The organism is Achromobacter aegrifaciens, assembly GCF_902859735.1.
Taxonomy (GTDB): domain Bacteria; phylum Pseudomonadota; class Gammaproteobacteria; order Burkholderiales; family Burkholderiaceae_B; genus Achromobacter; species Achromobacter aegrifaciens.
Genome location: NZ_CADIJY010000008.1, coordinates 114,968 through 168,809 on the forward strand (window position 1 = coordinate 114,968; position 53,842 = coordinate 168,809).

Annotated in this window: 61 protein-coding genes and 2 riboswitches (1 of these 63 only partly in view); of the genes, 36 read left to right on the top strand and 25 right to left on the bottom strand. The window is 66.8% G+C overall.

The genetic code is table 11. From position 1 onward, the window contains the following. From HV766_RS21375 to HV766_RS21415, 9 genes are all read left to right on the top strand, one after another. Positions 1–120 carry the final stretch of a P-type ATPase actuator domain-containing protein gene (locus HV766_RS21375; RefSeq protein ID WP_175181799.1) on the top strand. It extends 855 nt beyond the left edge of the window, so 120 of the gene's 975 nt are visible here — the last part of the coding sequence; its start codon lies off the left edge, out of view; it ends in the stop codon at positions 118–120. Then, positions 117–278, top strand: coding sequence for a cbb3-type cytochrome oxidase assembly protein CcoS (ccoS, locus tag HV766_RS21380; protein WP_042794347.1), 162 nt, complete (start codon positions 117–119; stop codon positions 276–278). The genes HV766_RS21375 and ccoS overlap by 4 nt, the downstream gene beginning before the upstream one ends. Positions 279–427: 149 nt before the next feature. Next, the gene (gene ccoN, locus HV766_RS21385; protein WP_054452861.1) at positions 428–1,915 is read left to right on the top strand and encodes a cytochrome-c oxidase, cbb3-type subunit I; all 1,488 of its coding nucleotides are present in this window, start codon (positions 428–430) and stop codon (positions 1,913–1,915) included. A gap of 10 nt (positions 1,916–1,925) precedes the next feature. After that, on the top strand, positions 1,926–2,660 hold the full coding sequence (gene ccoO / locus HV766_RS21390) for a cytochrome-c oxidase, cbb3-type subunit II (RefSeq protein ID WP_054453668.1): 735 nt from the start codon (positions 1,926–1,928) through the stop codon (positions 2,658–2,660). Between the two features lie 2 nt (positions 2,661–2,662). Then, positions 2,663–2,839 carry a cbb3-type cytochrome oxidase subunit 3 gene (locus tag HV766_RS21395; protein WP_054452859.1) on the top strand — a complete coding sequence of 59 codons (177 nt, stop codon included), beginning with the start codon at positions 2,663–2,665 and terminating at the stop codon, positions 2,837–2,839. After that, entirely contained in the window at positions 2,836–3,786 is a 951-nt protein-coding gene (ccoP, locus tag HV766_RS21400) for a cytochrome-c oxidase, cbb3-type subunit III (RefSeq protein ID WP_054452857.1), read from the top strand. The genes HV766_RS21395 and ccoP overlap by 4 nt, the downstream gene beginning before the upstream one ends. A gap of 76 nt (positions 3,787–3,862) precedes the next feature. After that, complete coding sequence (ccoG, locus tag HV766_RS21405; RefSeq protein WP_054452855.1) at positions 3,863–5,353, top strand: cytochrome c oxidase accessory protein CcoG; 1,491 nt, start codon at positions 3,863–3,865, stop codon at positions 5,351–5,353. A 20-nt stretch (positions 5,354–5,373) separates the two neighbouring features. Further along, the gene (locus HV766_RS21410) at positions 5,374–5,583 is read left to right on the top strand and encodes a FixH family protein (protein WP_054452853.1); all 210 of its coding nucleotides are present in this window, start codon (positions 5,374–5,376) and stop codon (positions 5,581–5,583) included. Positions 5,584–5,598: 15 nt separating this feature from the next. Beyond that, complete coding sequence (locus HV766_RS21415) at positions 5,599–5,835, top strand: hypothetical protein (RefSeq protein WP_054452851.1); 237 nt, start codon at positions 5,599–5,601, stop codon at positions 5,833–5,835. Positions 5,836–5,881: 46 nt separating this feature from the next. On the opposite strand, the gene HV766_RS21420 is transcribed toward HV766_RS21415, so the two are convergent. Continuing rightward, positions 5,882–6,223, bottom strand: a complete 342-nt coding sequence (locus HV766_RS21420) for a zinc ribbon domain-containing protein YjdM (RefSeq protein WP_119449981.1) — start codon at positions 6,221–6,223, stop codon at positions 5,882–5,884. A gap of 109 nt (positions 6,224–6,332) precedes the next feature. Further along, entirely contained in the window at positions 6,333–7,265 is a 933-nt protein-coding gene (locus HV766_RS21425; RefSeq protein ID WP_054452847.1) for a LysR family transcriptional regulator, read from the bottom strand. Positions 7,266–7,390: 125 nt separating this feature from the next. On the opposite strand from HV766_RS21425, the gene HV766_RS21430 reads away from it, so the two are divergent. From HV766_RS21430 to HV766_RS21455, 6 genes are all read left to right on the top strand, one after another. Beyond that, entirely contained in the window at positions 7,391–8,365 is a 975-nt protein-coding gene (locus HV766_RS21430) for a Bug family tripartite tricarboxylate transporter substrate binding protein (RefSeq protein WP_119449980.1), read from the top strand. 7 nt (positions 8,366–8,372) lie between these two features. Continuing rightward, positions 8,373–9,407, top strand: coding sequence for a 4-hydroxythreonine-4-phosphate dehydrogenase PdxA (locus tag HV766_RS21435; protein ID WP_054452843.1), 1,035 nt, complete (start codon positions 8,373–8,375; stop codon positions 9,405–9,407). A 45-nt stretch (positions 9,408–9,452) separates the two neighbouring features. Then, positions 9,453–10,625, top strand: a complete 1,173-nt coding sequence (locus HV766_RS21440; protein WP_118932506.1) for an L-rhamnonate dehydratase — start codon at positions 9,453–9,455, stop codon at positions 10,623–10,625. Between the two features lie 2 nt (positions 10,626–10,627). Then, a complete protein-coding gene (locus tag HV766_RS21445; protein WP_054453666.1) occupies positions 10,628–11,557 on the top strand; it encodes a dihydrodipicolinate synthase family protein in 930 nt (309 codons plus the stop codon). A 104-nt stretch (positions 11,558–11,661) separates the two neighbouring features. Further along, the gene (locus HV766_RS21450) at positions 11,662–12,585 is read left to right on the top strand and encodes an ABC transporter ATP-binding protein (RefSeq protein ID WP_054452839.1); all 924 of its coding nucleotides are present in this window, start codon (positions 11,662–11,664) and stop codon (positions 12,583–12,585) included. After that, positions 12,582–13,343, top strand: coding sequence for an ABC transporter permease (locus HV766_RS21455; protein WP_042794334.1), 762 nt, complete (start codon positions 12,582–12,584; stop codon positions 13,341–13,343). The genes HV766_RS21450 and HV766_RS21455 overlap by 4 nt, the downstream gene beginning before the upstream one ends. Positions 13,344–13,368: 25 nt before the next feature. On the opposite strand, the gene HV766_RS21460 is transcribed toward HV766_RS21455, so the two are convergent. The 4 genes from HV766_RS21460 to HV766_RS21475 all read right to left on the bottom strand — a co-directional run bounded on the left by HV766_RS21460 (position 13,369) and on the right by HV766_RS21475 (position 16,143). Then, positions 13,369–14,067, bottom strand: a complete 699-nt coding sequence (locus tag HV766_RS21460) for a glutathione S-transferase family protein (protein ID WP_175181800.1) — start codon at positions 14,065–14,067, stop codon at positions 13,369–13,371. A 108-nt stretch (positions 14,068–14,175) separates the two neighbouring features. Then, a complete protein-coding gene (locus HV766_RS21465; RefSeq protein ID WP_125470567.1) occupies positions 14,176–15,036 on the bottom strand; it encodes an arylamine N-acetyltransferase family protein in 861 nt (286 codons plus the stop codon). After that, positions 15,033–15,569, bottom strand: coding sequence for a GNAT family N-acetyltransferase (locus HV766_RS21470; RefSeq protein WP_217472165.1), 537 nt, complete (start codon positions 15,567–15,569; stop codon positions 15,033–15,035). Before HV766_RS21470 ends, HV766_RS21465 begins: the two co-directional genes overlap by 4 nt. Positions 15,570–15,648: 79 nt before the next feature. Further along, on the bottom strand, positions 15,649–16,143 hold the full coding sequence (locus HV766_RS21475) for a DUF2938 domain-containing protein (RefSeq protein ID WP_175181802.1): 495 nt from the start codon (positions 16,141–16,143) through the stop codon (positions 15,649–15,651). A gap of 80 nt (positions 16,144–16,223) precedes the next feature. On the opposite strand from HV766_RS21475, the gene HV766_RS21480 reads away from it, so the two are divergent. Then, on the top strand, positions 16,224–16,664 hold the full coding sequence (locus HV766_RS21480; protein WP_125470565.1) for a helix-turn-helix domain-containing protein: 441 nt from the start codon (positions 16,224–16,226) through the stop codon (positions 16,662–16,664). 40 nt (positions 16,665–16,704) lie between these two features. On the opposite strand, the gene HV766_RS21485 is transcribed toward HV766_RS21480, so the two are convergent. Both HV766_RS21485 and HV766_RS21490 read right to left on the bottom strand, forming a co-directional pair. Further along, on the bottom strand, positions 16,705–17,118 hold the full coding sequence (locus HV766_RS21485; protein WP_054452827.1) for a DUF4168 domain-containing protein: 414 nt from the start codon (positions 17,116–17,118) through the stop codon (positions 16,705–16,707). 209 nt (positions 17,119–17,327) lie between these two features. Continuing rightward, the gene (locus HV766_RS21490) at positions 17,328–18,140 is read right to left on the bottom strand and encodes a sulfite exporter TauE/SafE family protein (protein WP_175181803.1); all 813 of its coding nucleotides are present in this window, start codon (positions 18,138–18,140) and stop codon (positions 17,328–17,330) included. A gap of 165 nt (positions 18,141–18,305) precedes the next feature. Here HV766_RS21490 and HV766_RS21495 point away from each other — a divergent pair, with 165 nt between their 5' ends. Both HV766_RS21495 and HV766_RS21500 read left to right on the top strand, forming a co-directional pair. Beyond that, complete coding sequence (locus tag HV766_RS21495; RefSeq protein ID WP_119449973.1) at positions 18,306–19,073, top strand: AraC family transcriptional regulator; 768 nt, start codon at positions 18,306–18,308, stop codon at positions 19,071–19,073. Between the two features lie 63 nt (positions 19,074–19,136). Next, positions 19,137–20,324 (top strand): FAD-dependent oxidoreductase, encoded by a 1,188-nt coding sequence (locus tag HV766_RS21500; RefSeq protein WP_175181804.1) that lies wholly within the window; start codon positions 19,137–19,139, stop codon positions 20,322–20,324. Between the two features lie 18 nt (positions 20,325–20,342). On the opposite strand, the gene trhA is transcribed toward HV766_RS21500, so the two are convergent. Next, positions 20,343–20,987: a PAQR family membrane homeostasis protein TrhA gene (gene trhA, locus HV766_RS21505; RefSeq protein ID WP_119449971.1), complete on the bottom strand. Its 645-nt coding sequence runs from the start codon at positions 20,985–20,987 to the stop codon at positions 20,343–20,345. 209 nt (positions 20,988–21,196) lie between these two features. Between trhA and HV766_RS21510 the strand changes: the two genes are divergently transcribed. Both HV766_RS21510 and HV766_RS21515 read left to right on the top strand, forming a co-directional pair. Next, on the top strand, positions 21,197–22,279 hold the full coding sequence (locus tag HV766_RS21510) for an extracellular catalytic domain type 1 short-chain-length polyhydroxyalkanoate depolymerase (RefSeq protein ID WP_054452817.1): 1,083 nt from the start codon (positions 21,197–21,199) through the stop codon (positions 22,277–22,279). Positions 22,280–22,392: 113 nt separating this feature from the next. Next, a complete protein-coding gene (locus HV766_RS21515) occupies positions 22,393–22,914 on the top strand; it encodes a DUF1993 domain-containing protein (protein ID WP_175181805.1) in 522 nt (173 codons plus the stop codon). Here HV766_RS21515 and HV766_RS21520 read toward each other — a convergent pair. Further along, positions 22,911–23,414, bottom strand: coding sequence for a VOC family protein (locus tag HV766_RS21520; RefSeq protein ID WP_054452813.1), 504 nt, complete (start codon positions 23,412–23,414; stop codon positions 22,911–22,913). The genes HV766_RS21515 and HV766_RS21520 overlap by 4 nt on opposite strands. Positions 23,415–23,465: 51 nt before the next feature. Next, entirely contained in the window at positions 23,466–23,822 is a 357-nt protein-coding gene (locus HV766_RS21525; protein WP_054452811.1) for a DUF1428 domain-containing protein, read from the bottom strand. A 170-nt stretch (positions 23,823–23,992) separates the two neighbouring features. Here HV766_RS21525 and HV766_RS21530 point away from each other — a divergent pair, with 170 nt between their 5' ends. After that, positions 23,993–24,973: a GlxA family transcriptional regulator gene (locus tag HV766_RS21530; RefSeq protein ID WP_054452809.1), complete on the top strand. Its 981-nt coding sequence runs from the start codon at positions 23,993–23,995 to the stop codon at positions 24,971–24,973. A 64-nt stretch (positions 24,974–25,037) separates the two neighbouring features. On the opposite strand, the gene HV766_RS21535 is transcribed toward HV766_RS21530, so the two are convergent. After that, positions 25,038–25,592, bottom strand: coding sequence for a hypothetical protein (locus HV766_RS21535; RefSeq protein ID WP_054452807.1), 555 nt, complete (start codon positions 25,590–25,592; stop codon positions 25,038–25,040). Positions 25,593–25,952: 360 nt separating this feature from the next. Here HV766_RS21535 and HV766_RS21540 point away from each other — a divergent pair, with 360 nt between their 5' ends. After that, positions 25,953–26,432 carry a thioesterase family protein gene (locus HV766_RS21540; protein ID WP_119449968.1) on the top strand — a complete coding sequence of 160 codons (480 nt, stop codon included), beginning with the start codon at positions 25,953–25,955 and terminating at the stop codon, positions 26,430–26,432. Between the two features lie 27 nt (positions 26,433–26,459). On the opposite strand, the gene HV766_RS21545 is transcribed toward HV766_RS21540, so the two are convergent. Together HV766_RS21545 and HV766_RS21550 are read right to left on the bottom strand one after the other, a co-directional pair. Continuing rightward, a complete protein-coding gene (locus HV766_RS21545) occupies positions 26,460–27,335 on the bottom strand; it encodes a TauD/TfdA dioxygenase family protein (protein WP_175181806.1) in 876 nt (291 codons plus the stop codon). A gap of 14 nt (positions 27,336–27,349) precedes the next feature. Then, a complete protein-coding gene (locus HV766_RS21550; protein WP_119449967.1) occupies positions 27,350–28,318 on the bottom strand; it encodes a Bug family tripartite tricarboxylate transporter substrate binding protein in 969 nt (322 codons plus the stop codon). A 94-nt stretch (positions 28,319–28,412) separates the two neighbouring features. Between HV766_RS21550 and HV766_RS21555 the strand changes: the two genes are divergently transcribed. Further along, positions 28,413–29,060: an IclR family transcriptional regulator gene (locus HV766_RS21555; protein WP_225589268.1), complete on the top strand. Its 648-nt coding sequence runs from the start codon at positions 28,413–28,415 to the stop codon at positions 29,058–29,060. A gap of 15 nt (positions 29,061–29,075) precedes the next feature. Here HV766_RS21555 and HV766_RS21560 read toward each other — a convergent pair whose 3' ends face one another. Further along, the gene (locus HV766_RS21560) at positions 29,076–29,480 is read right to left on the bottom strand and encodes a RidA family protein (protein WP_054452797.1); all 405 of its coding nucleotides are present in this window, start codon (positions 29,478–29,480) and stop codon (positions 29,076–29,078) included. 140 nt (positions 29,481–29,620) lie between these two features. Here HV766_RS21560 and HV766_RS21565 point away from each other — a divergent pair, with 140 nt between their 5' ends. Then, complete coding sequence (locus HV766_RS21565; protein WP_125470557.1) at positions 29,621–30,541, top strand: LysR family transcriptional regulator; 921 nt, start codon at positions 29,621–29,623, stop codon at positions 30,539–30,541. A 34-nt stretch (positions 30,542–30,575) separates the two neighbouring features. Here the strand turns inward: HV766_RS21565 and HV766_RS21570 are convergent, their stop codons facing one another. Beyond that, positions 30,576–32,291: an N-acyl-D-amino-acid deacylase family protein gene (locus HV766_RS21570; RefSeq protein ID WP_175181807.1), complete on the bottom strand. Its 1,716-nt coding sequence runs from the start codon at positions 32,289–32,291 to the stop codon at positions 30,576–30,578. Between the two features lie 27 nt (positions 32,292–32,318). After that, on the bottom strand, positions 32,319–33,329 hold the full coding sequence (locus tag HV766_RS21575; protein ID WP_175181808.1) for a Bug family tripartite tricarboxylate transporter substrate binding protein: 1,011 nt from the start codon (positions 33,327–33,329) through the stop codon (positions 32,319–32,321). A 160-nt stretch (positions 33,330–33,489) separates the two neighbouring features. Here HV766_RS21575 and HV766_RS21580 point away from each other — a divergent pair, with 160 nt between their 5' ends. After that, complete coding sequence (locus HV766_RS21580; RefSeq protein WP_175181809.1) at positions 33,490–34,446, top strand: LysR family transcriptional regulator; 957 nt, start codon at positions 33,490–33,492, stop codon at positions 34,444–34,446. Between the two features lie 38 nt (positions 34,447–34,484). Here the strand turns inward: HV766_RS21580 and HV766_RS21585 are convergent, their stop codons facing one another. Next, a complete protein-coding gene (locus tag HV766_RS21585) occupies positions 34,485–34,940 on the bottom strand; it encodes a DUF1801 domain-containing protein (RefSeq protein ID WP_175181810.1) in 456 nt (151 codons plus the stop codon). Between the two features lie 125 nt (positions 34,941–35,065). On the opposite strand from HV766_RS21585, the gene HV766_RS21590 reads away from it, so the two are divergent. Further along, a complete protein-coding gene (locus tag HV766_RS21590) occupies positions 35,066–35,650 on the top strand; it encodes an SAM-dependent methyltransferase (protein ID WP_119449963.1) in 585 nt (194 codons plus the stop codon). Between the two features lie 19 nt (positions 35,651–35,669). On the opposite strand, the gene HV766_RS21595 is transcribed toward HV766_RS21590, so the two are convergent. From HV766_RS21595 to ppk2, 3 genes are all read right to left on the bottom strand, one after another. Continuing rightward, on the bottom strand, positions 35,670–36,116 hold the full coding sequence (locus tag HV766_RS21595; RefSeq protein ID WP_054452782.1) for an SRPBCC family protein: 447 nt from the start codon (positions 36,114–36,116) through the stop codon (positions 35,670–35,672). 133 nt (positions 36,117–36,249) lie between these two features. Next, positions 36,250–36,504 (bottom strand): hypothetical protein, encoded by a 255-nt coding sequence (locus tag HV766_RS21600; protein ID WP_054452780.1) that lies wholly within the window; start codon positions 36,502–36,504, stop codon positions 36,250–36,252. Between the two features lie 43 nt (positions 36,505–36,547). Continuing rightward, on the bottom strand, positions 36,548–37,369 hold the full coding sequence (gene ppk2, locus HV766_RS21605) for a polyphosphate kinase 2 (protein WP_119449962.1): 822 nt from the start codon (positions 37,367–37,369) through the stop codon (positions 36,548–36,550). A gap of 246 nt (positions 37,370–37,615) precedes the next feature. On the opposite strand from ppk2, the gene HV766_RS21610 reads away from it, so the two are divergent. The 7 genes from HV766_RS21610 to nadB all read left to right on the top strand — a co-directional run bounded on the left by HV766_RS21610 (position 37,616) and on the right by nadB (position 45,573). Then, positions 37,616–39,163: an efflux transporter outer membrane subunit gene (locus HV766_RS21610; protein WP_175181811.1), complete on the top strand. Its 1,548-nt coding sequence runs from the start codon at positions 37,616–37,618 to the stop codon at positions 39,161–39,163. Next, a complete protein-coding gene (locus HV766_RS21615; RefSeq protein ID WP_175181812.1) occupies positions 39,156–40,265 on the top strand; it encodes an HlyD family secretion protein in 1,110 nt (369 codons plus the stop codon). Before HV766_RS21610 ends, HV766_RS21615 begins: the two co-directional genes overlap by 8 nt. Further along, on the top strand, positions 40,255–41,313 hold the full coding sequence (locus tag HV766_RS21620; protein ID WP_175181813.1) for a DUF2955 domain-containing protein: 1,059 nt from the start codon (positions 40,255–40,257) through the stop codon (positions 41,311–41,313). Before HV766_RS21615 ends, HV766_RS21620 begins: the two co-directional genes overlap by 11 nt. Positions 41,314–41,326: 13 nt before the next feature. Then, complete coding sequence (locus tag HV766_RS21625; RefSeq protein ID WP_119449960.1) at positions 41,327–41,824, top strand: transporter suffix domain-containing protein; 498 nt, start codon at positions 41,327–41,329, stop codon at positions 41,822–41,824. Positions 41,825–41,917: 93 nt separating this feature from the next. After that, complete coding sequence (locus HV766_RS21630) at positions 41,918–42,706, top strand: PhzF family phenazine biosynthesis protein (RefSeq protein ID WP_119449959.1); 789 nt, start codon at positions 41,918–41,920, stop codon at positions 42,704–42,706. A gap of 144 nt (positions 42,707–42,850) precedes the next feature. Beyond that, positions 42,851–43,990: a quinolinate synthase NadA gene (gene nadA, locus HV766_RS21635; RefSeq protein ID WP_125470548.1), complete on the top strand. Its 1,140-nt coding sequence runs from the start codon at positions 42,851–42,853 to the stop codon at positions 43,988–43,990. A gap of 20 nt (positions 43,991–44,010) precedes the next feature. Further along, the gene (gene nadB, locus HV766_RS21640; protein WP_175181814.1) at positions 44,011–45,573 is read left to right on the top strand and encodes an L-aspartate oxidase; all 1,563 of its coding nucleotides are present in this window, start codon (positions 44,011–44,013) and stop codon (positions 45,571–45,573) included. A 34-nt stretch (positions 45,574–45,607) separates the two neighbouring features. Here nadB and HV766_RS21645 read toward each other — a convergent pair whose 3' ends face one another. Beyond that, positions 45,608–46,462 carry a helix-turn-helix domain-containing protein gene (locus HV766_RS21645; protein WP_054452761.1) on the bottom strand — a complete coding sequence of 285 codons (855 nt, stop codon included), beginning with the start codon at positions 46,460–46,462 and terminating at the stop codon, positions 45,608–45,610. A 258-nt stretch (positions 46,463–46,720) separates the two neighbouring features. Between HV766_RS21645 and HV766_RS21650 the strand changes: the two genes are divergently transcribed. Together HV766_RS21650 and HV766_RS21655 are read left to right on the top strand one after the other, a co-directional pair. Next, complete coding sequence (locus HV766_RS21650) at positions 46,721–47,503, top strand: alpha/beta fold hydrolase (protein WP_175181815.1); 783 nt, start codon at positions 46,721–46,723, stop codon at positions 47,501–47,503. Positions 47,504–47,569: 66 nt separating this feature from the next. Further along, positions 47,570–48,880 carry a metal-dependent hydrolase family protein gene (locus tag HV766_RS21655; protein WP_175181816.1) on the top strand — a complete coding sequence of 437 codons (1,311 nt, stop codon included), beginning with the start codon at positions 47,570–47,572 and terminating at the stop codon, positions 48,878–48,880. A 37-nt stretch (positions 48,881–48,917) separates the two neighbouring features. Here HV766_RS21655 and HV766_RS21660 read toward each other — a convergent pair whose 3' ends face one another. After that, on the bottom strand, positions 48,918–50,147 hold the full coding sequence (locus tag HV766_RS21660; RefSeq protein WP_119449954.1) for a D-amino acid dehydrogenase: 1,230 nt from the start codon (positions 50,145–50,147) through the stop codon (positions 48,918–48,920). A gap of 44 nt (positions 50,148–50,191) precedes the next feature. Beyond that, positions 50,192–50,283: riboswitch (glycine riboswitch) on the bottom strand. 1 nt (position 50,284) lies between these two features. Beyond that, a riboswitch (glycine riboswitch) is annotated at positions 50,285–50,376 on the bottom strand. 128 nt (positions 50,377–50,504) lie between these two features. Here HV766_RS21660 and ampC point away from each other — a divergent pair. Further along, on the top strand, positions 50,505–51,665 hold the full coding sequence (ampC, locus tag HV766_RS21665; RefSeq protein WP_415823323.1) for a class C beta-lactamase: 1,161 nt from the start codon (positions 50,505–50,507) through the stop codon (positions 51,663–51,665). A gap of 5 nt (positions 51,666–51,670) precedes the next feature. On the opposite strand, the gene HV766_RS21670 is transcribed toward ampC, so the two are convergent. Both HV766_RS21670 and HV766_RS21675 read right to left on the bottom strand, forming a co-directional pair. Continuing rightward, positions 51,671–52,666, bottom strand: a complete 996-nt coding sequence (locus tag HV766_RS21670; RefSeq protein WP_370540133.1) for a 3-hydroxybutyryl-CoA dehydrogenase — start codon at positions 52,664–52,666, stop codon at positions 51,671–51,673. A gap of 16 nt (positions 52,667–52,682) precedes the next feature. After that, complete coding sequence (locus HV766_RS21675; protein ID WP_175181819.1) at positions 52,683–53,780, bottom strand: NAD/NADP-dependent octopine/nopaline dehydrogenase family protein; 1,098 nt, start codon at positions 53,778–53,780, stop codon at positions 52,683–52,685. Positions 53,781–53,842: the final 62 nt, after the last annotated feature.

The window sequence follows — 53,842 nt, forward strand, 5'->3', positions numbered from 1 at the left end:
CTGGCCGCGATCACCATGCTGGTGTCCTCGCTGGCGGTCGCCTACAACTCGTGGCGCCTGTGCCGCCGCGACTGGGCTGGCGCGCCCGCGCCCGCCGCCGCGCTGGAAGCGGCGCAATGACCATCCTCTATCTGCTCCTGCCCCTGTCCCTGCTGTTCGTGCTGGCCATCGGGGTGTCGTTGTGGTGGGCCGTGTTCAACGGCCAGTATGACGACACCGATGACGCCGGCCGCGCCATCCTGCTCGATGACGACAGCGGCCCCGCCAGCCGCGGCTGAGCGGCGCGCTTGATTTCGCGCCTGGACCCGTTGCGCCGGCGCCGCGTTCCCCGCCGTGTAACCAGATGCTTGATCCAGATCAACGCTGCCTTGTTTGACTAGTCCCATCATTGCAGCCTGGAGCTATCTGTAACTTTAGGGGAAGGGCGATGAACGATTGCGCCGCAATCGCAAGCAAGGCCGATACCTTCAACTACAAGATCGTGAGGCAATTCGCGCTCATGACGGTAGTGTGGGGCATCGTCGGCATGGCTGTGGGCGTTTTTCTCGCTGCGCAGCTTATCTGGCCGCAGCTGAACTTTGACACCGCATGGCTGAGCTACGGCCGCCTGCGCCCGCTGCACACCAACGCGGTGATCTTCGCCTTCGGCGGCAGCGCGTTGTTTACGACGTCGTACTACGTGGTCCAGCGCACCTGTCAGGCGCGCCTGTTCTGCGGCCCGTTGGCCGCCTTCACGTTCTGGGGCTGGCAGATCGTCATCGTCGCCGCCGCCATCACCTTGCCCATGGGCTTCACCAGCAGCAAGGAATACGCCGAACTCGAATGGCCCATCGACATCCTGATCACCCTGGTCTGGGTGGCCTACGCCATCGTGTTCTTCGGCACCATCATCAAGCGCCGTTCCAAGCACATCTACGTGGCCAACTGGTTCTTCGGCTCGTACATCCTGACCATCGCCATCCTGCACATCTTCAACAACATTGAAATGCCGGTGTCGATGTGGAAGTCCTATTCCGCCTACTCGGGCGTGCAGGACGCCATGGTGCAGTGGTGGTACGGCCATAACGCCGTGGGCTTCTTCCTGACCACCAGCTTCCTGGGCATGATGTATTACTTCGTGCCCAAGCAGGCCGGCCGTCCCATCTATTCCTACCGCCTGTCCATCGTCCACTTCTGGGCGCTGGCCTTCACCTACATGTGGGCGGGCCCGCACCACCTGCTGTACACCTCGCTGCCCGACTGGACCCAGTCGCTGGGCATGACCTTCTCGCTGATCCTGCTGGCGCCGTCCTGGGGCGGCATGATCAACGGCATCATGACCCTGCAGGGCGCCTGGTACAAGCTGCGCACCGATCCGATCCTGAAGTTCATGGTGACGGCGCTGTCGTTCTACGGCATGTCGACCTTCGAAGGCTCGATGATGTCGATCCGCACGGTCAACGCGCTGTCGCACTACACGGACTGGACCATCGGCCACGTGCACTCCGGCGCGCTGGGCTGGGTCGCCATGATCTCCTTCGGTTCGCTCTACTACCTGATCCCGCGCCTGTACGGCCGCGAGAAGATGTACAGCGTCAAGGCCATCGAACTGCATTTCTGGATCGCGACCATCGGCGTGGTGCTGTACATCGCCGCCATGTGGATCGCCGGCGTGCAGCAGGGCCTGATGTGGCGCGACACCGCCAGCGACGGCACGCTGGTCTACAGCTTCGTGGAAGAGCTGAAGACGCGCGTCCCGTACTACCTGATCCGTTTGCTGGGCGGCACCTTGTTCCTGTCGGGTGTGTTCGTCATGGCCTGGAACGTGTGGATGACGGTGCGCGGGGCGCAGCCGGTCAACCCCGCCATTCCGCAAGACGATCCCCATGCCGCACGCCAGCCGGTTCCCGCGACCGCTGTGCCGGCCACTGTTTGACGAGGACATCATGGCCAACAATAAATCTGGTTTCTTTTCGCACCAGACGCTCGAGAAGAACATCGGCTGGATGATCATCGCCAGCATCCTGGTGGTGTCCTTCGCGGGCCTGGTCCAGATCGTGCCGCTGTTCTTCCAGCACAGCACGACCCAGCCCATCGCGGGCGTGGAACCCTACAGCCCGCTGCGCCTGATGGGCCGCGACGTCTACATCCGCGAAGGCTGCGTCGGCTGCCATTCGCAGCAGGTGCGGGTGCTGGCGGCCGAAGTGCAGCGCTACGGTTCGTACTCGCTGGCCTCGGAATCGGTCTTTGACCATCCCTTCCTGTGGGGCTCCAAGCGTACCGGTCCCGACCTGGCGCGCGTGGGCGAACGTTATTCCGACGATTGGCACCGCATCCACCTGCGCGACCCGCGCAAGGTGGTGCCGGAGTCCAACATGCCCGCCTATCCCTGGCTGGAAAAGACCGTCATCACTGGCGAGAACGTGAGCGACCGCATGCGCGCCCTGCGCAAGCTGGGCGTGCCCTACACGGACGAGGAGATCGCCGAGGCGCCCAAGGCCATCGAAGGCAAGACCGAGGAAGACGCGCTGGTCGCCTACCTGCAAGGGCTGGGCGTGGGCGTGCGCAAGGCGAAGCAGGCCGAGCAGGCCAAGAAGGCGGAAGAGGCCAAGAAGGCCGCCGCACAACCTGCGGCGCAACCCGCCACCCAAGCCGCCGCGCCCGCGGCCGCGGGAGGCTGACCATGCTGGGCTATCTGAGCGCCGTCGTCACCGCCATTTCGATGGCAACTTTCTTCGGCATCGTCTGGTGGGCCTGCTCGCGCGGCCGCCAGAGCGCCAACCGCGAATCGGCCATGCTGCCGTTCGCACTGCCCGATGAGTTCGGGCAGGGACAACAAGATGGAGCGAATCGGTCATGAGCGATTTCGTTAGCGGCTTCTGGGGGTATTTCATCTCGATCGTCGCCGTGGGCGGCGTGGTCTGGTGCGTGTGGCTGCTGTACACGCAGCGCCGCTGGCTCAGCACCAAGCCGGCCAACGGCAAGGTCGAGGACACGGGCCACGTCTGGGACGGCGACCTGACCGAGCTGAACAACCCGGTGCCGGGCTGGTGGACCTGGATGTACCTGCTGGCCTGCGCCTTCGCGCTGGGCTATCTGTTCTTCATGCCGGGCCTGGGTGAGTACAAGGGCCAGCTGGGCTACAGCAGCACCGAGGAAGTGGCCAGGCAGCAGGCCAAGATGGCCGAAGCCGTGCGTCCGATCTACGCGCGCTTCGAGACCATGGACATTCCGCAGATCGCCCAGGATCCAGGCGCTCGCGAAATCGGCCAGCGCCTGTTCCTGAACACCTGCGCGCAATGCCATGGCTCGGACGCCAAGGGCGGCCCCAGCTTTCCCAACCTGGCCGACGGCGACTGGCTGCACGGCGGCTCGCCTGAAGCCATCATGCAGACCATCACGCAGGGCCGCGTGGGCGTGATGCCGCCCTGGAAGGCCGCGATCGACGCCAAGACGGCTGCCGATATCGCCCAGTACGTGCGCTCGCTGTCGGGCCTGACGGCGGATCCGGTCCGCGTGTTCCGCGGCAAGCGCGAGTTCGCCAATTACTGCGTGGCCTGTCACGGCGTCGACGGCAAGGGCAACCAGGCGCTGGGCGCGCCCAACCTGACGGACGACGTCTGGCTCTACGGCAGCTCTGAAGCGACCATCGTCAAGACCATCCTGGATGGCCGCGACAATCGCATGCCGGCGCATGGCGACATCCTGACGCCGGAGCAGATCAAGATCCTGACGGCCTGGGTCTGGGGCTTGTCGAACAAGCCCGAAGCGACGGCCAGCGCCGCGCCGGGCACGGCAACGAAGTAAAGGCTTTACAGCGCGTTTTTGGGGGCCGCGCCTGGCGTGGCCCCCATATCACTGGACATACAGCAGGGAGCAGGAAATGGAAGATGGGTCAGCCGCAAGGGTCGGCACTACGCCTGACGGTGACCCGCCGCCCTGGCGGCCGCATGTGAGGCCGCCGCGTCCGGGGACGGAAACCCTGGAGCAGACGCTGGCGGGCGTGCGCAGCAAGATCTACCCGCGGTCCGTCAGCGGCATCTTCGCGCGCTGGCGCATCGCGTTCGTCTTTCTGACCCAGCTGATTTTCTACGGCCTGCCATGGCTGCAATGGAACGGCCGCCAGGCCGTGCTGTTCGACCTGGGCGCGCGCAAGTTCTATCTCTTCGGCCTGGTGCTGTGGCCGCAGGACGTGGTCTACCTGGCGGTGCTGCTGGTGATTTCGGCGCTGGCGCTGTTCCTGTTCACGGCGGTGGCGGGGCGGCTGTTCTGCGGCTACGCCTGTCCGCAGACCGTGTACACCGAGATCTTCATGTGGATCGAGCGCAAGGTCGAAGGCGACCGCGTCGCGCGCATCCGCCTGGACGAATCGCCCTGGACCTGGCGCAAGGTGCGCCTGAAACTCACCAAGCATTTCCTGTGGATCGCGCTGGCCTGGTGGACGGGCTCCACCTTCATCGGCTATTTCGCACCCATCCGCGAACTGGGCCATGAGCTGTTCGCGCTGCAACTCGGCCCCTGGCAGTGGTTCTGGATGCTGTTCTACGGCTTCGCCACCTGGGGCAACGCCGGCTTCATGCGCGAATCCGTGTGCAAGTACATGTGCCCGTACGCGCGCTTCCAGAGCGTGATGGTGGACCCCGACACCTTCGTGGTCACCTACGACAAGCGCCGCGGCGATCCGCGCGGCGGCCGCTCGCGCAAGGTGGACCACAAGGCCGCCGGGCTGGGCGACTGCGTCGATTGCAGCCTGTGCGTGCAGGTCTGTCCGACCGGCATCGACATACGCGACGGCCTGCAATACATGTGCATAGGCTGCGGCGCCTGTATCGACGCCTGCGAACAGGTCATGGACAAGATGCAGTACGAGCCCGGCCTGATCCGCTATACCTCGGAACGCGCCATGTTGGACGGGCTGTCCGCCAAGAGCGCCCGCTCTCATCTGCTGCGTCCGCGCGTGCTGATCTACGGCACGCTGATCCTGGCGCTGGCCATCGCTTTCGTGGCGTCGCTGGCCATGCGCAACCCCTTGCGGGTGGACGTGATCCGCGACCGCGGCGCGCTGGGGCGCGAAGTGGCCGGCGGCATGATCGAAAACGTGTACCGCCTGCAGATCATCAATACTTCCGACCAGCCGATGCGCCTGCAGCTCTCGGTCGAGGGCATGCCCGGCCTGAAGGTGATGATGGGACAGCAGGGCTCGGACACGGTCGACGTCGAGGCGGCTGCCAACAAGCTGGTGCCCATGGTGATCCGCGCGCCGGCTGGCGCCGAGCCGGGCGCCCATGCCATCACGCTGCGCGCGCGCGGCCAGGACGGCGAGAGCCGTCCGGTCGAGACCGACGAGCCCGCCAGCTTCTACGTACCCGATTGAATACTGAAAAGGACAAGCCCATGACCGCCGCCCAACCCGCCAAGACCGCCAAGCCCTGGTACCGCGAGCCCTGGCCCTGGATCCTGATGGCCGGCCCGTTCGTGGCCATGATAGGCTGCTTCGTCACGATCTATTTCGCTTTCACCAACTTCAGCAATCAGCCGATCCAGGAGGGCGTGGTCAAGCGCGGCCTGGTCATCGAGCAGGCGGCGTCCAGCGCCAATCCGTAATCGGGGAGAACACAGATGGGCTTGCGATCATTGATGTGGATCCTGTGGCCGTCCTTCATGGCGGCCGCGGCGGGGAGCGCGCTGATCTTCGCCCTGATCGACCCCCTGGATGTGGCGATCTTCGGGCATGTGCCTACCGGACGCACCGGCTTCTACACCGTGTCTTTCTTCGTGCTGTGGGTGATGGCGGGGTTGTCCAGCACGCTGACCGCTTACCTGATGCCCAAGGCCGAGGAACCCGAGGACCTGTAGCCGGGGCGCGGCGTGGCCGCGGCCCGGGGCCGTCGCAAGCGGCGGCCTATACCTTCTTCACGAACTCCGACTTCAGGCTCATCGCCCCGAAGCCGTCGATCTTGCAATCGATGTCGTGGTCGCTATCGACCAGGCGGATGCCCTTGACCTTGGTGCCCATCTTGACCACGCCGCCGGAACCCTTGAGTTTCAGGTCCTTGATGACAGTGACGGTGTCGCCGTCCTGCAGCACATTGCCGGCCGAGTCGCGGTAGACGCGCGCGGCTTCATCGGCAGATTCCGCGGCCTGCGCCGGCCATTCATGCGCGCATTCCGGGCAGACGTAGAGGGCGCCGTCTTCATAGGTGTATTCGGACTGGCATTTGGGACAGGCGGGCAGTGCGCTCACGTGTGGACCTCAGTGTAAAAAACGCGCGATGCGCAACACGCGATTGTACTGCGCGGCATGCTGTTTTCCCCTGTGCCGCGAGAGTTTTCCCCCTTTGCATTGCGCGCTCTCAAGCTGTTGCGTCGCCATGCAGCAAGCCCACGAAATGCCGCGCGGCGGCGCTCAGCGGACGGTCGCGCGGCACGATGCTGCCGAAGGCCGTCAGGCTTTGCCGGATCTGGTAGGGCAGTATCGCCAGCAGGCCATGCGCCGCGTAACGGCTGGCCACCGATTCCGGAATCACGCCCAGCATCGTCGATTTCATCGCCAGGTTCGTCGTGGTCAGGATGGACGCTGATTCGATCAGGCCCCTGGGCGTGGAGGCGTTGTGCGAACGGAACTCCTGTTCGATGACGTCGCGCATCGGACTGCCATGCGGCTGCAGCACCCAGGGATAGTCCAGCATGGCGTCAAAGCTCACGCGCTTGCGGCCGGCCAGCGGATGGTCCACCGACGCGATCACCGACAGCGCCTCGTCGCCGATCGGGCGAAAGACGTACTGGCTGTCCGACAGGGTCAGCATGCGGCCGATCACCACGTCCAGCTTGCCTTCGTTCATGCGGCCGATCAGCAGGTCGCTGGTGCCGGTGGAGATTTCTACCGCCAGCAGCGGATAGGTCTGTTTCAGGCGCAGCAGGGCGTCGGTCAGATGGCCGGGCGATGCGGCCATGATGCTGCCGATGAACAGCTTGCCCGCGCTGCCCAGGCGCAGCTCCTCCAGTTCGCGCGCCAGCGACGAGACCGTGCCGCGCATGCCCCGGAAGTACCCCATCACGCATTCGCCCGCCGCGGTCAGCGCCAGCCCGCGGCCGACCCGTCCGTATAGAGGCTGGCCGATGGCCAGTTCCAGCTCGTGCAGCATCTTGCTGGCCGCGGACTGGGTCATGTTGAGCTGGCTGGCGGCGGCGCGCAGCGTGCCGCGTTCCTCGATCGCCAGCAACAGGACGATCTGCCGCATGCGCAGCCGGGCCAACAGGGAAGGGACGTGGATCGCGCGTTCCATGATTGATCGCCTCAGGTGAACGATTAGTGCAAAAGTTTCATTTTACGGAAACAGCGCTTCTTTCTAAGATGGACTCACAAAAGATTGCCTCTTCAACGGGCAAAAAACCAACCAAGGAGACAACCATGAAGACTAGGCTATTGGCCGCGATGGCGGCCGGCGCCCTGTGCCTGTCGGCCCTGGCGCCCGTCCAGGCGCAGACCGCCGACTGGCCCAACAAGCCCCTGCGCCTGCTGGTGGGATCCGCGCCGGGCGGCGGCACCGACGCCATGGCGCGCGCCGTGGCCGACAAGCTGGGGCCCTTGCTCAAGCAGACCGTGGTGGTCGAGAACAAGCCGGGCGCGTCCAATACGCTGGCGGCCGACCTGGCGGCCAAGTCCACGGACGGCCACACCATGGTGATGGGGGTCTCTACCGCCCATGCCATCGCGCCGCACCTGCTGAAGCTGGGCTATGACAACGACCGCGACCTGACGCCGGTGGTGTTCGTGGGCGCCGTTCCCAACATCCTGGTGGTCAACAACGACGTGCCGGCCAAGTCGGTGCAGGAACTGATCGCTCTGCTCAAGAGCAAGCCTGGCACCTACAACTTTGCCAGCAGCGGCTCGGGCAGCACCCAGCACATCGCCGCCGAGCTGTTCAAGGACGCCACCGGAGTGCAGATGATCCACATCCCGTACCGCGGCAGCGGCCCGGCGCTGGTGGACCTGATGGGCGGGCAAGTGCAGATCGCGTTCGAGACCGCGTCTTCCGTGATCCCCCACATCAAGAGCGGCAAGGTGCGCGCGCTGGCCGTGCTGAGCGCCAAGCGCAACGCCCAGTTGCCCGACGTGCCGACGATGGCCGAGGCCGGCGTCCCAGGCGTGGAAATGAGCGCCTGGTACGGCATCTACATGCCCAGCGCCACGCCCGCTGCCAACCAGAAGCGCATCCATGACGCCGTCAACGGCATCCTGGCCCTGCCCGACACGCAGGCCCGCCTGCAGGCGATCGGCGCCGACATCAACCCGATGAGCCAGGAGCAGTTCGCGCAGTTCCATAAGAGCGAAAACCAGCGCTACGCCGGCGTCATCAAGAAGAACAACATTTCCGTGGAATGACCCAGACATGAGCAAGCAGCAGAAACCCGTCATCGCCCTGACCCTGGGCGACCCCGCAGGCATCGGCGCCGAACTGATCGCCCGCCTGCTGGCCAGACCCGAAGCCATGCAACAGGCGAACATCGTGCTGGTGGGCGACGAGTGGCTGTGGCGCGAAGGCCAGCGGGTGGCAGGCGTGCAGGTCGCCACCCAGCCCGTGGACAGCATCGAGGCGGTGCGCGGCCGGCCGGACACCGGCGCGCCCGCCTGGCTGGGGATGGATACCATCGACCCCGGCCAGGTGCATGTCGGCCAGGCCGAGGCCGCGGGCGGCGCGTCGGTGCTGCGGGTGCTCAACGCCTGCATGGACGCCGCGCGCGACGGCCACGTCGACGCCATCTGTTTCGCGCCCCTGAACAAGTACGCCATGAAGCTGGGCGGCCTGGGGCACGACGACGAACTGCACCACTTTGCGCAGTACCTGGGCGTGACCGGCTACTTCTGCGAGTTCAATACCCTGGGCGACCTGTGGACTTCGCGCGTGTCCTCGCATATTCCGTTGAAGGACGCGGCGGCGGCGCTAAGCATCGACGGCATCAAGGACGCTACCCGGCTGATCTACCGTTCGTTGCAGGCCAACGGCATTGCCGAGCCGCGCGTGGCGGTGGCGGCCTTCAATCCGCATGGCGGCGACGGCGGCACCTGCGGCCGCGAAGAGGTGGACATCATCGCGCCCGCCGTGCGGCAACTGAACGATGAGGGGCTGCCGGTGCAGGGCCCGTTCCCCGCCGACACCATCTTCCTGAAGGCCCAGGCCGGCGAGTTCCAGGCCATCGTCACCATGTACCACGACCAGGGCCAGATCGCGATCAAGCTGCTGGGCTTTTCGCGTGGAGTGACGGTGCAGGGCGGCCTGCCCATTCCCATCACCACGCCGGCCCACGGTACCGCCTACGACATCGCCGGCCAGGGCCGCGCCAATCTGGACGCCACCTGGCAGGCCTTTCTCATCGCCTGCCGCATGGGCCTGTCGCACCGCGCATCGCGCACGCGGGCGGGCTGATCCGCCGCTTTCATTCCATACCCTTATTCCAAGCAGGATATCCTCATGAAGATCAAATCCGTCCGCGCCCGCGTCTACGAGTGGACCGGCAAGACCGTGCCGCCGCAGGGCAATTTCTGCTCCAACGCCATGGACCTGCTGTATTCCAAGCAGGAAACCATGAGCACCTTCCGCTTCCACGGCTGGACCGTGGTCGAGGTGGAGACGGACGACGGCATCGTGGGCCTGGGCAACGTGGCGCTGGCGCCGCGCGTGGCCAAGGCCATCATCGACCAGTACCTGGCCCCGCTGGTGATCGGGCAGGATCCCTGGGATTACGAATACCTGTGGCAGCGCATGTACCGCTCCACCCACGCCTGGGGCCGCAAGGGCGTGACCATGGCCGCGATTTCGGCGGTGGACCTGGCCATCTGGGACATCCTGGGCAAGTCGGTGAACAAGCCCGTCTTCAAGCTGCTGGGCGGCCGAACCAAGGAAAAGATCCCGGTCTACTACTCCAAGCTCTACCGCACCGACCTGAAGGCCATGCAGGAAGAGGCCCAGACCTATCTGGACCAGGGCTTCACGGCCTTCAAGATGCGCTTCGGCTACGGTCCGGCGCACCTGCAGAAGGGCGTGTCGGAGAACCTGAAGTCGGTGGAGGCGGTGCGCGAGGTGATCGGCTACGACACCGACCTGATGCTGGAGTGCTATATGGGCTGGAACCTGGAGTACGCCAAGCGCATCCTGCCCAAGCTGGAAAAGTTCGAGCCGCGCTGGCTGGAAGAGCCCGTCATCGCCGACGACATCGACGGCTATGCGGAACTGAACCAGCTGACCTCGATCCCGATCTCCGGCGGCGAACACGAATTCTCGCTCTATGGCTTCAAACAGTTGCTGGACCGCAAGGCGGTGTCGGTGGTGCAGTACGACACCAACCGCGTGGGCGGCATCACGGCGGCGCACAAGATCAACGCGCTGTGCGAGGCCTACAGCGTGCCGGTGGTGCCGCATGCCGGCCAGATGCACAATTACCACCTGACCATGAGCACGCTGGCCTCGCCCATGAGCGAGTACTTCCCCATGTTCGACGTGGAGGTCGGCAACGAGCTGTTCTATTACATCTTCGACGGCGAGCCGGTGGCCAAGGAAGGTTTCATCGACCTGGACGACGACAAGCCCGGCCTGGGCCTGACGTTGAAGACGGAATACCTCAAAGACTTCAACATCATCGAATGAACATGGCTACCTACCAGAACCCGCGTTATCGCGGCATATTCCCGGTCGTGCCCACCACCTTCACCGAATCCGGCGAGCTGGATCTGCCCAGCCAGAAGCGCGCGGTGGATTTCATGATCGACTCGGGCGTGGACGGCCTTTGCATCCTGGCCAATTTCTCCGAGCAGTTCGTGCTGTCGGACGACGAGCGCGAAATCCTGACGCGGACCATCCTGGAGCACGTCGCCGGCCGCGTGCCGGTGATCGTGACCACCACGCACTTCAGCACCCAGGTCTGCGCCGCGCGCAGCCGGCGCGCGCAGGAGCAGGGCGCCGCCATGCTGATGATCATGCCGCCTTACCACGGCGCGACGATCCGGGTGTCCGAGGAACAGGTGGCGGGATTCTTCCAGCGCGTGTCGGACGCGGTGGATATCCCCATCATGATCCAGGATGCGCCGGTCGCAGGCACGCCGTTGTCGGCGGCGGCGCTGGCGCGGATGGCGCGCGAGATCGAGCACGTCGCCTACTTCAAGATCGAAACCGCGGGCGCGGCCAGCAAGCTGCGCGACCTGATCGCGCTGGGCGGCGAGGCCGTGGAAGGGCCCTGGGACGGCGAGGAAGCCATCACCCTGCTGCCCGACCTGGATGCCGGCGCCACCGGCTCCATGACCGGCGGCGGCTTCGCTGATGGCCTGCGGCCTATCATCGAGGCCCATCGCGCAGGCAGGCGCGACGAGGCTTACCGCCTGTACGAGCGCTGGCTGCCCCTGATCAATTACGAGAACCGGCAGGGCGGCATCCTCACGGCCAAGGCCTTGATGAAGGCCGGCGGCGTGATCGCGTGCGATGCGCCGCGCCACCCTTGGCCGGCCATGCGCGCGGAGGTCCGGCAGGGCCTGCTGGAGACCGCGAGCCGCCTTGATCCGCTGGTCCTGCGCTGGGCACGCTGAGCAGGGATTGATCAGCCTGCCAAACACACTGTTCCGTCACGGCGAACAAGCCTGTCACGCGTGACGGTTAAAATCCCTGGCTATCCATCCAGTCGGGGGCGCGTGTGCAGCCGGTCATTTCAGTTCAGGATCTATCCAAACGGTACGCATCCGGATTCCAGGCGCTCAAGAGCGTTAACCTGGACATCCGGCGCGGCGAGATCTTCGCCCTGCTCGGGCCCAACGGCGCGGGCAAGACCACGCTGATCAGCATCATCTGCGGCATCGTCAATCCCACCGCCGGCCGCGTGCTGGCAGACGGCCACGACATACTCACGGAGTTCCGCGCGGCCCGCGCCAAGATCGGTCTGGTGCCGCAGGAAATTTCCACCGACGCGTTCGAAAGCGTCTGGAACACCGTCAACTTCAGCCGCGGCCTGTTCGGCAAGCCGACCGACCACGCCTACATCGAAAAGGTGCTGCGCGACCTGTCCCTGTGGGACAAGAAGGACAGCCGCATCATGGCGCTGTCGGGCGGCATGAAGCGCCGCGTCATGATCGCCAAGGCGCTGTCGCACGAACCCGCGATCCTGTTCCTGGACGAGCCCACCGCCGGCGTGGACGTCGAGTTGCGGCGCGGCATGTGGGAAATGGTGCGGCGCCTGCGCGAAAGCGGCGTCACCATCATCCTCACCACGCACTACATCGAGGAAGCCCAGGAAATGGCCGACCGCATCGGCGTGATCCGCAAGGGCGAGATCATCCTGGTCGAAGAGAAGCACGCGCTGATGGCCAAGCTGGGCAAGCGCCAGCTGGCGCTGACGCTGAAGGCGCCGCTGCCGGGCATCCCCACGGCGCTGGACGCCTTCCAGCTGGACCTGTCCGACAACGGCCACAAGCTGGTCTACACCTACGACAACCAGGGCGGCGGGGAAATCTCCCGGCTGCTGCATGAGCTCTCGCGCCTGGAGATCGAATTCACCGACCTGAATTCGTCGGAAAGCTCGCTCGAGGATATCTTTGTCAGCCTGGTGCACGGTCAATCATGAACTTCTACGCCATCCGCGCTATCTACCTGTTTGAAATGGCCCGCGCGTGGCGCACGCTGATGCAGAGCGTGCTGTCGCCCGTGATCTCCACCTCGCTGTATTTCGTGGTGTTCGGTTCCGCCATCGGTTCGCACATGGTCGAGATCGACGGCGTGAGCTACGGCGCCTTCATCGTGCCCGGCATGATCATGCTGTCGCTGCTGACGCAAAGCATCGCCAACGCGTCCTTCGGCATCTACATGCCGCGCTTCTCGGGCACCATCTACGAAATCCACTCGGCGCCCATCTCCTACGTGGAGATCGTCATGGGCTATGTGGGCGCTGCCGCCAGCAAGTCCATCATCCTGGGGCTCATCATGCTGGCCACGGCGCGCCTGTTCGTGTCGTTCGAGGTCGCGCATCCGTTCTGGATGCTGGGTTTCCTGGTGCTGACGGCCGTGACCTTCAGCCTGTTCGGCTTCATCATCGGCATCTGGGCGGATGGCTTCGAAAAGCTGCAGATCATCCCGCTGATGATCATCACGCCGCTGACCTTCCTGGGCGGCACCTTCTATTCCATCAAGATGCTGCCGCCGTTCTGGCAGACCGCCACGCTGTTCAATCCGGTGGTGTATCTGGTCAGCGGCTTTCGCTGGGCCTTCTATGGCGTGGCGGACGTCAGCGTCGGCGTCAGCGTGGGCATGACGCTGGTGTTCCTGCTGGCCTGCCTGATCGGCGTGCGCTGGATCTTCAAGACCGGCTACCGGCTGAAGACCTAGCGCAGACGGACAGGGGGACGGTGGCTCAGGCTTGGGCCGCCGGCGCGCGGCGGGCCAGGCCGTCATGGGCATCGAGCAGGCGCTCGCGCCAGGCGTGGACCGGATCGTCCTGGGCCAGCAGTTCCAGCGTGCTGGTGCAGCGCGCCCACATGAACATGCCAAACACCGCGTAGTCGGCATAGGCCGGCTGCGCGCCCGCCAGATAGGGCTGCTTGCCCAGCATCTGCCGCAAGGGCAGCAGCGCCGCGCGCAGCGCGGCGATCTGGTCTTCATAGCCCGCCGGCAGGTCTTCCAGCCGGCCGAAGCGCTTCTCCCGCGTGGCGCGGAAATAGTCCCGGTCCTTTTCATGGATCAGGCCGTGGATGCTGGGCAGCAGCAGCCGCGCCAGCGTCGGCACCAGGGTTGTGTCCGACCATGAATTCACGAACAGGCTCAGCGCACGGCCGATGGCGCCGCCGAACAACGAGGGCCGCTCGGGGAAGGTGTCTTCCAGGTAGCACGCGATCTGCCAGGAATCGCTGACGACATGGTCGCCGTGCACCAGCACCGGCACCAGCTTCTGGCCGGAAAAGTCTATGGCTTCCTTTTCGGTGAAGCGCCAGGGTACGGTCGCCGCGGTCAGGCCCTTGTGGGCCAGGGCCATGTGGGTCTTCCAGCAATGCGGGCTGAAGCGCAGCGAGGCGTCGGCGCCCGCCAGGTCATAGAGAGTGAGATCCGGGGTCAAGATACTGCGCTCCTTCTACGTGTCGGTGAGGGAATCCGGAACAGGATAACCGGTTGCGCGGGACCCATGGCGGCAGGGGCCGGCCCCGCGCCTTCGCCGTCCGGTGGCTCAGCCTGGCGCGAGTTCGGCGCTGGTTGCGCCATGGCTTTGCGTCAGCACGCGTTGGAACAGGCCGGCGGCCTCGTCCCGGCCGAGATCGAGGCCAAAACGTGCGCGCAGGCAATCCGCCCAACTGGCGGCATTGGCATAGCGATGTTTCTGCAGATCGCCGGCGTTGTCGCGGCGGGTGTAGGTGTCGTTCACCATCAGTTCGCGGGCGCCGGGCTGGGTGCGGCTGACCAGCAGGCTGTTCAGGAAGACGGACTGGGGATGCGTCGAGGTGTACCAGTTGCCGATTTCGAAATCCACATCCGCCGCGGGCTCCAGCTTGAAGCGATACACGGTCTGCCAGCCGCTCACGGTCTGAAAGTCCAGGCTCAGTTCGCCTGCGGCCTGGGCGATGCGGAAAGTGCCGTGGGGCGTGGCTTGGGGAACGTCAGGCAGCAATTCCAGGGGGGCGGTCTGCGTGGTGGATCCGAAGGCCACATCGACGAACCAGCTGCGGCCCTCCAGTTCCACGCGCAATAGCATGTGGGTCAGTCCCGTATGGATTTTCGCCGGCACTTGCCAGCGCACCCGTGCGATCAGCGGAGTGACATGAAAGCCCATCTGCCGCAACACCGCGAGCAGCAGCGTGTTGTGCTCGAAGCAGTATCCGCCGCGCCGTTGCGTGAACATCTTGTCGGCGATGGCCTCCAGATCCAGCGCAACGCTGCGGCCAGAATACGGCGCCAGGTTTTCAAACGGGATGGCTTGCGGATGCAGCAGATGGAGCTGCCGCAAGACGTCGAGCGTGGGCTCGGCAGGGCCCTGATAGCCGATGCGGCCAAAATAGCGGGCCAGGAACGCCGGGTCTGGAGTTGCGGTCATTCAAGTTCACCAAGAGTGCGGCCCAGCAATTGGCCGGGCCAGCCATTCACGTCGAAGGTGGAAATCCGTTGGTAGCCGCAGGATTCGTAAAAGCGCGCCAGGGCGCCATTGCCGCCGCCATAGCAGTCCACGCGCAAGCGATCCACGCCCGCGGCGCGCGCTTGGTCATCGGCAAAGGCCAGCAAGCGCCGGCCCAGGCCGCGCGCGCGCTCGTCGCGCGAGGCGACCAGCAGTCGCACGTAGATTTCCGGCTCGGTTGCCGCGGGCACATAAGGCATGGATGCGCCCAACACCAGCGCGCCATGGATGCCGCCGTCCGGGTCCTCGGCGACCCAGGCGCCGGGCAGCGCGCAGGCTTCGGTCACGCCCGCGATGCGCTTGGGCAGGGTGGACCAGGGCTCGCTGCCCCATTGCCCCTCGTTGCCCATGCTTACAAACCAGGCTATCACCTGGTCGAAGATCCGCAGCACCGCGGGCGCATCCTCCACGCGCGCGCGGCGGATCGTCAGCTCGTTCGTTTCTTTTGCCTTCAAGGTCACAATTCCTCCACGTCTGCATTGCTAAGGGTATCCCGACAGGCTTCATCGTAGATGCGACCGCCAGTAGCGTCAGTCAGGCCCACACCAACCTGAGCGCCGCCGCCGACAGATAAAGGCCGCAGCCGAACACCGCATGCGTCGCCAGGCTGCGCAGGCGGTTCCTCCAGGGCGTGGGCGTGCGGGACGCTGCAATCCCCGCGCCCATGGCGGGCTGCATGACGAAAAACGGCATGACGACGGTTGCCACGCCCACGGCCAGCGCGGGCAGCCATGTGGGATCACGCAACCATGCCGCGCCCTGGACGCCGACGAGCAGCGCGGCGAAGGCTACGCCCACGGCGTAGTGGATCGTCCACCCCAGCGCCGATTCGCCCGCGATGGGCTCGGCCCGGCCGATATTGGCGTGGGCGAGCTTGCCCCGGCACAGGTGGCCGGCCCACCGGCCGACCAGCGCGTAGCCCAGCGTGGGCATGCCCAGCGCTTTCTGGAGCATGCCCCACAGGTCCATCACGACCGTCGCGCCGATCCCGATCAAAACCACTTTCGCCGCCAATTCCATCGATTCCATGTCCTGTTCCTTCCGTTGATGACCGCATTGTTTGCAGGCATGATAGAAGTTGAAGTCAACTTCAAGTCAAGGAGGACGCCATGGATATTTCGGAAGTCGCCCGGCGCACGGGCCTGCCGGCCTCCACGCTGCGCTTCTATGAAAACAGGGGCTTGATCGCAGCGGTCAGCGCCGCCGGCGAGCGCCGGCGCTTTGCGCCCGGCGTGCTGGATCAACTGGCGCTGATTGCGCTGGGGCAGGCCGGCGGCCTGTCGCTGGACGAGATCCAGGCCATGCTTGCGCCCGACGGCGCGTTGCGGGTGGACAGGCAGTTGTTGCTGGACAAGGCCGACAGCATAGATGCGACCATCAAGCGCCTGCGGGCGATGAGTCAGGGCCTGCGCCATGCGGCGGTATGTCCTGCCGCCAACCATGCGCAATGCCCGACTTTCCAGCGCTTGCTGAAGGCGGCTTCCGGCAGGGTGAAGCAAAGCAGAACGGCTCCGGCCGCCGCAAGGAAAAAAAACGCCATCCGTTCCTGAGGACGGATGGCGCCAACACTAGCTCTCGGAGAGCCTTACCCTACTTCGCGGCGGGGGCGCCCTTGCCCATGCTCATCAAACGTTGCTTGAGCTGGGGGTCCTGCTGGATGGCCTGGCCGATGCCGTTGAATTCCTCGACGCTCAGGCCGTCGGCCTGCACCAGCTTCACCATCTTGGCGTCGGCTTCCTCGACGACCTTCTGCTTGGCGGCATCTGTCTTGGCGGCGTCGACCTTGGGACGGTATTCGTCGACGACGCCGGAAATCTTCTGCGAAGCCGAAGCGAAACGCTGCAATTGCTGGTCGGTCGGCTGGATCGCGGGTGGGGGCGCCATGCGCGGTTGAGCCTGGGCCTGGCCTTGCGCCTGGCTGGCTTGCTGCGCAAAGGCGGGAGCACCGGACAGCGCCGTCGCCAGCACGGCGGCGGACAGGAATGCATAAGTGGAACGCTGCATGAAACCTCCTTGTTCCGGTTGAATGTCGGGCCATGATGACGACCGGGGCGGTGCGGGGGCAAGTTTCGCGATGTGTTTTCCTGTTTCGGCAGGCCACGGGATCGGCGCGCGCCCCGGGAGGGAGTCCCCCGGGGCGCGGCGGAAACGTTTTGCGCGGTTTCGTAGTCGCTGCTGGCCGCGATGTTTCCTTAAATTTATGCGGGACGGGTCTACACGATCAGCATGCTCAGCATTACCAGCGCCAGCAGCAGCACGTAGACGCGGGCGTGCAGGCGGTCGGGGATGCGCGGGATCAGCGGCGCGGCCAACCAGATGCCGACCAGCGAGCCCAGCGCCAGCGCGGCGAAGGCCAGCAGGTCCACATAGCCCACGATCCAGGGCGCCAGCGGTTCGGCCAGGCCGCCGGCCGCAGCCATGTAGGCCAGCGTTCCCACCACCGCCACCGGCAGCGTCAGCGGGTTGGCCATTGCCGCCGCCTTGGCCATGGGCAGGCCGCGACGGCGCAGCAACGGCACCGTCATGACGCTGCCGCCCACGCCCAGGAAGGCCGCCACCGCACCGATGATCACGCCGCCGCCGACCAGGACGCCACGGTCCAGGGGCTGGGGAGACGCGTCCTGCTGCGCCATGAAACCCTGGCGCAGCAGGCAATCCAGGATGGTCACGCCCAGGTAGGCGATGAAGGCGTAGCGCACGAAGTCGCCGCTGGCGCGCGTGGCGGCGAGCGCGCCCAGCGCCGCGCCTGCGGCGATGAAGCCGGCCAGGGGCCAGACATAGGCCCGCAGGATGTTGCCGGCGCGCTGGTGCTTGCGCGTGGCCGCCACCGAATTCACGATCATGACGCAGGTGGAAGTGGCCACCGCGATGTGCATGGCCGCCAGGCCGATGGCGTCGTGCGCGCCGTGCGCGGCCGTCAACACCGCATACAGCACAGGCACCACGACAAAGCCGCCGCCAAAGCCGAACAGCACGGTCGTCACGCCGCTCAAGCAGCCGAACAGGGCCAGAACCAGATAAAGCATTGCTGCGTCCTTCCAGGGGAAAACGCCACGATACGGCGGCCGGCCTTGGCCCGCTTTCGAGGATGAGACAATAATGTTCGAGTTTCGGCCAATCGACCCGCCGTGAAGGCGCTTGAACGGGCCATGATTCCCAGGCTACGCGCCCCAGGCTATGCGCCCCAGGCTATGCGCAATACCCACATCGACCGCTACGACCATCTGAACCGCGCCGTCGTCGCCATCGGCAACGACTATCCGCCTGGCCGGCTGCTGCCGGCCCACGCGCACCGCCGCGCGCAACTGCTGTATGGCGCCACCGGCGTCATGCACGTGGTCACGCGCGACGGCAACTGGGTGGTGCCGCCGCAGCGCGCGGTATGGATCCCGGCGGGCGTGACGCACCAGGTCCGCATGCTGGACGTCAGCACGCGCAGCGCCTACATCGAGCCGGGAGCGGCGCGCGCGGACCGCGAGGCCTGCGAAGTGATCGAGGTGTCGCCGCTGCTGCGGCAGCTGCTGCTGGACGCGGTCGACATGCCACCCGCCTACGATCTGGCGGGGCGTGACGGCGCGCTTGCAGCGCTGCTGCTGCACGAGGTCGAGCGCGCGCCGGTGCTGCCGCTGCATATCCCGCTGCCGCGCGACAGGCGCCTGGCGCCCTTGTGCAAGGCCTTCATCGCCGCGCCTGACGCGCGCGCGGCGCCGCAGGCCTGGGCCGAGCGCCTGCACATGAGTCCGCGCACCTTCAGCCGCCATTTCCGACAGCAGACGGGCATGGCGTTTTCGGAATGGCGGCAGCGCGCCTGCGTGGTGCTGGCCCTGGCCCGCCTGGCCTCGGGCGAGTCGGTGACCGCCATTGCGCTGGATTTCGGCTACCAGAGCCCGGCGTCGTTTTCGACGATGTTCCGGCGGGTGCTGGGCCGTCCGCCCACGGAGTATCTGCGCGAGGGCTGAGGGCAGTTGGTACTATGCCGGCTCCCGTGGCGGCCCCTTCGGGCCGCCGGGCCACGCCATTCCATGACCATTACACATACGCCGCTATCCATCGGCATCGCCGGCGCGGGCAGCGCCGGACTGGCCGCCGCGCTGGCGCTGGCGCAAGCTGGCCATCAGGTGCGCGTCTTTGAAAAGCACCAGGGGTTCACCACCCTGGGCGCGGGGCTGCTGCTGCAGCCGCCCGGCGTGCGCGCGCTCAAATCGCTGGGCGTCGACGTCGCGGCGCTGAACGTAGGCGCGCCGATCGATCGCCTGCTGGGCCTGTCGCATCGCGGCTGGCGGGTCGTGGACATCGATTACGTGGGCGACGGCGCGCGGGCCGTGACGCGGGCGGCGCTGGGCGGGGTGCTGTTCGAGGCCGCGCGGCGCGCGGGCGCCGAGTTCTCGTTCGGCTGTCCGGTCGAGACGCTTGCGACCCGCGAGGGCAGGGCGCACGTGACGCATGGCGCGGGCGCAGCCCGGGCCGAGTCCAGTTTCGATGTGTTCGTAGTGGCCGACGGCGCCGCGTCCGCGCTGCGCGAGCAGGTCGGATTGGCGGCAAGTTCGCGCGCCTACGCCTGGGGCGCGTTGTGGGGCCAGTTCTGGACGCCCGGATGGAGCGGCGTGACGCAGTTGTTGCAGCGCTTTCGCGGCACCCGCGAAATGATGGGCTTGCTGCCCACCGAGATCGGCCCGCAGGGCGTGCGGCTGTCGCTGTTCTGGAGCATCCGGCACGACGCCTTGCCGGCCTGGCGCGCCGCGCCCATCGGCGCCTGGAAGGACCGCATGCTGTCCCTGTGGCCGGAGGCCGCGCCCGTGGTCGATCAGATTTCGCGGCACGACGACCTGGCGGTGGCCACCTACCGGCACACCTGGCCGCGCGGATTGGCGGCGGGCCCGTATTGCGCCGTGGGCGATGCGGGCCACGCGATGAGTCCTCAGCTGGGATTGGGAACGACGCTGGCGGTGCTGGATGCGATGGCGCTGGCGCGGGCCCTGGGGCAGCATGGCGCCGCCGCGGGACCCGCGCGCTACGCCCGCAGCCGCTTATTGCCTTCGCGCCTGTACCAGAGCCTCAGCCGGGCGCTGACACCGTGCTTCCAGGCTTCAGGGCCGGGGTTGTGGCGCGACCTGCTGTTCGGCGGCGGGCTGCTCGTGCCGGGGATGAAGTCATTGATGAAGCGCGGCCTGCTCGCCATGCCGCAGCCGGGGGAATCGGGCCGCGGCTGAGCGGCCGCGCGGCGGCCCTCAGGCCGCGTACCAGAGCACGGCGAAGAAGTGGCACACGGTGCCGGCGAGCACGAACAGATGCCAGATGAAATGGCTGTAGCGCCAACGGTTGTCGAGCACGAAGAAGGCCACGCCGCCGGTGTAGGCCAGTCCCCCCGCCACCAGCCACCACAGGCCGCCCGTGGGCACGCGCTCGATCAGCGGATTGACTGCGATGATCACCAGCCAGCCCATCGCCAGATACAGGCCCGTGGAGATGGCCGGGCGGTTGAGCCGTTTGCTGGCTTTCAGCCCGACTCCCAGCAGGGCCATGCCCCAGACCAGGCCGAACAGGGTCCAGCCCCAGGGGCCGCGCAAAGCGCCCAGGGCGAAGGGCGTGTAGGTGCCCGCGATCAGCAGATAGATGGCGGAATGGTCCAGCACGTTGAAAAGCTGCTTGGCGCGGCTTCTGGGCAGCGCGTGATAGATGGTGGACGCCAGGTACAGCAGGCACATCGTCGCGGCGAAGACCGCGGCGCCCGCGATGAAGGCGGCATCGCCCTGGCGCACGGCGGCCAGGATCAGGATGGGGGCAGAGGCCACGGCGCCGGCGGCGCCGACGCCGTGGCTGATGGCGTTGGCGATTTCCTCGCCCAGGGTCTGGGGTCTGTCGTTGGGAAACATGAATGCGTCTAGGTTGGTTTAGCCTACACCTTAGGCGCTTTGGGGCGGTGGCTCAAGGCGGCGTGCCGGTTGGTCGCGGTCGAGGCGGTATCCGTTTGATCTACTGCAAATCGACCTGCGCGTCGGCGTCCCGAAAGCGCTGCCTGGAAGTTACTCTGTGATACATTCAGCGCGCAAGCAAACGCAGGTTTACTGGCCGAGGCCCAGCAATGGCGCGCAGTTTCACCAACTTGTTTTTCAAGGCCGCGAAGAAAATCGGCAAGCTGCAGCGCGCCGCCATGCGCATGGCCACGCCCAAGGCCGCCAAGAAGCGCAGCGCGCCCAAGCGCCGGGCCGCCAAGCCCGCTGCGGCCTCCGCTTCCCGCAGCGCCGCCGCGCCTTCGCTGGGGACGGGCCGCTGGGAAGCCTCCCGGCAATTCTCCGACGCCCAGGGCCGCCGTCTCACCTTTGCGCGCTACACGCCCGCCGCGGCGCCGCGCGCCGGCATGCCGCTGGTGGTGATGCTGCACGGCTGCAGGCAGACGGCGCTGTCGTTCGCCCGCGGTTCGCGCATGAATCAATGGGCCGACGCGGGCGGCTTCATGGTGCTGTATCCGCAGCAATCCATGACCCGTCAGGTGCAGCGTTGCTGGCGCTGGTTCCAGCCCGACGACGCGCACGGCGGGGCGGAAGCCGACCTGATTGCCGCCCTGATCCGCGCGGAGTGCGCCAGGCATGCGCTGGACCCCGAACGCGTCTACATCGCGGGGCTTTCGGCCGGGGCCGGCATGGCCGCGCTGGTGGCATTGCGGCATCCGCGCCTGATTGCCGCCGTGGCCATGCATTCCGGGCCGGTCGCGGGGGACGCCCACAGCGCCACCGGGGGCATAGGCACCATGCGGCGCGGCGCGCTCAAGCCGTTATTGCCCTTGCTGGAAAAGGTCGCGGACCCGGCGGTGTTCCGCCTGGGCATGCCCGCCATGATTCTGCAGGGGCAGCTGGATCCTACGGTGGCGCCGCGCAACGCGCGGCAGTTGTTCGAACAGTTTCGCGCCGTGAACGATCTGCCGCCCGAAAGCGTACCGGTCGAGCGCGTGCTGGGGTTGGGCACGGATAAGTCCTACCGCCGCGTCGACATGCTGCGCGGCAGCCGCACGCTGCTGCGGCTATGCGAAATCACGCTCGTGGAGCACGCCTGGAGCGGCGGCGACGCCTCGGTGCGCTATCACGCGCGCAGCGGGCCGGATGCCTCGGCGCTGATCTGGCGCTTCTTCCAGACGCACCGTCGCGTGGCGCGCGGGCAGGCGGAATAGGCCTGGGGCAGCCCGCGCAGCGGGTGGCGGTTCCGTAACCGCCTCGGCAGTAAGATCAGCGTGTTCCCGGCGTATTCCGCGCCAACCGCCTCGTCCCTGTAGGGAGCTCCGACATGTCACTATCCATGTATCAGGCCAGCGTGCCTGCCTTCGTCCGCGGCCTGAAGGTGCTGGCCGCGCTACTGCAAAAGGCCGCCGACCACGCGGCCGCCGCCGGCATGGATCCGGCCGAACTGATCAATGCCCGGCTGGCGCCGGACATGTATCCGTTGAGCGGCCAGATCCAGCGCGCCAGCGACGCGTCCAAGTTCGCGGTGCAGCGCCTGTCGCGGGTGGAAGCGCCCAAGTTTCCGGATGAGGAAACCACGTTCGAGCAATTGCAGCAGCGCATCGCCGCCACGCTCGCGTATCTGCAGGACGTGCCGGCGGACCGGCTGGATGGCGCCGAAGGCCGCAAGGTTTCGCTGGCGTTCGGCGACGTCAAGCAGGAATTCCGCGGCGACGACTACCTGCTGACGTTCGCGCTGCCGAACTTCTACTTCCATGTCACGACGGCCTACGCCATCCTGCGCCACGCGGGCGTGAAGATCGGCAAGCTGGATTTCCTGGGGCCGTATCCGCAGCCGGCCGCCTAACTCTGTTTCTTGGACGCGTCGCCGCAGCCTTCCATCGGCCCCATCTTCGCCATGTTCTCCTGGACTTCTTGCGGCGTCAGGTCGAACTTGTGCGTGGCGATGGACCAGCGGTGTCCGCAAGGGTCCACCACCTGGCCGTAGCGGTCGCCCCAGAACATGTCCGCCACGGGCATGGTCACCTGGGCGCCGGCCGCCACCGCCTGTTTCATCGCCGCGTCCACGTCGGCCACGTACAGGTGCAGGGTGACGGGCGTGCCTTTAAGCGCCTTCGGGCCCAGGCTGCCCCATTCGGGGAAGTCGTCCATCAGCATCATGACGGAATCGCCGATGCGTATGGCGGCATGCATGATCTTGCCGTTGGGGCCGGGCAGCCGGGCCAGCTCCTCGGCGTTGAAGGCTTTCTTGTAGAAGTCGATGGCCTGCGCCGCGCCTTCGCACACGATGTGCGGGGTGAGCGTATGCATGCCTTCGGGTATGGGTTTGCTTGCAGGGTTAGCCATGAGGTATCTCCAGATTGTTGCGTTTGAACGGGCGGGAAAGATCCTGCCGCCTCAGTTGCCTACCAGTGTGGCGAAGCCGCCCCAGCACATGCGCTTGAAATCGAACACGCCTTCGCAGCAGTTCTCGGCCAGGCGCGGGTCCGACATGACCTTGGCGTTGATCCGGTCGCGCTCCGCCTTGTTGGCGTAGGTGATCCAGGCGAACACTACCGTCTCGTCCTCGCGCGCGCCGGCAGCGGCGCTGAATGCGGCGAAACCTTCCTTGTCGATCTCTTCGGCCACGCATTCCCGGTAGTCGAGGGCGCCGTGCTCCAGCCACACTGTCTGCGCCTGCTGCGCCATCTTCCGGTAGGTTTCGAGGTTGGCCTTGGGCACGGGCAGCAGGAAGCCGTCTACATACTTTTCCATCAGTAACTCCTTGATCCACGTTGTTCTGTTCCGCGCCAGGACGCCCCGCAAGCCGCCCCTGGCGCTGCCCGGATCTCATTCCGGTAAGTGTCACTGTATCGGGATCGGCGGCGATCTCAGATAGGCGATTGCGACAATCTTGAGGGTGGATTGCGACAGCTGGCAGGCGTATGCTTTGCAGGATGAAAAACGTCGCCTTCCTACTGCCCCTGGGGGCGAACATCGCCTCGCTGGAAACCGCCAGGCATGGCTTCCTGGTCGCCAACGAATACCTGGCTGCGCACGGGCGCGAACCCCGGTTCACGGTGCGCACCCTGGCCGTGAACCGCGAAGTCCGCCTGGACCAAGGCCGCATCACGGTGCAGGCCGACATGGTCCTGGCCGATGCCCACGACATCGACATCTGCATCGCGCCGCCGCTGCTGGGCTCGGTGTCCGACGCGGTGTTGTCCAACCGCGAACTGATCGAATGGCTGTCACGCCATCACCGCGATGGCGGCGAAGTCGCCAGCCTGTGCATGGGCGCCGCGTTGCTGGCGGCGGGCGGCGTCCTGGACGGCCAGCAGGCGGTGGTCCACTGGGTGGCGCAGAACCTCTACGCCAGCCTGTTTCCCAACGTGCAATGGGTCAGCGACCGCGTCGTCATGGCGGACAACGGTATCTACACCAGCGGCGGCGCGTTCTCAGCCGCGCACCTGGTGCTGCATCTGATCGAAAAGTACACCGACCGCGACACCGCCATCTGGTGCGCCAAGTACTTCCAGCTGGACTGGAGCCGCCAGAGCCAGTTGCCATTCGCGGTGTTCGTGGGGCAGAAGGCCCACGCAGACGAGGTCGTGCGCGCGGTGCAGGATTACATCGAAGGCCGCTACACGGAAAAAATCACCGTCGAGGAACTGGCGGACCGCCACGCCATGGGACGCCGCACGCTGGAGCGCCGCTTTCGCCAGGCAACCGGCAACAGCATCGTCGAGTACGTGCAGCGGGTGCGCGTGGAAGCGGCCAAGAAGCGCCTGGAGACCTCGCGCAAGAGCGTGGCCGAAGTCATGTACGAAGTCGGCTACAACGACACCAAGGCCTTCCGGGATATTTTCAACAAGTACTGCGGCATGTCGCCGGTGGGCTATCGCGAGCGCTACCACTTCCAGTAGCGGCTTTAGCGCAATGCGGTGCGACCGGGTATCGCGCGCCGCGACATCTGCGGGTTCGGGCGCGCTACCTTAGCGTGGTCGCCGACACCCTGTCCGGATACCAAGCGGTGAATTTCATTGCGCCGGCCAGCGCCGCCACCGTCACTGCGATGGCGACCGCCTGCGGCAATTGGGGCTTGTACAGCAGCAGCGCGTCGGCCGCCACCATGCTCGCAAACGCCAGCGCCCAGGCCGTGGCCACGGCATAGTTCATGCGGGCATAGCGGCGGTTCTTCCAGACGTATTCCGGCTCTTTTTCCCGCGCATATTCCAGTGTGAACGGCCGGCGCAGCGCCAGGGTCAGCAACACCAGGACCAGTATTCCGGCGTCGACCCGCAGGCGCGCCTGGGCGATCGTCCAGGAATCCCCGTCCGCCATCGGGGCATACAGGGTCAGTCCTGTGAACAGCAGCAGCGTGCCGGTTTCCAGGATCTTGATGCGCCGTTCGGGGCTGAGCCAGTCGCGAAGCACCAGCCCGGCGGATACGAAGGTGCCGGCAGCAAGCCCTTCCAGCACACCGACGGTTCTTTCAATGATGACAAACACGATGAACGGCGCGAACGCCAACAGGATATTCATCTTGGTTCCCCGACCTCGAGCGCGCGCCCCCGCGCGTTGTCAGCGTCGCCTTGAGAATCAAGACGCGAACTTGTCTATTTACGCCTGTCCGCCAGGGTGCGGGATATGACGCCGTTCGCCTATCGGCAAGGTGACCGTGCACGTATGGACTATTGTTCCGGCGGCGCAGCGATGCATCGGCCGTCTGGCCGGCGCCGGCTGGCGCAAAGAAGTAGTTCGATGGGCGATGGCCGGCTGGCGCGCGGCGCACAGGACGGACCACCTTCGGCGGACCTTCCGCCGCGACGACGCAGACGTTGATCCGCCAGCGGACGTCGGCTAAGGTCATGGGCTGATTACAACCCCGCCGCCGAGGAAACCATGACATCAGCCCTTCCGTCCACGACCCTGAGCGTGGATCCCGCCTGGATCGACGAGTACGGCCACATGAATGCCGCCCATTACGTGGGCATCTTCGACCGCGTCGGCTTCCAGTTGCTGCGCGAGGTCGGGGTGGGGCTGGACTACACCGAGGCCACGCGCTGCGGCATCTACACGATGAACGTGCACGTGGCTTATCTGCGTGAAGTGCTGGCGGGCGATCCGCTCGCGTTGCGCATCCGGCTGCTGGAAGCGGACGACAAGCGCCTGCTGTGTCTGATGGAGCTGATGCAGACCCGCGACGGTTACGTCGCGGCCACCATGGAGCAGCTGTCGCTGCATGTGGATCTGGAAACGCGGCGCGCCAAGCCGTTTCCGCCGGAGTTGGCGCAGCGGCTGGCGCGCACCGTCACGGAGCACGCCGCACAGCCGCTGCCGGCGGGCTACCGGCGGCTCTTGCCGCTGAAGCCGCCGCGTTGAGTCATCCCGCCTGACCGGCCCGACCGTTCAGCGCGCGACCGCGATCGGCCGGTCGCCCGAGATCGTGGTGCGGTGCATCTCGCGGTCGAAGCCGTCATAGTCGTTCATGGCCAGGTGCTGGGTGCAGCGGTTGTCCCAAAGCGCCAGCGAGCCCGGCGCCCAGCGGAAGCGGCAGGTGAACTCCGGCCGCGCCGCGTGGCGGTACAGGAACTGCAGCAGGGGTTCGCTTTCTTCCTGGGTCATGCCGTCAAAGCGCAATGTATAGGTGCTGTTCACATACAGCGCCTTTTTGCCGGTGGCCGGGTGCACGCGCACCACGGGGTGGATCACTTCGCTGGCGGCGCGGTCGTCGGTGCGCACGTCCATCTTGTGGGCCGGGTCGCCGTTGTTCACCACCGCGCCACCCGCGCCATAGGAGCGCACCGCGCTGTGCACAGCGCCCAGCCCGTCCAGTATCTGCTTCAGCCGGTCCGACAGCGCGTCGTAGGCGCGGTACATGTTCGCCCACATGGTGTCGCCGCCGTAGGGCGGAATGACGCGGCCGTATAGCGCCGAGCCCAGCGGCGGCTCTTCGGCATAGCTCATGTCCGTGTGCCACAGGCCGCCGAACAGGCGCCGGGTGGTTTCCGCGCGGCCTTTCATCACGGGCAGGATGGTCGGGTGTCCTTCCAGCGCCCGCACGAAGGGCACTTCCAGCAGCTCGCCGAAGCGCGAGCTGAAATCGATGTGCTGCTGCGGCGTCAACTGCTGGTCGCGGAAGAACACCACCAGGTGCTCGTGCAGTGCGTTGCGCACTTCGTCGAACTGATCGTCCGATAGCGGCCGCGACAGGTCGATGCCGCGGATCTCGGCGCCCAGCGCGCCGGCTATCGGTTGGGTTTCCAGATGGCGATACGTGGTCATGCTTGTCTCCTTGCCTATTGAAGCTTGATCTGCGCCTTGCTCACCAGCGCGCCCCACTTGTCGGTTTCCGCCGCGATGTAGCGGCCGAAGTCCGCCGGCCCTTCGGCCGAAATGATGCCGCCCATGGCGCCTATCTGTTCGCGCACGTCGGGCATGGCCAGCACGGCCAGCAGTTCCTTGTTCAGGCGTTCGATGATGGGCTTGGGCGTGGCGGCAGGCGCCAGCACGCCGAACCATCCGGCGATCTCGTAGCCCGGCAGGCCTGCCTCGGCCATCGTCGGCACGTCGGGCAGCTGCGGCGAGCGCGCCGTGCTGGTGATCGCCAGCGCGCGCAGCTTGCCGGCCTTCACCAGTTGCAGCGCCGAGGGCATGTTGTCGAACATCATCGGCACGTGGCCCGCCACGGTGTCGTTCAAGCCCGGCGCGCTGCCGCGGTAGGGCACGTGGGTCAGGCGCACGCCCGCCGACGCGGCGAACAATTCGCCCGCCAGGTGCAGCGAGGTGCCCGCGCCGGGGGTGGCGTAGTCCAGCGGCGCTTTCGATTTCTTCGCGTAGGCGATCAGTTCCTGCACCGAACGCACCGGCAACGCGGGATTGACCACCAGCAGGTTGGGCACGCTCATCAGCATCGTGACGGGCGCCAGGTCCCGCTGCGGCTTGTAGGGCAGGTCCGGGTAGAGGGCGGGGTTGATGGAAATGGGGCCGATATTGCCCATCACGATGGTGTAGCCGTCGGCCGGCTGCTTGACCGCGAAATCGGTGCCTATGTTGCCGCCGGCCCCCGCCTTGTTCTCGACGATGACTGGCTGGCCCAACCGTTCGCCGAGCTTGTGGCTGACCAAGCGGGCCAGCATGTCGGTCGATCCGCCCGGCGGGTAGGGCACGATCCATTTGACCGGCTGCGCGGGCCAGCTTGCTTGCGCTGCGGCGGATCCCGTACAGAACACGAGACCCGCCGCCAAGGCGAGTGCGATGCGTTTCATAGCTATGTCTCCTTCCCGGGCTCGCCGGTCTTGCCGGGAGCATCGTTTATGTGTATTGTTCACCTAGTGATCAATACGTTTATCAGGTGAACGATTGAAGAATAATAGATCGATTCAGCGGTGTCTATCCATCATGCGGGCCTTCCGCGGCAACGGCCGACCCACGCTGGCCGAACTTGCGCGCGCGGTCGACCTGCCGCACGCGACCGTGCTGCGGTTTCTGCAGACGCTGGAAGAAGAGGGCTACGCGGCGCGCGAAGACAGCCGCTGGCGGCTTACGCCGCTGGTTTTCGAGCTGGGGTTCGCGGCCATGGAGAGCCTGGGAGTGACGGACGCCGTGCAGGAGATCCTGCAGAACCTGGCCGACGCCTATTCAGGCACGTCCAACCTGGGCGAGGCCAACCCCGAAGGCGTGATCATCATCGGCCGCGCCATGGCGCCGGCCGAGCGCCGCCGCCTGGTGGTGATGAACCTGCGCGTGGGCAGCGTGCTGCCGCCGGCGAGCGCGCTGGCCGGCGGCTTGCGCCTGGGGCCGGGGGAGTGGACCCGGTTCGACTATCCGGACAGCAACCAGGTGTCGGTGGCCGTGCCCGTGCCGCAGGCCGGCTCGCGCCTGTTGTCGGTGGGGATTTCGGTGGCCGCCCCGGAAGTGGCAGGGAACCGGCTGGAAGCGGACATGGTGCCCGCCTTGCAACAGGCGGCGCAGACCATCGCTGGTGTGATCCGGGTCGGCGTGGTGTGAGCGCGACGGCCCGGATCAGTCCTGGGCCGTCTGCGGCAGTTTCGCGATCACCTTGATCTCGAAGTCGAAACCATTGAGCCAGGTCACGCCCACCGCGGTCAGGGCCGGGTACGGCGCCACGCCCCAGAATTCCGGCACCACCTGCCAGATCGTCTCGAACCGGGATGCCGGGTCGACCATGAACACCGTCACGTCGACCACGTCATCGAAGCTGCTGCCGGCCGCCGCCAGGATGGCTTGCAGATTGCGGAACGCAAGCCGCACATGCTCCTGCAGGTCGGGCTCGGGCGTGCCGTCCTCGCGGCTGCCCACCTGTCCCGAGACGAACAGGAATCCATTGGAACGAATTGCGGGTGAATAGCGGTCGCGCTCATACAAGGCGTGACGCCCCGGGGGAAAAACAACGTCGCGTTGGGTCATGGCTATCTCCATCTATGGGCCGCATCCGGCCCGGGATTGACGATGTAGGCACTTTAGGTGCCCCCGTTGCCGCGATAAACGGGCAAGTCCGTCCATCACTGTTTGTAGAATCCAAATAATCAGGGAGAGCGGGAGCAGAGATGGACCGTTTCGACGCGATGCAGGCCTTCGTCCGCGTGGTGGAAACCGGCAGCTTCACCAAGGCGGCCGAGACCTTGCACATGAGCAAGACCAGCGTGACGCAACTGGTGCAGCAGTTGGAGGCGCGCTTGCGCGTCAAGCTGCTGAACCGCACCACCCGCAAGGTCAACGTGACCGCCGACGGCGCCGCCTACTATGAGCGCGTGCTGAGGCTGCTGGCCGACATGGACGATGCCGAGACCAGCCTGTCCGGGGCGTCGGCGGTGCCGCGGGGGCGTTTGCGCGTGGACGTGCCCAGCCCGCTGGCGCGCATGATCCTGGTGCCGGCCTTGCCGGCGTTCCATGCGCAATATCCCGACATCCAGCTGGACATGGGCGTGAGCGACCGGATCGTCGATCTGATCGGCGAGAACGTCGACTGCGTGGTGCGCGGCGGCGAACTCACCGACCAGTCGCTGATGGCACGGCGCGTGGGCGACTTGCTGCTTGGCGTGTACGCGGCGCCGGAGTACCTGAAGCGCGCAGGCACGCCGGCGCATCCGCGCGAGCTGGAGGACACGCATCACCGTATCGTGGGCTTTCTGTGGGCGCGCAACGGCAAGGCTTTGCCCTACGCCATGCGCCGCGGCGGCGAAAGCCTCAAGGTGCACGGGCGCTACGTGCTGGCGGTCGACGACGGCAACGCCTATCTGGCGGCCGGCCTGGCCGGGCTGGGCGTGCTGTGGTTGCCGGACTACATGTCACGCGCTCACGTCGACAGCGGCGAGCTGGTGCCGCTGTTCCAGGACTGGCGCCTGGATTCCATGCCGATGTACGTGGCGTTTCCGCCCAACCGGCACGTGAGCGCCAAGCTGCGCGTGTTCATCGATTGGGTCGCCGGGCTGTTGGGGCAGTACACGCCGGACCGACCGCGCGCCTGAGACTGGCGCGCGGCGCGGGCCGGCTTCGCGTCTTTCAAGCCTGCTGGCTGCGCGCTCCGCGCAGCAGCTTGCCCGGCAGTTCGCCGGTGGCCGCGCCGCCTTCGAAGATCGGCAGGCCATTGACCAGCGTGGCCACGTAGCCGTCGGCGCGCTGGATCAAACGGCGGCCGCCGCCCGGCAGGTCGAACACCATCTCCGGGCAGTGCACGCGCACCGCATCGGGATCGATGATGTTGACGTCGGCCTTGTAGCCGGGCTGCAGCAGGCCGCGGTCCAGCAGCCCGTACACGCTGGCGGTGTCGCGCGTCTGGCGCTTGACCACATGCTCCAGTTCCAGCAGCGGGCCGCGGCGGCGGTCGCGGGTCCAGTGGCTGAGCATGAAGGTGGGCATGCTCACGTCGCAGATGTAGCCGCAATGCGCGCCGCCGTCGGACAGGCTGTTGACCGTGTAGGGCTGCTGCATCAGCTGGTGCAGGTGGTCCAGGTTCTCGTACGAATAGTTGAAGGACGGGTAGTAGAGGATCGCCTGGCCCTCGTTCTCCAGCATCAGGTCATAGACGATCTCCAGCGGCGCGCGGCCGCTGCGTTGCGCCATTGCGGCCACGCTTTCCCCGGGCAGCGGTTCGTAGTCGGGATCGCTGCCCAGGCGGAAGATCTTGTGGAAGCTGCTGAACAGCGTTTCAGCGCGGCGGTCCAGGAGGCCGCGCTGTTCGTTCATGATGCGGCTGCGCGTGGCGGGGTCGCGCAGGCGGGCCAGCTTTTCCGCCAGCGGCAGGGCATGCAGCGCCTGATAGCTGGGATGCGCGATGAACGGGTGCAGCGTGCTCTGCCACGAAAACAGGATGCCCAGCGGACGTCCGCTGATGCCTGCCAGCAGCGGCACGCCTGCGCGGTGCGCGCGGTCCAGGCTGCCGGCGATCTGCTTCCAGACGTCGGGCGCGGCGTCGGTCTGCTGCAGGTTGAACAGCACGGGCAGGCGGTTGTGGCGCGCCAGCTGCTCCAGCCACGGCATTTCGCCTTCCATGGCGGGATGGTTGGCGGTCATCTGGAACACGCCATGCCCGACTTCGCCCATGACCGAGCCCAGGGCGGTGATCTCCTCGCCGGTGGCGAAGGTGCCGGGCGGATACTTGCGTTCGTCGTACTTGTGCAGGAAGGTGCGCGAGGTGGAGAAGCCCACCGCGCCGGCGGTCAGCGCTTCGCGCACCACTTCGCGCATGGCGATCAGGTCGCTGGGCGAGGCCTCGTCGTGGTGGATGGCGCGTTCGCCCATCACGTAGGCGCGCACGGCGCTGTGCGGGATCTGGGCGCCCACGTCCAGCGCCTTGGGGCGGCGGTCCAGCGCGTCCAGGTATTCGGGAAAGGTCTCCCAGTCCCACTGGATGCCCTCGGACAGCACCGAGCCGGGGATGTCCTCGACGCCCTCCATGACCTTGATCAGCCATTCGCGCCGCTCTGGCTTGACGGGGGCGAAGCCCACGCCGCAATTGCCCATGATGGCCGTGGTGACGCCGTGCCAGGTCGATGGGCTGAGATACGGGTCCCAGGTGGCCTGGCCGTCGTAGTGGGTGTGGATGTCCACCCAGCCCGGCGCCACCAGGCAGCCGTCGGCGCGGATCTCGCGGCGCGCCGCGCCGGCCCGGCCTGCGGCCTGGACCACGCGTCCCTCCTCGATCGCCAGGTCCGCCTGGTAGCGGGGCCGGCCCGACCCATCGACGATGGTGCCGCCGCGTATGACCAGATCATGCATTGCGCTCTCCTTTCGATACGCGCCGGGTTATTGCAGGACCAGGCCGATGCGCTTGATCACCGCGCCCCAGCGTTCGCTGTCCTGCTGGACGATCTGCGAGAATTCCTTCGGTCCCGCGCCGCTGACCTCATTGCCCTGCGACACGATGCTCTGGGTCACCTCGGGCGTGTCCAACGCCTCGCGGAACACCTGGGCCACGCGCTCGGCCAGCGCGGGCGGCATGTCGCCGGGGCCGAAGATGCCTTGCCAGCCGACGATGTCCAGCCCGGGTATGCCTTGTTCCTTCAGGGTCGGCAGGTCCGGCAGCACGCTCAGGCGGCGGTCGGTGGCCGGACCCAGCAGCTTGACCTTGCCGGCGCGCGCGTTTTCCACGGCGGTGGCCGTGCCGTCGAAATAGACCTGGACCTCGCCCGCCAGCAGCGCGCGGCTGGCGTCGGCCGTGCCCTTGTAGGGGACGTGCACGATGTCGATGCCGGTCTGCTGCTTGAGTATTTCGCCGTTCAGATGCGAGGTGGACCCCGGGCTGTAGGAAGCGAAGTTCAGCTTGCCAGGATTGGCCCGCGCGTAGTCGATCATCTGCGCCGTGGTCGAAAAGGGCGCGTCCTTGTTGGCGACCAGCACGGTGGCCGAGCGCACCACCTGGATGACCGGAGTGAAGTCCTTGACAGGGTCGTAGGGCAGCTTCTTGTACAGATGCGGATTCTGCGTGTGCGTGACGACGATGGTGTAGAGCAGGGTGTAGCCATCGGGGTTGGCGCGGGCCACTTCCTGCGCGCCTATCATCGTGCCCGCGCCGGGCTTGTTGTCGACGATGACCGGCGCCCCGGTGCGTTGCGTGACCTTCATCGCCAGCATGCGCGCCAGCGCGTCGGACCCGGACCCGGCCGGAAACGGCACTACCAGGCGGATGGGCTTGCCGCCGCCAGGCCAGGGCGGCGCCTGGGTGACGGGGGCGGCGGCCGCCGAAAGACAGGCCAGGGCGCCCAGCATGGCAGCCCCGCCGCTACCCAACAGCTTCAAGAACGACTTGCGGTTCATCTTGTCTCCTCCTGGGGGTAGGCAATGTCTGGCATTGCTCTGGAATGAGGTTCACCACAGGGCGCCGGTGCTGCAATCTTCCGTCGCTGCAAGTCTTTTGTAGTCTTGCCTTTGCGGTCAATCAAATGCATATTTGGCGCAATATTGATGAGAAAAATACATGAGCCTCACAATACGGTCGCTCCAGCACTACGCCGTGCTCGTCGAGGAAAAGCACTACTCCCGCGCGGCGCAGCGGCTGCATCTGACGCAGTCCGCGCTGACGCGCAGCATCCAGTCGCTGGAGGACTCGCTGGGCCTGGTGCTGGTGGACCGGGCGTCCACGGGCGTCACGCCCACGCAGGCCGGGCGCATGGTGCTGGAGCGCGCGCAGCGCATCCTGGCAGAAACCCGCGACCTGCGGCGCGAAGCCGAGTTGATCCGCGGCCACGACACCGGCCGGGTGAACCTGGGCGTGGGGGCGTTTCCGGCGGCCGGATTCCTGTCGCCGCTGCTGGTGCGCATCGCGCGCGAGCATCCGGGCCTGAGCGTGCACGTCGAGATCGAAAGCTGGCAGCGCCTGCTGGACAAGCTGCTGCAGGACAAGCTGGATTTCGCGGTGGCCGTGACGCACAGCCTGCCGCCGCCCGACGACTTTGCGGTGCGGCCCTTGCCTCCGCAGCATGGCGGCCTGTTCACGCGCGCCGGCCATCCGCTGCAGGGCCTGGGCAAGCCGCGCCTGCGCGCCGCGCTGGCGCAGTACCGGCTGGCCGCCACCGACCTGCCGCTGCGGGCGCGCGAGTACCTGGCCCGGCTGTATCAGGTGGCACGGCCGGAAGACCTGCCCATCGCCTTCGAATGCGATAGCGTCGCGACGTTGCGCGAGGTGGCGCTGGGCAGCGACGTGGTGCTGTTCTGCACGCGCGAGGCTATCGCGTCCGAACTTGCGCAGGGTGTGCTGGAGCCCTTGCCGCTGTCCTATCCCGCCGCCGGCCCGCTGACCTACAGCGTCATCCACCGCGCGCGCCGTACCCTGTCCCCGACCGCCGAGCGGGTCATCGAGCTGGTGCAGGACCTGCTGTCGGGCGCGGCCGCGCCGCAGGCCGTCTCCGGGAAAACGCGCCGGGCGCGGCGCTAGCGTCGCGGCCCAAGGGGGCTGAATGCCAGGGGCCGCGCCTACATCCGCTCGCCGGGCAGCGCGCTGGCCTGCTGCACCCAGTCCATGAACTGCGCTTCGTCCAGCTCATCGTCCTCACGGATATCCAGATAGCGCGTGTCCTGGCTCTTGGACGGTGCGGGCGGCACGGGCCGCAGCTGCGCGCCGCGAAAGAACGCCACCTTCACGTACTTGGTAAAGCAATGGATGCTCAGGAACCAGGCCTGGCCGTCCATGCCATACAGCGGCGAATTCCACTTGACCGCCTTCTGCACGCCGGGCGCTGCGCGCTCGATCAAGGCGTCCAGGCGGCGTCCGAGATCGCTCTTCCAGCCAGGCATGGCCGCGATATAGGCCTGCACCGGCGCGTCGCCCGCGCCCTTGGCGATCTGCGGATTGCCGCCGGACAGCAGGACGGGTTGCGAACCTGCATTCTTGGTGGCCTTCACGGATTTCGCCGTGGATTTTTCTGCCATGCGTGGGCTCCTTTCGCTTGACCTCAAGTCGACTTGAAGTGAAAGACTATCTGCATTCCGGCACGAGACGGACGGGAGTGTTCCCTTGCCCTGAGCCGTGACCAACAACCTGGGAGTTCAAGCATATGTGGGATGAACGCTACGCCGTCGACGAATACGTGTATGGAACCGAGCCGAACGCTTTCCTGGCGGAAAACGCCGGCTTGCTGTCCGGGCCGGTGCTCAGCCTGGCCGAGGGAGAGGGGCGCAACGCCGTCTTCCTGGCCTCGCTGGGCCTGGACGTGCTTGGTGTGGACGGCTCCGCCGTTGGACTCGCCAAGGCGCGCAGGCTGGCGGGGGCGAAGGGCGTATCGATCCGCACCGAAACGGCGGACTTCGCCGGGTACGAGCCGCCGCCGGCATCCTTCGGCGCGGTGGTGTCGATCTTCGCCCACATGCCCAGCCACGTGCGCAGGAGGCTGCACCGCCTGGCGGAACGCTCCCTGCGGCCAGGCGGCATCATCCTGCTGGAGGCATACCGGAAAGCGCAGTTGGGTCGCGGCACGGGCGGGCCTCCAGATGCGGACATGCTCATGGCGCGCGAGGACCTGGAGCAGGACTTCCCGAATTGCCAGGTGCTGCTTTCGCAGGAAATCGAACGCGACGTGGTCGAAGGCATATTCCACACGGGTCCGGCATGCGTGGTGCAGTTCATCGCCAGAAAGACGTGAGGGCGGCCAGGCCCACTCCTCAATCGGGAATCTCCGGTTCGACCAGCCGCATCAGCTGCGCCAGCGACTCCTGCCAGCCCAGGTAGCACATCTCCGGCGGTATCGCCGCCGGTATGCCTTCCTGCACGATGCTTACCTCCGTGCCGCAGGCGACCTGCCGCAGCGTAACGGTGGTCTGCATGCGGCCGGGCAGGTTCGGATCGTCGAACTGGTCCGAGTACCGGATCTTCTGGCCCGGCGACAATTCCAGGTACTCGCCGCCGAAGTCGTGGCTGTGGCCCGTGCCGAAGTTGCGGAACGACATCTTGTGCATGCCGCCGACCTTTGCATCCAGTTGATGGACCTGGCAGGTGTAGCCGTAAGGAGGGAGCCAGCGCGCGATCGCGTCGGGTTCCAGGAAGGCCCGATAGATGCGTTCGGCCGGCGCGCGCATGACGCGATGCAGGGTTACGGTTCCGGTAGTCATGGTAAGTCCGCCTTTCAGGAAAGTTGTGCGTACTGACACGACGTACGAGTTGACCGGAAATCGACAACCGAAATCCTGGGGGAAACCCTTAAACGGCACATCCGGTCACGATTGGCCGGGCCGATGCGGACCTTTATTCGATGGGCTCGCGCATCACCAGCACGGCGATCGTATGGTTCTTCCAGAACACCTGGTGTATGCGGGGCGCCAGCGCGCGCAGCTCCTCGGGCCCGGCGCCATCGAACGTCACCAGGACCGCGGGCCGTTCGCCCTCGCTAGGCACCCGCTGGATGCGGTCGCAGGATGGAAAGCCGTATTTCATGAGAAAACCGCGGATGTCCTCGTCGGAGGTGCTTTCTTCCACATGGTTGATCAGCAGGGCGGCCATGAGCGTTCTCCTTGGAAGCCTGCGGGCGTCAGAGGCGCACCGCTCAGAATTTGGCGGGGACCATGCGCAAGGGATGTCCCGGGTCGCGGTAGCCGCCGGCTTTCTGCCGCTTGGGCAGCTTCACCTTGGCCCGCGGCATGCGCTTGTACGGGATGCGGGCGAGCAGGTGGCTGATGATGTTCAGGCGCACCTTTTTCTTGTCGTCGGATTGCGCAACATACCAGGGCGCCACGCCGGTATCGGTGGCCGCGAACATGTCGTCGCGGGCGCGCGAGTAGTCGTACCAGCGGCTGTACGAATCCAGGTCCATTTTGGTCAGCTTCCAGATCTTGCGCTCGTCGTTGATGCGGGCCTGGAGCCGGCGGGTCTGTTCTTCTTCGCTGACTTCCAGCCAATACTTGAGCAGGATGATGCCCGAGCCCACGATGGCCCGTTCGACCAGCGGCACGCCTTTCAGGAAGATCTTGACGTCGTCCTTGGAGCAGAACCCCATTACCCGTTCGACGCCGGCCCGGTTGTACCAACTGCGGTCGAAGATCACGACCTCGCCCGCCGCCGGCAGGTAAGGCAGGTAGCGCTGCATGTACATCTGGGTTTTCTCGCGGTCCGAAGGGGCGGGCAGGGCGATCACGCGGAAGACGCGCGGGCTGACCCGCTCCGTGATCGCCTTGATCGTTCCGCCTTTGCCGGCGCCGTCGCGTCCTTCGAAAATGATGCAGACCTTGGCGCCCGTCTGGCTGACCCATTCCTGGAGCTTGACCAGCTCCACGTGCAGCCGGGCCAGTTCCTCGGCGTATTGCTTTCCCGAAAGCTTGGCTTGCGCCGGCTGCTTGTCCTCTGCTGCTGCCTTCTTCTGAGCGTTCATGACGGCACTCCAGAATATGCTGCGGGGAAACGGTCGGAACGTTGGAATTTTTCACTTTAGCGCCGACCGTTGCCCCTTGTACACAGGCAGGTAGGAGCAGTTCGTTTTATTTAGTGCTTGCGTCGAAACTATCCTCTGGCGAGAAGCGGAAAAGGCCAATAGAATCAATTCGCGCACAGCGCTCCGGCAAGGTCGGAGCTGCGTCGTGGACCATGGCGGTCAGGCTCTACACGGACCCGATAACCGATGTCGCCGCTGATCTGTTTGAATCGGCTGTTGCTGATCGGCATGCTCTGCCTGGGCGGCTGCATGCGTGTGGGGCCGGACTTCGAGCCCCAGCGCACCAGCTGGGTCGCGGACTGGAGCACTCCCGCGCTGCAGCAGGCCAGCCTCCAGCAACAGCAGCCGGACGCCCGGCAGTGGTGGCAGATTTTCGGCGACCCCGTCCTGGAAGCCCTGATCGCCCAGGCCGATGCCAACAACGCGGGCCTGCGCATCGCCGGCCTGCGCATCATGGAAGCGCGCGCGCAGCTGGGCATCGCCCAAAGCGGACGCTACCCGCAATCCCAAGTGATCGGGGCCAATGCCCTGTATCAGCACCGGTCCTCGCGCTCGGCCGAAGGCAATCCGCGCCCCAGCAGCTTCTGGCAATACAGCGCCGGCTTCGACATAGGCTGGGAGCTGGACTTCTGGGGCCGGTTCAGCCGCGCCATCGAGTCGGCCGACGCCCTGTACTTCGAGGCCCAGGCCAATCGCGACGACGTGCTGGTGCTGCTGCACGCCCAGGTGGCCGAAAGCTACTACGCGCTGCGCACCGCCGAGGCGCGGCTGCGGATCGCCCGCGACAATGCCGCCATCCAGAAGCGCAGCTACGAGATCACGCAAAAGCTGTTCCGCAGCGGCGAGACCGACGAACTGGACCTGCAGCAGGCCCGCACGCAGTACCTGAGCACGCTGGGCACCATTCCCGAATTCGAAAGCCAGATCATGCGGACCCGCAACGCCCTGGCGGTCCTGGCCGGCCGGCCGCCCGGACCCATGCCGGAACTGGACAACAAGACGGCGGAGGTGCCGCTGATCGACCGCGCCGTGCTGCAGGACGTGCCCGCCAACCTGCTGCTGCGCCGTCCCGACATCCGCGCAGCCGAACTGCGCATCGCCGCACAGTCGGCGCAGGTGGGGGTGGCCGCGGCGGACCTCTATCCTTCGCTGACCCTGCTGGGCAGCATCGCCTGGTCCGCCACGTCGCTGGCGGGCACGGCGGGCGGCGCGGCGCTGCTGGCCGGCCCGGTCCTCAGCTGGAACGTATTCGACCACGGCCGCCTGCAGAACAATGTGCGGGTGCAGGATGCCCGCCTGCAGCAACTGATCGTGGCCTACCAGGACGACGTCCGGCAGGCGGCGCGCGAAGCCGACGACGCGGCCAGCGGCCTGATCAAGGCGCTGGAGCGCGACGGCATCCTGCAACAGTCGGCGCAGGCCGCGGGGCGTTCGCTCACGCTGGCCAACGCGCTCTACCGCGAAGGCTATACCGATTTCCAGCGGGTGCTGGACGCGCAGCAGGCACTGGCCGTCCAGCAGGACGCCTACGTCGTGAACCGGGGCGGCGCCGTAAGCGATCTCATCGCGCTGTACAAGGCGATGGGTGGCGGCTGGTATAGCGCGGAACCGGTGCTCGACCCGGCGACCCGCGAACAGATGCGGCAGCGTACCGATTGGGGCGATCTGCTATCCGAGCCGGCGCCTGCTTCCCCAACTGCCCTGTCCGCGCAAAAGGTGCGACCCGATGAGTGACTCGCCGTCCCAGCCCGCCGCAGCCCCCGCGCCGGATCCCGCGAAAAAGGGCGTCCGATGGACGGTTCTGTTCATCGTGCTGAGCCTGGCCTGGTATCTGCTGGCCGACCGCTATACGCCTTACACGCAGCAGGCGCGGGTGCAGGCCTTTGTCGTGCCGGTGGCTTCCGAGGTATCGGGGCGCGTGACGCGGGTGTACGTGCGCAACAACCAGGATGTCGAGGCCGGCGCGACGCTGTTCGACGTCGACCCGGAGCACTACCGCATCGCCGTGGATCGCGCCCGCGCCGACCTGGAGTCCACGCGCCGGCAGATCGGCGCCGGCACGGCGGGCATCGATTCGGCACAGGCTTCCTTGCGCGCGGCGCAGGCCAATGAGCTGAAGGCCCGCCAGGACAGCACGCGGCTCGAACGGCTGTACCGCGAGGACCAGGGCACCGTATCGCTGCGGCGGCTGGAAATCGCGCGGGCGAATCTGACGCAGGCCATCAGCCAGGTCGCGGCCGCGCGCGCCGAGGTGCAGCGCGCGCGCGAACAGGAAGGCGGCAGCGAGGAAGACAACGCCAAGCTGCGCAGCGCCGCCGCTGCCCTGGAAAAGGCCGAGCTGGACCTGGCCAACACGCAGGTGCGGGCGCGTTCGGCGGGCCTGATCACTGACCTGCGCACCGACACCGGGCAGTTCGCGGCCGCCGGCAACCCCGTCATGACGCTGATCGCGATCCACGACGTCTGGATCAGCGCTGAAATGACCGAGAACAACCTGGGCCACGTAGAGCCCGGCACGCCGGTGTCCATCATCCTGGACGCGCTGCCCGGGCAAATCTTCAAGGGCCGCGTGCGCAGCGTTGGGTATGGCGTCAATGTGGGACCGGGCACGCCGCCCGGCGCCTTGCCCACGGTGCAGAACAGCCGCGACTGGCTGCGGCCCGCGCAGCGCTTCCCCGTGATCGTGGAATTCGATCGCGACGACCTGCCGGCCTTGAGCGGCGTGCGCGTGGGCGGCCAGGCCGAGGTCATGGCGTTTCCCAGCTCCGGCAATCCGCTCAACCTGCTGGGCCGCGCGTACATGCGGCTGATGAGCTGGCTTTCCTATGCGTACTGATCCCGATCCTCGCGGACGCCGCGCGCTGCGTGTGGGCGCGGGCGCGGCTTTCTGCACGGCCATCAGCTATGGCCTGGACCTGCCCATCGCCATGGTCGCGCCGGTGCTGGGCGTCATGTTGCTGGCGTCGATGAACCGGCCCCTCTCGTTCAAGAGCGGGCTGGGCCTGATGCTGATGGCGCTTCTTACCACCGCGATCGGATTGCTGCTGAGTCCCTTGCTGCGCTACTACCCCTTTAGCGGCGTGCTGCTCATCGCGCTTTGCCTTTTTTTCGCTTTCCGCCACGGGCTGCGCGGCGGCAATGGACTGTTGTCGACCTTCCTCATCATCGGGCTGACCATGATCTCCGCCGCCGGCACCGTCGACTTCGCCTTGGCTTCCCAGGTGATCGAGGCGCTGGGCAAAGGGTTGCTGGTCGCGGTCCTGGTGTTGGGCGGCTGCCACCTGCTGTTTCCCGAGCCGGCGGCCGCGCCCGCGCCGCCGGCGGCGCCCGTGCTGCCGCCCGACCAGGCCAGCCGCCTGGCCTTGCGCGCCTCGCTCGTTGTGATGCCGGCGTTCCTGCTGGCGCTGACCGACCCGCTGGGCTACATGCCCATCATCCTGAAATCGGTCAGCCTGGGGCGGCAGAGCTGCGTCACCGCCGCGCAGGGCGCGGCCCGCGAACTGCTGGGCTCGACCCTGCTGGGCGGCGCGCTGGCAGTGGCTTTCTGGTGCGCCCTCAGCCTGTTCGTGAATCTCTGGATGTTCTTTCTCTGGATGCTGCTGTTCGGCCTCATCGCCGCGCGCAAGCTCTACCGGCTGAGTCCGACCCGCCATCCCCCCAGCTTCTGGCTGAACACGCTGGTGACGCTCATCATCCTGCTGGGCCAGTCGGTGCAGGACAGCGCCGCCGGCAAGGACGTCTATACCGCGTTCGCGGTGCGCATGGGCTTGTTCATCGGCGTCACGCTCTACGCCTGCCTGATGCTGCGCCTGCTCGAATCGCGGGCGTCGGGCAGCCCGAAGCCTGGGGCGAATCCTTCAACCGCAGTCCCCTCAAACGCTTGACCAGGAGGCAGCCATGCCATTGCCAGACGAACCGGTCCAACCCGCGCCCGCAGCGGGCTGGCGCTTCAAATGCGGGATAGGTTTGTTCATCATCGCCTTCGCCCTGTGGTTCCTCATCCCGGTGGCGGGCTACCTGGACGTGCCAGGCCCGCGCATCGCCGCGCTGACCGGCACCATCTTCATCGCCAACAAGGTGCTGCTGCTGAGCTGCATCGCCGTCATGGGCAAGGAAGGCTTTCAGCGGCTGAAGTCCATCGTGTTCGGCCATGCCAAGAAGCTGGCACCCGTGCAGAAGGTCGGCCCCGTGCGCCATGCCATCGGCCTGGTCATGTTCTTCCTGCCCATCCTGACCTCGGTGCTGGAACCCTACATCGACGAAATGTGGCCGGGCCTGCGGCCCAATCTATGGCAGGCCCAGCTGGTCGGAGACATCATGCTGATCGCCAGCTTCTTCGTGCTGGGCGGGGATTTCTGGAGCAAGCTGCGCGGCCTGTTCGTGCGGACGGTGTAGCGGGCGGGCCGCCACGGCCGGAGCCGGCGTTTTCATAGGAAAATGCCGGCTTGCGTTCCGACGCGTAACCTCAGCCATCAACCAGGATCCGCCATGCCGCAACTCGACATCTATCAGGTAGACGCTTTCACCGCCGCGCCCTTTGGCGGCAATCCGGCGGCGGTCGTGCCGCTGCAGGCATGGCTGCCGGACGAAACGCTGCAACGCATCGCGGAAGAAAACAACCTGTCCGAAACCGCCTACTTCGTGCGCAAGGGCGATGTCTACGAGCTGCGCTGGTTCACGCCCGCGGTGGAGGTGGACCTGTGCGGCCATGCCACGCTGGCGTCGGCCTGGGTGCTGTTCGAACAGCTGGGCGCAACGGAAGACGTGCTGCGCTTTGCCACGCGCAGCGGCGAACTGCAGGTGCGCCGCGCGAGCGACCGGCTGGCGATGGATTTTCCGGCCAAGCGGCCCGAAGCGCAGGAGATCCCGCCGGGTCTGCTGCAGGCGCTGGGCCTGCCGGGCGCGCAGGCGTTCTACAAGACGGACGACTATCTGGTGGTGATCGACGATGAAACGCGGATCGATGCCTTGAAGCCGGACTTCGCCGCGCTGGCGGCTTTCGAGACGCGCGGCGTGGCGGTGACGGCGCCGTCGGCGCAATTCGATTTCGTGACGCGCTGGTTCGGGCCGCGGGTGGGCGTGAACGAGGATCCGGTGACCGGATCGGCGCACACCTCGCTGGCGCCGTACTGGGCCCAGCGCCTGGGCAAGCGCAGCCTGAGCGCGCAGCAGGGCGGGGCGCGCAAGGGCCAGTTGCAATGCGAGGTGCTGGATAACGGCCGGGTGATCATCAGCGGCCAGGCGGCGTTGTACCTGCGCGGCTCGATCTTCATCTGAAGCCTGGCGGGCCGCGGCGCAGGCGCGGCGGCGTAACAAAAGAGACGTTGACACGGTTTATGCTCAACACTAGCATAAACCGTGCTCTTTTTTTGACCATTAAATGCTCAACATGAGCATAATATTTCGCGAGGAGACGCGTCCATGGACACCCCCAACCGCCGGTACGTCGAATTCGATCTGCCTGCCACGACTAGCTGCCCCAGCGCCGTCGGCCAGGCCTGGGCCCGCGTGCCCGAACCCTTGCCAGCCAATGAACGCGCCGCCTGCGTGGCGCGCATACGCGAACTCCTGGCGCGTGAACGCGCCGTGCTGGTCGCCCACTATTACGTCGATGCGGAGTTGCAGGAGCTGGCCGAACAGACCGGCGGCTGCGTCGGCGACTCGCTGGAAATGGCTCGCTTCGGCCGCGACCACGAGGCCCGCACGCTGGTGGTGGCCGGCGTGCGCTTCATGGGCGAGACCGCCAAGATCCTGAGCCCGGACAAGCGCATCCTGATGCCGGACCTGGACGCCACCTGCTCGTTGGACCTGGGCTGTCCGGCCGCCGATTTCGCCGCCTGGTGCGATGCCCATCCGGACCGGACGGTGGTGGTCTACGCCAATACCAGCGCAGAGGTGAAGGCGCGCGCGGACTGGGTCGTCACCTCGTCGATCGCGCTCGACGTGATCGCCGACCTGCATGCGCGCGGCGAGAAAATCCTTTGGGCGCCGGACCGCCATCTGGGCGACTACGTGCAACGCCAGACCGGCGCCGACATGCTGCTGTGGCAGGGGTCCTGCCTGGTGCATGACGAGTTCAAGGGCACCGAACTGGAGCTGCTGCGCGCCGAGCATCCCCAGGCCAAGGTGCTGGCGCATCCGGAATCTCCCGCGGCGGTGCTGGCGCAGGCGGACGTGGTGGGCTCGACCACCCAGCTGATCGAGGCCGCGCGCAAGTTCGACGCCGGGCTGCTGATCGTCGCGACCGACCAGGGCATCCTGCACAAGATGCGCGCGCAGGCGCCCGGCAAGACCTTCCTGGCCGCGCCCACCGCGGGCAACAGCGCCAGCTGCAAGAGCTGCGCGCATTGCCCCTGGATGGCGATGAACGCCTTGGGCAACCTTGCCGAGACACTGGAGCACGGCCGCAACGAGATCACGCTGGACCCCGCGCTGGGCCTGCGCGCCAAGGCGCCGATCGACCGCATGCTGGACTTCGCGGAACAGCGCAAGCGCCGCGTGCAGGCCAGCGGCGACTTCGCACGCGACACGGCGCTATACGCCAGCGTCGGGCCGGCCTAAGGACTACCGGAGGTCCGCTCATGGAATTCGACGTCATCATCATCGGCAGCGGGCTGGCCGGCATGGCTGCGGCGCTGGAACTGGCCCCGCGCAGGCGGGTCGCCCTCGTGTCGAAGGGCGAGTTGCGCGACAGCGCCAGCAACCGCGCCCAGGGCGGCATCGCCGCGCCGCTGGGCGCGGACGACAGCATCGAGGCGCATGTCAGCGACACCCTGGTCGCGGGCGCAGGCCTGTGCGACTTGCCGGCCACGCGGCACATCATCTCCCGGGCCTGCGGCGCGATCGCCTGGCTGCAGGAGCAGGGCGTCGCGTTCACGCTGGAGCAAGGCGGCTTGCATCTGACGCGCGAAGGCGGGCACGGCCTGCGCCGCATCGCGCACGCGGCGGACGCGACCGGCAGCGCCATCGTCGCGGCGCTGGGGGACAGAGTGCGGCGGCAATCCGGCATCACGCTGCTGCAGGCGCATTGCGCCGTGGACCTGATTCTGGACGGCGCCGCGGGTACGGCCGCGGCGCGCTGCCGCGGCGTGCGCCTGCTGGACCTGCGCAGCGGGCGGATCTTCGACGCAACGGCCGGCCATGTCGTGCTGGCCACGGGCGGCGCGGGACAGGCATACCAGACGACGACCGCGCCGCCGGCCGCGACCGGCGACGGCATCGCCATGGCCTCGCGCGCGGGCTGCCAGATCGCCAACATGGAGTTCACGCAATTCCATCCTACCGGCCTGCACCACGCGCAGGCGGGCGGATTCCTCATCTCCGAGGCCGTGCGCGGCGAGGGCGGTGTGCTACGCCTGCCCAACGGCGCGCGCTTCATGCCGGCGCACGATGCGCGCGCCGAACTGGCGCCGCGCGACATCGTGGCCCGCGCGATCCAGGGCGAAATGGAACGCCATGGGTTGGAATGCGTGCAGCTGGACATCAGCCACCAATCGCCGCAATTCCTGCGGGAACACTTTCCCACCATCCAGGCGCGCTGCCTGGCGCTGGGCATCGACATCACGACGGCTTCCATCCCGGTTGCGCCCGCCGCGCATTACACCTGCGGCGGCATCGCCGCCGACATGGCCGGGCGCAGCAACCTGCCCGGCCTGTACGCGGTGGGCGAGGCCGCCTGCACCGGGCTGCATGGCGCCAACCGCCTGGCCAGCAATTCGTTGCTGGAATGCGTGGTGACGGGGCGGGCTGCGGCGCAAGACATACTCGGGCAGAAGCGGGCCGATGTTTCCCGCAGAACTCCGGCACCCGACGCAATCGCCGTGCCGGCGTCGCCCGATCTGGCGCGGCTGCGGCGCGACCTGCGACAACTGATGAGCCGGGACGTGGGCGTGCTGCGCAGCGATGCATCGCTGGCGCGTGCGGCTGCCTTCATTGGTCCGCTGCGAGCACAGACGGAAGCGCGGCTGTTGCGCGAGGGCTTGAGCCTGGAACTGCTGGAGCTGCGCAACCTGGCTCTGGCGGCTGATCTCATCGTGCGGGCGGCGAGTGCGCGGGGTGAAAGCCGCGGGGCGCATTTCAACCGCGATCGTCCGGGCCAGGACGCCGTGGATTTGCGGCTGCGCGCGCCTGCCGCAACCGCCTAGGCGCGGGCAGGGCAGTGTCCGGCCGGCCAGCGGCTCAGGAAACCCCGGTCAGCAGATGCTGCGCGGCGCCCGTCGCCGCGCGCCTGAAACGCGACGGCGACACGCCCATGTGCTCGCGGAAGAAGCGGGAGAAATTGCCGGGCGTGGAGAAGCCCAGGTCCAGCGCTACGGAGGTCAGGGGCTGCTCCTGGTGTACCAGCAGGCGCACGGCTTCTTCGACGCGCACGGCGCTCCAGAAAACTTGCGGCGTGGTGTTGAGCTGATCGCGGAACAGCGCGAAGAAATGGCCGCGCGACAGGCCCACGCGGCTGGCGACTTCTTCGGCCGTGATGGGTTCATGGGCGTGCTCGCGCATGTAGGCGATCGCCGCGCGCAGCCGGCGGTCCAGCGCCGGCGTCGCGGGCATCTGGTTGCGTGGGCGCTCCGGTTCGATCGACGATTCGATTGCCGCTTGCAGCAAGGCCTCGACTTCGGCATCCAGGTCCGCGCCGGGGTGGTCCTGCGGCGCCACGATCTTGTCCAGCAAGCGCCAACAGCCCTGGCGCACCGCCGCGTCGATGGGCACGCCCGGCGCGGCGAAGTGGAATGGCCGCCCCGTGGCGGCCCGCCGTTCGTCCAGCCAGGGCTTGGCGATGTAGAGCACCAGGAAGATGGCCGGGCCCGACCGTTCGAGCAGCCTGGCGTCGTGCGATTCGTACGTATTGGTGCCTAGCGCCAGGTGTTCGCTGTAGGGGACCGGAGTCTGGCCGACATGCCCCAGCACGCGCGCGCCGCCCAGCCACAGGGCCAGCTGCACTTCCGCATGCGCGTGCGCGATCAGGTCGTCGCGCAGTTCCAGCACAACGGCGCGGCCGAACGCGCCTTCGTGCAAGGCGTAGGTCTCCTGCATGTCTGTCTCCCGTTTTTCTTATCGCCTCGTCGCGCAAGCCAGGGCCTGCGTGCGGGCGGGTGCGGCGCTCAGGGAATTTTATGGGCGTTTACGCGTTTGTCCGCGCTAGGTGTATTCACTAGGCACAAAATCTGACTCTGCGATAAGTCCGCGCACGCAGCGATAAGCGCGCCACCGCCTGCGCCGATACAGTCCTGAAAAATTGCCGGCGCGGTGCCGATGCAAACAGCGACTGTTCAGATAAAGGGAGGCGGCAGCATGAGCACGCAACACGTCAACGGCATGGCCGTGGAAATCGACGGCGAGGGGCCGGCACTGTTGTGCATACACGGCCTGGGCGGTTCCTCGAATACCTGGACGCCCATCATGGGCGCCTTCGACGGTTTCCGCGTGATCCGTCCTGATCTACCGGGCAGCGCTCGTTCGCCGCTGGGCGAAAAGCGCCTGTCCATCGCTACCTACGTGGACGCGTTGGTCGGACTGCTGGACGCATTGGATATCGATGTGGCGCATGTCGCCGCCCATTCGCTCGGAACCGTCGTGGCCCAGCATCTTGCCGTGGCGCATCCGGGCAGGGTCAAGTCGCTGGCCCTGTTCGGCCCGCTGGCCGCTCCGCCCGACGCGGGCCGGCCCGGCATCCGCGCGCGTGCGGAGCTGGCGCGCGGCGGCGACGCGGCCATGCAGGAGATCGCCGACGCCATCGTCAAAGGCGCGACCAGCGCCCAGACCAAGCAGGATCAACCCGCCGTGCTGGCGCTCGTGCGCGAGAGCGTGATGCGCCAACCGCCGCAAGGCTATGCGCAGAGCTGCGAGGCGCTGGCGGATGCGCAGCCGGCCGCCGTCGAGACTATCGGCGCGCCGGCCCTGCTGGTCACCGGCGATCAGGACGGCGTGGCGCCGCCCGGCAATGTCGAGGCCCTGGCCGCGCGCATGCCAGGCAGCCGCCGCATCGTGCTGGACGGATGCGGCCACTGGACCACTTACGAAAAGCCCCAGGCCTGCATCGAGGCCCTGCGGGAGTTCCACGCGGCGCTGCGCTAAGCCACGTTTTCCTGGCGTTTCAACATAAGAAATCGGCCCCCAAACGCGGGCCGGAGGAGACCTGTCATGTCCAGAATTGCCATTACCAACGTCGTCATCTTCGATGGCAGCGGCAAGCAGCCTTTTCAAGGCGAGGTGCTGATCGACGGCGCGCGCATTTCGCAGGTCGCGCGCACGCCCGAGCAGGTGAGCCGGGAGGGCGCGCGCATCATCGATGGGCGCGGCCGCTTCCTGATGCCGGGCATGACGGAAGCGCATACGCATTTTTCCTGGAACGACCAGCCCACGCTGGCCGCGATCCAGTTCATGCCGCCGGAAGAGCACATACTCTGGTGCGTGCGCGTGGCCAAACGCTATCTGGAAATGGGCTGGACCTCGGCCATCGGAGCGGCCGCGGCCAAGCCGCGCCTGGACGTGGTGCTGCGCAATGCCATCAATGCCGGCGAATGCCCGGGGCCGCGCTACCTGGCGGGCAGCCAGGAGATCACCACCATAGGCGCGCTGGGCGACAACTCGCTGCCGCACATGCCGTTCGACGAACTGAGCTTCGGCAGCGTGTGCTGTGGCCCCGAAGAGATCCGGCGCTCGGCGCGCACCTTCATCAAGTACGGCGTCGACCACCTGAAGATCAACCTGTCGGGCGAGTACATCGCCGGCCTGCCGGCCGAGATGTCGCCCTTCGCCGAAGACGAGATCGCCATGCTGGCGAACGAGGCCAAGCGCTATGGCAAGCGGGTCGCGGCGCACGCGCGCTCCAGCGAGTCAGTCAAGCAATGCGTGCGCCATGGCATCGAGATGATCTACCACGCCAGCTTCGCCGACGAAGAGGCGCTCGACATGCTGGAAGCCAACAAGGACCGCCATTTCGTTGCGCCCGGCATAGGCTGGCTGATCCGCACCGCCTTCAACGCTTCCGAATACGGCATCACGCCCGCCATAGCCGAACAGATGGGCTACAAGCGCGAGCTGGAAATCGCCTCGGAGTCGCTGCGCAAGATGCACAAGCGCGGCATCCGCATCCTGCCCGGCGGCGACTACGGTTTTGCCTGGATGCCCCACGGCACCAACGCCCGCGACCTCCAGTACTTCGTGGACTACATCGGCATGACCCCGACCGAAGCGCTCGTGTCCGCCACCCGGTTGGGCGGCGAGATCATGCAACGTCCGCACGAATTGGGCATGCTGCGTCCTGGCTATCTGGCGGACGTGGTCATGGTCGATGGGGATCCGCTGAAGGATCTGTCGTTGCTGGTGGATCCGGAGCGGATCTTGCTGGTGATGAAGGATGGGGAGGTGTGTAAGGACATTTCCCGGCAGGGGTTGGATGCGGAGCCGCTGCGTGCCGAGGCGGGCAGGGAAGCTGCGCTGGTGTTGTGAGTCTGGCGGCGCCTTTCCAGGCGCCGCGTTCACCCGCTCAAGCCTCTCCCACCCCCTCCCTCACGCTAGCTGCCAGCATCTGCGCCGTCGCCGCCGACAAGGTCCAGCCCAGGTGCCCATGCCCCGTGTTGTAAAACACACCGGGCCGCCTGCCCGGGCCGACCCGGGGCATCATGCTCGGAGTCATGGGCCGCAGCCCGCACCACGGCACCACGCGCGAAGTTCGGATGCCGGGGAAGTGCTTGCGGGTCCAGTCCACCAGGGGCTGCACGCGCTCCGCGCGGATGTCCATGTTGAAGCCATTGAACTCCGCCGTGCCGGCCACGCGGAAGCGGTCGCCGAGGCGGCTGGTGACGATCTTGGCGGCTTCGTCCAGCAGGCTGACGCGCGGCGCGGCCGCCTGGCTGGCGGCGTCGTCCAGATGCACGCTGATGGAGTAGCCCTTGACCGGGTAGATGTTGAGCGTGTCGCCCAGCTGCCTGGCGAACTGCCGGCTGACGGCGCCGGCGCAGACGACGATGGCGTCGGCCTCGTGCTGTTCGCGGCGCGTGCCGCCTTCGCGTACGACGTCGAGCACGTAGGGCGCGCCGTCCAGGCTGATGTTGCGGATGTCCGCGTCCTGCGCGAAGCGCACGCCGCGGCGTTCGCAGGCGCGGGCCAGGCCGCTGGTGAACTTGTGGATGTCGCCGGTGGCGTCCGAAGGCGTGTAGAAGCCGCCATGGCAGGCGGTTTGCAGCGTGGGCTCGATGCTGCGCGCTTCCTCGGGCGACACCGCGTAGCGCTCCAGCCCGCCTTCCTGCAGCAGGGCATTGGCGCGGCGCGCGGTCTCGAAGCTGGCGGCGTCGTGGTAGATGTGCAGGATGCCGCGGCGCTCCAGGTCGAAATCTATGCCTTCTTCTTCCGCCATGGCGTACAGATGCTGGCGCGCGGCGATGGCCAGCCGGGTGGTCTCGATCGTGTTGCGGCGGTAGTTGCGGATCTGTCCGATGAACTGCGCCAGCCAGGAGTACTTGTGCCAGCTGAAGCGGGGATTGAGCAGCAGCGGGGCGTTGTGGCGGCCGAGCCAGCGCAGGCCTTTCATGATGGTGGCGGTGCTGTTCCAGACCTCGGCGTTGCTGGCCGACAACTGGCCGCCGTTGGCGTAGGAGGTCTCCATGGCCGGATAGCGCTGGCGGTCATAGACAGTGACGTGATATCCCAGTTTGCTCAAGGCATAGGCGGACGTGACGCCGGTGATACCGGCGCCAATGATGGCGATGCGGGGCATGATGGCTCCAGATTGAGTGGCCGCGGCCACCCGGCCGCAGCACCCCATCTGTCTCTGTACCTGAGAGCTTCACCCGCGGCGCAGACGGCGGCGGGTTCCCCTTCGGTGGGCGCGCTTGGCGCCTCTCTCCAGATTGTCTAGACCGCGCAGTCCTGTTTGCCTGAGAGTTTCCGGGGCGGTTGCTCCGTCGGCGCCTGCCGCGGGGGCAGGTCTCTTCTGCGGGGTTTTGGATCGACGAGGCGAGAATAGCCAAATTCCCCTGGGATGAGACCAAGGGTTAGTACCAATAAGGCGTCGCATCGCGCTACGATGCATGCGCGCCGCCGTCGCGGCGCCACGGATCCGACACGACAGGGAATGACGAGAATGCGCTTGAACAGCATGCTGCGCACGGGATTGTTTGCGCTGATGGCCGCAGGCTGCGCGCTGGCGCAGGCCGGCCAGGCAGAGACGGACCGCAAGGTCGACGAGGCGGTCCAGGCCGTCATGCGCGAACACGGCATTGCGGGCATGTCGATCGCCGTGACCCGCAACGGGGCACAGCATTTCTACAACTATGGCGTGGCGTCCAGGCAGACCGGCAGGCCTGCCGGCAGCGATACGCTGTACGAGATCGGCTCCATCAGCAAGACCTACACGGCAACCCTGGCAGCCTATGCACAGGTGCGCGGCCGCCTGGCCTTGAGCGACAGTCCGGCCAAGTACCTGCCGGAGCTCGCCGGCAGCGACTTCGCCAAGCTGAGCCTGATCAACCTGGGGACGCACACGACCGGCGGCTTCCCCTTGCAGGTGCCCGACGCGATCAAGAACCAGGCGCAGCTGATGGCCTATCTCAAGGCCTGGAAGCCCGAGCATGCCGCTGGCACGTATCGCACCTACGCCAACCCCAGTATCGGCATGCTGGGCATGGTGGCGGCCAAGAGCCTGAACCGGCCGTTCAAGGCGGCCATGGAACGGGACCTGTTTCCGAAGCTGGGCCTGACCAGCACCTACATCGACGTGCCCGCCGCCAGGATGGCGGACTACGCGCAGGGCTACAACAAGCAGGATGCGCCCGTGCGCGTGAATCCGGGCGTGCTGGCCGACGAAGCCTACGGCGTGAAGACCAGCGCACGCGACCTGATCCGTTTCGTCGACGCGAACATGGGCTTGAACCTCGCGGATGCCGAACTGCGCGGCGCAATCGCGCAGACGCACGTCGGCTATTACCAGCTGGGCGACATGACCCAGGATCTGGCCTGGGAGCAATTGCGCTATCCGGCAACGCTGGACGCGCTGTTGACGGCCAATGCCGGCAACTACAACAGCCAGAGCCAGCCCGTGGCGGCGTTGAACCCGCCGCTGCCGCCGCAGGAGACCGTGTGGATCAACAAGACGGGTTCGACCAATGGCTTCGGCGGCTATGTGGCGTTCGTGCCGTCGAAGAAGCTGGGCATCGTGATACTGGCCAACCGGAATTATCCCAACGAGGCCAGGGTCCGGCTGGCGTACCGGATCCTGGGCGAGCTGGAGCAATAGGCCCGCTATCGCGCGGGCGGCTGCCTCGCCGCGTCGTAGCGGGGCAGCAGGTCCATCACTTCGAGGCGCTTGCACAATTGCGCCAGCCGCTCCATCTTGTAGGCATTCACGTCCATGCCGGCGTAGTCATAGAAGCCCTGGCCGTCGCGCAGCCCGTTGCGCCCTTGTTCCATATTGCGGGCGATGACCGCAGGCGAGGCGAAGCGCGGATCGATGGCATCGGCGAGGTAGCGCGAGGCGTAGTAGAGAATGTCGCCGCCGCCCCAGTCGATGAACTCCAGCAGCCCCAGAACCGAAAAACGCAGGCCGAAGCCCAGGCGCACGGCCGTGTCGATGTCTTCGGCGCTGGCCACGCCTTCCTCCACCATGCGGGCCGCTTCGTTCATGGCCAGGGCCTGGATGCGGGGCACGATGTAGCCCGCGGCGGGGGCGCACTGCACGGGCTTCTTGCCCGCCAGGCGCAGCGCTGCCAGCAGCCCTTGCGTCGCGGCCTCGCTGGTCTGCGGGCCGCGGCTCACTTCCACCAGCGGTATCAGGTAGGCGGGGTTGAGCCAGTGCGCGTTCAGGAAGCGCTGCGGGTTTTGCACCAGTTCCGCCAGCTCGGTGACCAGAAAGGTGGACGTGGTGGACGCGATGATGCTGTCCGGCGCGCAGGCCGCTCCCAGCCATACAAAGGCATCGCGCTTGGCGTCCAGGCGTTCAGGCACGGCTTCGAACACCACGCGCGCCTGCCTCAGGTCTGCCTCCGCATCCTCGCGCGTGCATAGGCGCACGCGCGCCAGCGCAACCTCCGCCTGCGCGGCGTCGAGCAAGCCCAGGCTGCACAGGATGCCGAGCTCGCGGCGCAGATCGTCCCGCACGCGGGCGAAGTACCCGGCTTGCTCGGCGGGCGTGCGCGATTTGATGTCTATCAGCGTGACGTCCAGTCCGGCATGGATGTATGACAGCGTGATGCCCACGCCCATGCGGCCGGCGCCGACTACGCACATTTTTTCATTCATGGCTTGCATCTCCGTGTCAGCAGCCTTCGGCCAGAAGCTGGCGCATGTCCGCGTGCGACAGGCGGTCCAGGCCCAGGCGTTCGAATGTGCGTCCTTCCGCGTAGAGGTCGCGGCCGGTGACCGCGCTGGCCAGGCTCAGCAGGCCTTGCGCGACCGGCGTCGGCACGCCCGCCCAGCGGCCGGCGGACACCAGGAATGACAGGCCGAGCCGCGTGTCTTCGAGCATGTAGCGGTGCGTGTGCAGGTCTATGTCCTCGCGCCAGTCGCCGCTGTCGGTGAGCTTGCCATGGGCGCCGCGGCCGTACATCCATTCATCGCCTTCGGCGGCATAGTGGTCGGCCAACGGGAAGTGGGGCGCGGCATAGCCCAGGGCCACACGGATGGCGATGCGCTCCGCGTCCAGCGCGTCGGTCACGCGCCGTATGGAGGCCTGGGTGCCTTCGTTGTGGATGTCCCATTTGTCGAAGTGTTCCAGCGGCCCTGCATTCATCATGATGAGCGGCGGATGGATGATGGGGCCGGCGTTCATCAGTGCGCCCGAAAGTCCGTCCTCTATCGGTTCGATGCTGGGGTAGGCGCGCTGGACCACGGCCAGCGCCTGCTTCGACAGCCGCCGCGGAAAGACGCCGGTGGGCAGACGGGTGGCGTAGCCGCTGATCACGACCTTTTCGCCATGCTTGCGGGCCAGATAGGGCAGGGTGCCGGTTTCGGCGAAGGCCGTGTCCGCGACGTTTCCCGCGTCTTTCATGGCGCGGGCGAAGACGTAGCAGCCGAAGGTGCCAGGCGGCAGGAACACGACCTGGCCGTCGCGCAGCAGCGGCGCCAATTCCCGCGCCAGCGCTTCGTGGGCGGTGGAAGGCAGCGGAATGACCAGCAGCTCCGCATGCTCCACGGCTGTGGCCAGGTCGCGCACCAGCTGCAACTGCCGCGGTCCGTCGCCCAGCGGAACCTGGCGGCTGCCGCGATAGTCGGTGACCGTCAGCGCGCCCGCATCCCGCAAGCCCTGGAAGGCCGACCAGTCCCTGCGCCACCAATGCACGTGATGGCCTTTCTCAAACAGCTCGGCCGCTGCCGCGTAGCAGCCGTGGCCGCCGCCTATGACGCTGATTCTCATGGTCAAGCTCCGTCAGATGGAGCCTTGATCCTAGCGGCGGCGTGCAGGCGGGGCTGCGCCGA

Bases quoted from the DNA above. Each gene is read 5' to 3' on its own strand.
- ccoS (WP_042794347.1), top strand. From the start codon at position 117: ATGACCATCCTCTATCTGCTCCTGCCCCTGTCCCTGCTGTTCGTGCTG.
- ccoN (WP_054452861.1), top strand. From the start codon at position 428: ATGAACGATTGCGCCGCAATCGCAAGCAAGGCCGATACCTTCAACTAC.
- ccoO (WP_054453668.1), top strand. From the start codon at position 1,926: ATGGCCAACAATAAATCTGGTTTCTTTTCGCACCAGACGCTCGAGAAG.
- HV766_RS21395 (WP_054452859.1), top strand. From the start codon at position 2,663: ATGCTGGGCTATCTGAGCGCCGTCGTCACCGCCATTTCGATGGCAACT.
- ccoP (WP_054452857.1), top strand. From the start codon at position 2,836: ATGAGCGATTTCGTTAGCGGCTTCTGGGGGTATTTCATCTCGATCGTC.
- ccoG (WP_054452855.1), top strand. From the start codon at position 3,863: ATGGAAGATGGGTCAGCCGCAAGGGTCGGCACTACGCCTGACGGTGAC.
- HV766_RS21410 (WP_054452853.1), top strand. From the start codon at position 5,374: ATGACCGCCGCCCAACCCGCCAAGACCGCCAAGCCCTGGTACCGCGAG.
- HV766_RS21415 (WP_054452851.1), top strand. From the start codon at position 5,599: ATGGGCTTGCGATCATTGATGTGGATCCTGTGGCCGTCCTTCATGGCG.
- HV766_RS21425 (WP_054452847.1), bottom strand. From the start codon at position 7,265: ATGGAACGCGCGATCCACGTCCCTTCCCTGTTGGCCCGGCTGCGCATG.
- HV766_RS21430 (WP_119449980.1), top strand. From the start codon at position 7,391: ATGAAGACTAGGCTATTGGCCGCGATGGCGGCCGGCGCCCTGTGCCTG.
- HV766_RS21435 (WP_054452843.1), top strand. From the start codon at position 8,373: ATGAGCAAGCAGCAGAAACCCGTCATCGCCCTGACCCTGGGCGACCCC.
- HV766_RS21440 (WP_118932506.1), top strand. From the start codon at position 9,453: ATGAAGATCAAATCCGTCCGCGCCCGCGTCTACGAGTGGACCGGCAAG.
- HV766_RS21445 (WP_054453666.1), top strand. From the start codon at position 10,628: ATGGCTACCTACCAGAACCCGCGTTATCGCGGCATATTCCCGGTCGTG.
- HV766_RS21455 (WP_042794334.1), top strand. From the start codon at position 12,582: ATGAACTTCTACGCCATCCGCGCTATCTACCTGTTTGAAATGGCCCGC.
- HV766_RS21465 (WP_125470567.1), bottom strand. From the start codon at position 15,036: ATGACCGCAACTCCAGACCCGGCGTTCCTGGCCCGCTATTTTGGCCGC.
- HV766_RS21475 (WP_175181802.1), bottom strand. From the start codon at position 16,143: ATGGAATCGATGGAATTGGCGGCGAAAGTGGTTTTGATCGGGATCGGC.
- HV766_RS21480 (WP_125470565.1), top strand. From the start codon at position 16,224: ATGGATATTTCGGAAGTCGCCCGGCGCACGGGCCTGCCGGCCTCCACG.
- HV766_RS21485 (WP_054452827.1), bottom strand. From the start codon at position 17,118: ATGCAGCGTTCCACTTATGCATTCCTGTCCGCCGCCGTGCTGGCGACG.
- HV766_RS21490 (WP_175181803.1), bottom strand. From the start codon at position 18,140: ATGCTTTATCTGGTTCTGGCCCTGTTCGGCTGCTTGAGCGGCGTGACG.
- HV766_RS21495 (WP_119449973.1), top strand. From the start codon at position 18,306: ATGCGCAATACCCACATCGACCGCTACGACCATCTGAACCGCGCCGTC.
- HV766_RS21500 (WP_175181804.1), top strand. From the start codon at position 19,137: ATGACCATTACACATACGCCGCTATCCATCGGCATCGCCGGCGCGGGC.
- trhA (WP_119449971.1), bottom strand. From the start codon at position 20,987: ATGTTTCCCAACGACAGACCCCAGACCCTGGGCGAGGAAATCGCCAAC.
- HV766_RS21510 (WP_054452817.1), top strand. From the start codon at position 21,197: ATGGCGCGCAGTTTCACCAACTTGTTTTTCAAGGCCGCGAAGAAAATC.
- HV766_RS21515 (WP_175181805.1), top strand. From the start codon at position 22,393: ATGTCACTATCCATGTATCAGGCCAGCGTGCCTGCCTTCGTCCGCGGC.
- HV766_RS21520 (WP_054452813.1), bottom strand. From the start codon at position 23,414: ATGGCTAACCCTGCAAGCAAACCCATACCCGAAGGCATGCATACGCTC.
- HV766_RS21525 (WP_054452811.1), bottom strand. From the start codon at position 23,822: ATGGAAAAGTATGTAGACGGCTTCCTGCTGCCCGTGCCCAAGGCCAAC.
- HV766_RS21530 (WP_054452809.1), top strand. From the start codon at position 23,993: ATGCTTTGCAGGATGAAAAACGTCGCCTTCCTACTGCCCCTGGGGGCG.
- HV766_RS21535 (WP_054452807.1), bottom strand. From the start codon at position 25,592: ATGAATATCCTGTTGGCGTTCGCGCCGTTCATCGTGTTTGTCATCATT.
- HV766_RS21540 (WP_119449968.1), top strand. From the start codon at position 25,953: ATGACATCAGCCCTTCCGTCCACGACCCTGAGCGTGGATCCCGCCTGG.
- HV766_RS21545 (WP_175181806.1), bottom strand. From the start codon at position 27,335: ATGACCACGTATCGCCATCTGGAAACCCAACCGATAGCCGGCGCGCTG.
- HV766_RS21550 (WP_119449967.1), bottom strand. From the start codon at position 28,318: ATGAAACGCATCGCACTCGCCTTGGCGGCGGGTCTCGTGTTCTGTACG.
- HV766_RS21560 (WP_054452797.1), bottom strand. From the start codon at position 29,480: ATGACCCAACGCGACGTTGTTTTTCCCCCGGGGCGTCACGCCTTGTAT.
- HV766_RS21565 (WP_125470557.1), top strand. From the start codon at position 29,621: ATGGACCGTTTCGACGCGATGCAGGCCTTCGTCCGCGTGGTGGAAACC.
- HV766_RS21570 (WP_175181807.1), bottom strand. From the start codon at position 32,291: ATGCATGATCTGGTCATACGCGGCGGCACCATCGTCGATGGGTCGGGC.
- HV766_RS21575 (WP_175181808.1), bottom strand. From the start codon at position 33,329: ATGAACCGCAAGTCGTTCTTGAAGCTGTTGGGTAGCGGCGGGGCTGCC.
- HV766_RS21580 (WP_175181809.1), top strand. From the start codon at position 33,490: ATGAGCCTCACAATACGGTCGCTCCAGCACTACGCCGTGCTCGTCGAG.
- HV766_RS21585 (WP_175181810.1), bottom strand. From the start codon at position 34,940: ATGGCAGAAAAATCCACGGCGAAATCCGTGAAGGCCACCAAGAATGCA.
- HV766_RS21590 (WP_119449963.1), top strand. From the start codon at position 35,066: ATGTGGGATGAACGCTACGCCGTCGACGAATACGTGTATGGAACCGAG.
- HV766_RS21595 (WP_054452782.1), bottom strand. From the start codon at position 36,116: ATGACTACCGGAACCGTAACCCTGCATCGCGTCATGCGCGCGCCGGCC.
- HV766_RS21600 (WP_054452780.1), bottom strand. From the start codon at position 36,504: ATGGCCGCCCTGCTGATCAACCATGTGGAAGAAAGCACCTCCGACGAG.
- ppk2 (WP_119449962.1), bottom strand. From the start codon at position 37,369: ATGAACGCTCAGAAGAAGGCAGCAGCAGAGGACAAGCAGCCGGCGCAA.
- HV766_RS21610 (WP_175181811.1), top strand. From the start codon at position 37,616: ATGTCGCCGCTGATCTGTTTGAATCGGCTGTTGCTGATCGGCATGCTC.
- HV766_RS21615 (WP_175181812.1), top strand. From the start codon at position 39,156: ATGAGTGACTCGCCGTCCCAGCCCGCCGCAGCCCCCGCGCCGGATCCC.
- HV766_RS21620 (WP_175181813.1), top strand. From the start codon at position 40,255: ATGCGTACTGATCCCGATCCTCGCGGACGCCGCGCGCTGCGTGTGGGC.
- HV766_RS21625 (WP_119449960.1), top strand. From the start codon at position 41,327: ATGCCATTGCCAGACGAACCGGTCCAACCCGCGCCCGCAGCGGGCTGG.
- HV766_RS21630 (WP_119449959.1), top strand. From the start codon at position 41,918: ATGCCGCAACTCGACATCTATCAGGTAGACGCTTTCACCGCCGCGCCC.
- nadA (WP_125470548.1), top strand. From the start codon at position 42,851: ATGGACACCCCCAACCGCCGGTACGTCGAATTCGATCTGCCTGCCACG.
- nadB (WP_175181814.1), top strand. From the start codon at position 44,011: ATGGAATTCGACGTCATCATCATCGGCAGCGGGCTGGCCGGCATGGCT.
- HV766_RS21645 (WP_054452761.1), bottom strand. From the start codon at position 46,462: ATGCAGGAGACCTACGCCTTGCACGAAGGCGCGTTCGGCCGCGCCGTT.
- HV766_RS21650 (WP_175181815.1), top strand. From the start codon at position 46,721: ATGAGCACGCAACACGTCAACGGCATGGCCGTGGAAATCGACGGCGAG.
- HV766_RS21655 (WP_175181816.1), top strand. From the start codon at position 47,570: ATGTCCAGAATTGCCATTACCAACGTCGTCATCTTCGATGGCAGCGGC.
- HV766_RS21660 (WP_119449954.1), bottom strand. From the start codon at position 50,147: ATGCCCCGCATCGCCATCATTGGCGCCGGTATCACCGGCGTCACGTCC.
- ampC (WP_415823323.1), top strand. From the start codon at position 50,505: ATGACGAGAATGCGCTTGAACAGCATGCTGCGCACGGGATTGTTTGCG.
- HV766_RS21670 (WP_370540133.1), bottom strand. From the start codon at position 52,666: ATGAATGAAAAAATGTGCGTAGTCGGCGCCGGCCGCATGGGCGTGGGC.
- HV766_RS21675 (WP_175181819.1), bottom strand. From the start codon at position 53,780: ATGAGAATCAGCGTCATAGGCGGCGGCCACGGCTGCTACGCGGCAGCG.